The organism is Fulvivirga lutea, assembly GCF_017068455.1.
Lineage (GTDB): Bacteria > Bacteroidota > Bacteroidia > Cytophagales > Cyclobacteriaceae > Fulvivirga > Fulvivirga lutea.
In genome coordinates this window covers 173,014-230,209 of record NZ_CP070608.1, presented here as the reverse complement: position 1 = coordinate 230,209, position 57,196 = coordinate 173,014, and the positions used below count along the sequence as shown (strand labels likewise).

General features: G+C 37.3%; 61 protein-coding genes (2 of these 61 running past the window's edge). 27 read left to right on the top strand and 34 right to left on the bottom strand.

The annotated features are described in order from the left end of the window. The 3 genes in view from JR347_RS01155 to JR347_RS01145 are tightly spaced (at most 1 nt apart) and all read right to left on the bottom strand, a layout consistent with a single transcriptional unit that may run on beyond the window. Positions 1-2,785: the 5' portion of a tetratricopeptide repeat protein gene (locus JR347_RS01155; protein ID WP_205722234.1), read on the bottom strand. It extends 218 nt beyond the left edge of the window; the window shows 2,785 of its 3,003 coding nt (coding positions 1-2,785); its start codon is at positions 2,783-2,785; its stop codon lies off the left edge, out of view. Between the two features lies 1 nt (position 2,786). Beyond that, positions 2,787-3,074, bottom strand: coding sequence for an Asp-tRNA(Asn)/Glu-tRNA(Gln) amidotransferase subunit GatC (gatC, locus tag JR347_RS01150; protein ID WP_205722233.1), 288 nt, complete (start codon positions 3,072-3,074; stop codon positions 2,787-2,789). Next, positions 3,064-3,795 (bottom strand): lysophospholipid acyltransferase family protein, encoded by a 732-nt coding sequence (locus JR347_RS01145; RefSeq protein ID WP_205722232.1) that lies wholly within the window; start codon positions 3,793-3,795, stop codon positions 3,064-3,066. The genes gatC and JR347_RS01145 overlap by 11 nt, the downstream gene beginning before the upstream one ends. A 106-nt stretch (positions 3,796-3,901) precedes the next feature. On the opposite strand from JR347_RS01145, the gene JR347_RS01140 reads away from it, so the two are divergent. The 3 genes from JR347_RS01140 to JR347_RS01130 are packed head-to-tail and all read left to right on the top strand — an operon-like array spanning position 3,902 to position 9,448. Beyond that, positions 3,902-4,348, top strand: a complete 447-nt coding sequence (locus JR347_RS01140; protein WP_205722231.1) for a hypothetical protein — start codon at positions 3,902-3,904, stop codon at positions 4,346-4,348. A 49-nt stretch (positions 4,349-4,397) separates the two neighbouring features. Then, positions 4,398-5,444 carry a TIGR03032 family protein gene (locus JR347_RS01135; RefSeq protein ID WP_235689724.1) on the top strand — a complete coding sequence of 349 codons (1,047 nt, stop codon included), beginning with the start codon at positions 4,398-4,400 and terminating at the stop codon, positions 5,442-5,444. Next, positions 5,441-9,448 (top strand): FG-GAP-like repeat-containing protein, encoded by a 4,008-nt coding sequence (locus tag JR347_RS01130; RefSeq protein WP_205722229.1) that lies wholly within the window; start codon positions 5,441-5,443, stop codon positions 9,446-9,448. The genes JR347_RS01135 and JR347_RS01130 overlap by 4 nt, the downstream gene beginning before the upstream one ends. Here JR347_RS01130 and JR347_RS01125 read toward each other — a convergent pair whose 3' ends face one another. Both JR347_RS01125 and JR347_RS01120 read right to left on the bottom strand, forming a co-directional pair. After that, positions 9,449-10,006 (bottom strand): acyl-CoA thioesterase, encoded by a 558-nt coding sequence (locus JR347_RS01125; protein WP_205722228.1) that lies wholly within the window; start codon positions 10,004-10,006, stop codon positions 9,449-9,451. 41 nt (positions 10,007-10,047) lie between these two features. Continuing rightward, positions 10,048-10,650 (bottom strand): SET domain-containing protein, encoded by a 603-nt coding sequence (locus tag JR347_RS01120; protein ID WP_205722227.1) that lies wholly within the window; start codon positions 10,648-10,650, stop codon positions 10,048-10,050. A 134-nt stretch (positions 10,651-10,784) separates the two neighbouring features. Between JR347_RS01120 and JR347_RS01115 the strand changes: the two genes are divergently transcribed. Continuing rightward, positions 10,785-11,141, top strand: coding sequence for a DoxX family protein (locus JR347_RS01115; protein ID WP_205722226.1), 357 nt, complete (start codon positions 10,785-10,787; stop codon positions 11,139-11,141). Here JR347_RS01115 and JR347_RS01110 read toward each other — a convergent pair. The 5 genes from JR347_RS01110 to JR347_RS01090 form a co-directional block, all read right to left on the bottom strand. Next, a complete protein-coding gene (locus JR347_RS01110) occupies positions 11,138-11,752 on the bottom strand; it encodes a thioredoxin family protein (RefSeq protein WP_205722225.1) in 615 nt (204 codons plus the stop codon). The two genes, JR347_RS01115 and JR347_RS01110, sit on opposite strands and share 4 nt — an antisense overlap. Positions 11,753-11,835: 83 nt before the next feature. After that, positions 11,836-12,606, bottom strand: coding sequence for an acyl-CoA desaturase (locus JR347_RS01105; protein WP_205722224.1), 771 nt, complete (start codon positions 12,604-12,606; stop codon positions 11,836-11,838). A gap of 92 nt (positions 12,607-12,698) precedes the next feature. Next, positions 12,699-13,298 (bottom strand): sigma-70 family RNA polymerase sigma factor, encoded by a 600-nt coding sequence (locus JR347_RS01100; protein ID WP_205722223.1) that lies wholly within the window; start codon positions 13,296-13,298, stop codon positions 12,699-12,701. Between the two features lie 42 nt (positions 13,299-13,340). Next, a complete protein-coding gene (locus JR347_RS01095) occupies positions 13,341-14,684 on the bottom strand; it encodes an MATE family efflux transporter (protein WP_235689723.1) in 1,344 nt (447 codons plus the stop codon). Between the two features lie 2 nt (positions 14,685-14,686). After that, positions 14,687-15,241 (bottom strand): NUDIX domain-containing protein, encoded by a 555-nt coding sequence (locus tag JR347_RS01090; RefSeq protein WP_205722222.1) that lies wholly within the window; start codon positions 15,239-15,241, stop codon positions 14,687-14,689. A gap of 55 nt (positions 15,242-15,296) precedes the next feature. Here JR347_RS01090 and JR347_RS01085 point away from each other — a divergent pair, with 55 nt between their 5' ends. The 10 genes from JR347_RS01085 (at position 15,297) to JR347_RS01040 (ending at position 24,000) form a co-directional block, all read left to right on the top strand. Then, the gene (locus JR347_RS01085; protein ID WP_205722221.1) at positions 15,297-15,896 is read left to right on the top strand and encodes a ribonuclease HII; all 600 of its coding nucleotides are present in this window, start codon (positions 15,297-15,299) and stop codon (positions 15,894-15,896) included. 32 nt (positions 15,897-15,928) lie between these two features. After that, on the top strand, positions 15,929-16,690 hold the full coding sequence (locus tag JR347_RS01080; protein ID WP_205722220.1) for an NRDE family protein: 762 nt from the start codon (positions 15,929-15,931) through the stop codon (positions 16,688-16,690). 48 nt (positions 16,691-16,738) lie between these two features. Further along, positions 16,739-17,329, top strand: coding sequence for a TetR/AcrR family transcriptional regulator (locus JR347_RS01075; RefSeq protein ID WP_205722219.1), 591 nt, complete (start codon positions 16,739-16,741; stop codon positions 17,327-17,329). A gap of 47 nt (positions 17,330-17,376) precedes the next feature. Next, positions 17,377-18,255, top strand: coding sequence for an alpha/beta fold hydrolase (locus JR347_RS01070; protein ID WP_205722218.1), 879 nt, complete (start codon positions 17,377-17,379; stop codon positions 18,253-18,255). A 115-nt stretch (positions 18,256-18,370) separates the two neighbouring features. Beyond that, positions 18,371-19,099 carry an ABC transporter ATP-binding protein gene (locus tag JR347_RS01065; protein WP_317192608.1) on the top strand — a complete coding sequence of 243 codons (729 nt, stop codon included), beginning with the start codon at positions 18,371-18,373 and terminating at the stop codon, positions 19,097-19,099. Positions 19,100-19,101: 2 nt separating this feature from the next. Continuing rightward, complete coding sequence (locus JR347_RS01060) at positions 19,102-19,650, top strand: cob(I)yrinic acid a,c-diamide adenosyltransferase (RefSeq protein WP_205722217.1); 549 nt, start codon at positions 19,102-19,104, stop codon at positions 19,648-19,650. Between the two features lie 76 nt (positions 19,651-19,726). Further along, positions 19,727-20,791, top strand: coding sequence for a branched-chain amino acid aminotransferase (locus tag JR347_RS01055; RefSeq protein ID WP_205722216.1), 1,065 nt, complete (start codon positions 19,727-19,729; stop codon positions 20,789-20,791). 123 nt (positions 20,792-20,914) lie between these two features. Beyond that, a protein-coding gene (gene prfB / locus JR347_RS01050; protein ID WP_205722215.1) for a peptide chain release factor 2 occupies positions 20,915-22,010 on the top strand; the annotation gives its coding sequence in 2 pieces (ribosomal slippage) (positions 20,915-20,974 and positions 20,976-22,010; 1,095 coding nt in all). A gap of 135 nt (positions 22,011-22,145) precedes the next feature. Continuing rightward, on the top strand, positions 22,146-23,330 hold the full coding sequence (locus tag JR347_RS01045; protein ID WP_205722214.1) for an MFS transporter: 1,185 nt from the start codon (positions 22,146-22,148) through the stop codon (positions 23,328-23,330). Beyond that, entirely contained in the window at positions 23,323-24,000 is a 678-nt protein-coding gene (locus JR347_RS01040; RefSeq protein ID WP_205722213.1) for a lysoplasmalogenase, read from the top strand. The genes JR347_RS01045 and JR347_RS01040 overlap by 8 nt, the downstream gene beginning before the upstream one ends. Before the next feature lie 59 nt (positions 24,001-24,059). Here JR347_RS01040 and JR347_RS01035 read toward each other — a convergent pair whose 3' ends face one another. The 5 genes from JR347_RS01035 to JR347_RS01015 form a co-directional block, all read right to left on the bottom strand. Continuing rightward, positions 24,060-25,007, bottom strand: coding sequence for a hypothetical protein (locus tag JR347_RS01035; protein WP_205722212.1), 948 nt, complete (start codon positions 25,005-25,007; stop codon positions 24,060-24,062). Position 25,008: 1 nt separating this feature from the next. Next, positions 25,009-26,010 carry a hypothetical protein gene (locus tag JR347_RS01030; RefSeq protein ID WP_205722211.1) on the bottom strand — a complete coding sequence of 334 codons (1,002 nt, stop codon included), beginning with the start codon at positions 26,008-26,010 and terminating at the stop codon, positions 25,009-25,011. Between the two features lie 169 nt (positions 26,011-26,179). Continuing rightward, entirely contained in the window at positions 26,180-26,824 is a 645-nt protein-coding gene (locus JR347_RS01025) for a response regulator transcription factor (protein WP_205722210.1), read from the bottom strand. A 66-nt stretch (positions 26,825-26,890) separates the two neighbouring features. Continuing rightward, on the bottom strand, positions 26,891-28,900 hold the full coding sequence (locus JR347_RS01020; protein WP_205722209.1) for an ATP-binding protein: 2,010 nt from the start codon (positions 28,898-28,900) through the stop codon (positions 26,891-26,893). Between the two features lie 169 nt (positions 28,901-29,069). After that, complete coding sequence (locus tag JR347_RS01015) at positions 29,070-29,762, bottom strand: head GIN domain-containing protein (RefSeq protein WP_205722208.1); 693 nt, start codon at positions 29,760-29,762, stop codon at positions 29,070-29,072. Between the two features lie 109 nt (positions 29,763-29,871). On the opposite strand from JR347_RS01015, the gene JR347_RS01010 reads away from it, so the two are divergent. Both JR347_RS01010 and JR347_RS01005 read left to right on the top strand, forming a co-directional pair. After that, entirely contained in the window at positions 29,872-30,765 is an 894-nt protein-coding gene (locus JR347_RS01010) for a hypothetical protein (protein WP_205722207.1), read from the top strand. Continuing rightward, positions 30,762-31,370 (top strand): IMPACT family protein, encoded by a 609-nt coding sequence (locus JR347_RS01005; RefSeq protein ID WP_205722206.1) that lies wholly within the window; start codon positions 30,762-30,764, stop codon positions 31,368-31,370. The genes JR347_RS01010 and JR347_RS01005 overlap by 4 nt, the downstream gene beginning before the upstream one ends. A gap of 27 nt (positions 31,371-31,397) precedes the next feature. Here JR347_RS01005 and JR347_RS01000 read toward each other — a convergent pair whose 3' ends face one another. The 7 genes from JR347_RS01000 to JR347_RS00970 form a co-directional block, all read right to left on the bottom strand. After that, complete coding sequence (locus JR347_RS01000; RefSeq protein WP_205722205.1) at positions 31,398-32,120, bottom strand: hypothetical protein; 723 nt, start codon at positions 32,118-32,120, stop codon at positions 31,398-31,400. Between the two features lie 278 nt (positions 32,121-32,398). Beyond that, the gene (locus JR347_RS00995; protein ID WP_205722204.1) at positions 32,399-32,587 is read right to left on the bottom strand and encodes a hypothetical protein; all 189 of its coding nucleotides are present in this window, start codon (positions 32,585-32,587) and stop codon (positions 32,399-32,401) included. Between the two features lie 92 nt (positions 32,588-32,679). Beyond that, positions 32,680-33,051: a hypothetical protein gene (locus JR347_RS00990; RefSeq protein WP_205722203.1), complete on the bottom strand. Its 372-nt coding sequence runs from the start codon at positions 33,049-33,051 to the stop codon at positions 32,680-32,682. 467 nt (positions 33,052-33,518) lie between these two features. Beyond that, positions 33,519-33,923 (bottom strand): hypothetical protein, encoded by a 405-nt coding sequence (locus JR347_RS00985; RefSeq protein ID WP_205722202.1) that lies wholly within the window; start codon positions 33,921-33,923, stop codon positions 33,519-33,521. Positions 33,924-34,022: 99 nt separating this feature from the next. Beyond that, positions 34,023-34,619: a 3'-5' exonuclease gene (locus JR347_RS00980; protein ID WP_205722201.1), complete on the bottom strand. Its 597-nt coding sequence runs from the start codon at positions 34,617-34,619 to the stop codon at positions 34,023-34,025. Position 34,620: 1 nt separating this feature from the next. Then, complete coding sequence (gene nhaC, locus JR347_RS00975; protein ID WP_205722200.1) at positions 34,621-36,066, bottom strand: Na+/H+ antiporter NhaC; 1,446 nt, start codon at positions 36,064-36,066, stop codon at positions 34,621-34,623. A 45-nt stretch (positions 36,067-36,111) separates the two neighbouring features. Continuing rightward, positions 36,112-37,236, bottom strand: coding sequence for an NAD(P)/FAD-dependent oxidoreductase (locus tag JR347_RS00970; RefSeq protein ID WP_205722199.1), 1,125 nt, complete (start codon positions 37,234-37,236; stop codon positions 36,112-36,114). 82 nt (positions 37,237-37,318) lie between these two features. On the opposite strand from JR347_RS00970, the gene JR347_RS00965 reads away from it, so the two are divergent. From JR347_RS00965 to JR347_RS00950, 4 genes are read left to right on the top strand one after another with little or no spacing between them, the layout of a single operon-like run. Then, positions 37,319-37,828 carry a DUF4442 domain-containing protein gene (locus JR347_RS00965; RefSeq protein WP_205722198.1) on the top strand — a complete coding sequence of 170 codons (510 nt, stop codon included), beginning with the start codon at positions 37,319-37,321 and terminating at the stop codon, positions 37,826-37,828. 21 nt (positions 37,829-37,849) lie between these two features. Beyond that, positions 37,850-38,326 carry an Mpo1 family 2-hydroxy fatty acid dioxygenase gene (locus JR347_RS00960; protein WP_205722197.1) on the top strand — a complete coding sequence of 159 codons (477 nt, stop codon included), beginning with the start codon at positions 37,850-37,852 and terminating at the stop codon, positions 38,324-38,326. 4 nt (positions 38,327-38,330) lie between these two features. Beyond that, positions 38,331-39,239 (top strand): GNAT family N-acetyltransferase, encoded by a 909-nt coding sequence (locus JR347_RS00955; protein WP_205722196.1) that lies wholly within the window; start codon positions 38,331-38,333, stop codon positions 39,237-39,239. Between the two features lie 6 nt (positions 39,240-39,245). Further along, positions 39,246-40,103 (top strand): glycosyltransferase family 2 protein, encoded by an 858-nt coding sequence (locus JR347_RS00950; protein ID WP_205722195.1) that lies wholly within the window; start codon positions 39,246-39,248, stop codon positions 40,101-40,103. Here the strand turns inward: JR347_RS00950 and rsgA are convergent. The 3 genes from rsgA to JR347_RS00935 are packed head-to-tail and all read right to left on the bottom strand — an operon-like array spanning position 40,100 to position 42,945. Then, the gene (rsgA, locus tag JR347_RS00945; RefSeq protein WP_205722194.1) at positions 40,100-41,020 is read right to left on the bottom strand and encodes a ribosome small subunit-dependent GTPase A; all 921 of its coding nucleotides are present in this window, start codon (positions 41,018-41,020) and stop codon (positions 40,100-40,102) included. The two genes, JR347_RS00950 and rsgA, sit on opposite strands and share 4 nt — an antisense overlap. Next, on the bottom strand, positions 41,017-42,255 hold the full coding sequence (locus tag JR347_RS00940; RefSeq protein ID WP_205722193.1) for a 3-deoxy-D-manno-octulosonic acid transferase: 1,239 nt from the start codon (positions 42,253-42,255) through the stop codon (positions 41,017-41,019). The genes rsgA and JR347_RS00940 overlap by 4 nt, the downstream gene beginning before the upstream one ends. A 60-nt stretch (positions 42,256-42,315) precedes the next feature. Beyond that, the gene (locus JR347_RS00935; protein WP_205722192.1) at positions 42,316-42,945 is read right to left on the bottom strand and encodes a peroxiredoxin; all 630 of its coding nucleotides are present in this window, start codon (positions 42,943-42,945) and stop codon (positions 42,316-42,318) included. A gap of 195 nt (positions 42,946-43,140) precedes the next feature. Here JR347_RS00935 and JR347_RS00930 point away from each other — a divergent pair, with 195 nt between their 5' ends. Next, positions 43,141-44,220, top strand: coding sequence for a DUF6588 family protein (locus JR347_RS00930; RefSeq protein ID WP_205722191.1), 1,080 nt, complete (start codon positions 43,141-43,143; stop codon positions 44,218-44,220). Positions 44,221-44,258: 38 nt separating this feature from the next. Here JR347_RS00930 and JR347_RS00925 read toward each other — a convergent pair whose 3' ends face one another. Continuing rightward, entirely contained in the window at positions 44,259-45,032 is a 774-nt protein-coding gene (locus JR347_RS00925) for an enoyl-CoA hydratase-related protein (RefSeq protein ID WP_205722190.1), read from the bottom strand. A 152-nt stretch (positions 45,033-45,184) separates the two neighbouring features. Here JR347_RS00925 and JR347_RS00920 point away from each other — a divergent pair, with 152 nt between their 5' ends. Beyond that, positions 45,185-45,649, top strand: coding sequence for a low molecular weight protein-tyrosine-phosphatase (locus JR347_RS00920; protein ID WP_205722189.1), 465 nt, complete (start codon positions 45,185-45,187; stop codon positions 45,647-45,649). Here the strand turns inward: JR347_RS00920 and JR347_RS00915 are convergent. Then, positions 45,646-46,887 carry an aspartate kinase gene (locus JR347_RS00915; RefSeq protein WP_205722188.1) on the bottom strand — a complete coding sequence of 414 codons (1,242 nt, stop codon included), beginning with the start codon at positions 46,885-46,887 and terminating at the stop codon, positions 45,646-45,648. The genes JR347_RS00920 and JR347_RS00915 overlap by 4 nt on opposite strands. A gap of 92 nt (positions 46,888-46,979) precedes the next feature. On the opposite strand from JR347_RS00915, the gene fbp reads away from it, so the two are divergent. Further along, positions 46,980-47,969 carry a class 1 fructose-bisphosphatase gene (gene fbp / locus JR347_RS00910; RefSeq protein ID WP_205722187.1) on the top strand — a complete coding sequence of 330 codons (990 nt, stop codon included), beginning with the start codon at positions 46,980-46,982 and terminating at the stop codon, positions 47,967-47,969. Here fbp and JR347_RS00905 read toward each other — a convergent pair. The 3 genes from JR347_RS00905 to yihA are packed head-to-tail and all read right to left on the bottom strand — an operon-like array spanning position 47,962 to position 49,371. After that, positions 47,962-48,270 carry a hypothetical protein gene (locus JR347_RS00905; RefSeq protein ID WP_205722186.1) on the bottom strand — a complete coding sequence of 103 codons (309 nt, stop codon included), beginning with the start codon at positions 48,268-48,270 and terminating at the stop codon, positions 47,962-47,964. The genes fbp and JR347_RS00905 overlap by 8 nt on opposite strands. Beyond that, positions 48,270-48,731 (bottom strand): DUF5606 family protein, encoded by a 462-nt coding sequence (locus tag JR347_RS00900; RefSeq protein ID WP_205722185.1) that lies wholly within the window; start codon positions 48,729-48,731, stop codon positions 48,270-48,272. Before JR347_RS00900 ends, JR347_RS00905 begins: the two co-directional genes overlap by 1 nt. Positions 48,732-48,780: 49 nt before the next feature. Next, positions 48,781-49,371 (bottom strand): ribosome biogenesis GTP-binding protein YihA/YsxC, encoded by a 591-nt coding sequence (yihA, locus tag JR347_RS00895; RefSeq protein ID WP_205722184.1) that lies wholly within the window; start codon positions 49,369-49,371, stop codon positions 48,781-48,783. 196 nt (positions 49,372-49,567) lie between these two features. On the opposite strand from yihA, the gene JR347_RS00890 reads away from it, so the two are divergent. The 4 genes from JR347_RS00890 (at position 49,568) to JR347_RS00875 (ending at position 53,873) form a co-directional block, all read left to right on the top strand. Then, on the top strand, positions 49,568-51,631 hold the full coding sequence (locus JR347_RS00890; protein ID WP_205722183.1) for an OmpA family protein: 2,064 nt from the start codon (positions 49,568-49,570) through the stop codon (positions 51,629-51,631). 84 nt (positions 51,632-51,715) lie between these two features. Beyond that, complete coding sequence (gene ubiE / locus JR347_RS00885) at positions 51,716-52,438, top strand: bifunctional demethylmenaquinone methyltransferase/2-methoxy-6-polyprenyl-1,4-benzoquinol methylase UbiE (RefSeq protein ID WP_205722182.1); 723 nt, start codon at positions 51,716-51,718, stop codon at positions 52,436-52,438. Then, complete coding sequence (gene porT / locus JR347_RS00880) at positions 52,387-53,118, top strand: type IX secretion/gliding motility protein PorT/SprT (RefSeq protein WP_205722181.1); 732 nt, start codon at positions 52,387-52,389, stop codon at positions 53,116-53,118. The genes ubiE and porT overlap by 52 nt, the downstream gene beginning before the upstream one ends. After that, positions 53,115-53,873, top strand: coding sequence for an SDR family NAD(P)-dependent oxidoreductase (locus tag JR347_RS00875; protein WP_205722180.1), 759 nt, complete (start codon positions 53,115-53,117; stop codon positions 53,871-53,873). The genes porT and JR347_RS00875 overlap by 4 nt, the downstream gene beginning before the upstream one ends. On the opposite strand, the gene JR347_RS00870 is transcribed toward JR347_RS00875, so the two are convergent. The 4 genes from JR347_RS00870 to JR347_RS00855 all read right to left on the bottom strand — a co-directional run. Then, positions 53,847-54,497 carry an alpha/beta hydrolase gene (locus tag JR347_RS00870; RefSeq protein WP_205722179.1) on the bottom strand — a complete coding sequence of 217 codons (651 nt, stop codon included), beginning with the start codon at positions 54,495-54,497 and terminating at the stop codon, positions 53,847-53,849. The genes JR347_RS00875 and JR347_RS00870 overlap by 27 nt on opposite strands. Positions 54,498-54,557: 60 nt before the next feature. Then, positions 54,558-54,989 (bottom strand): hypothetical protein, encoded by a 432-nt coding sequence (locus JR347_RS00865; RefSeq protein WP_205722178.1) that lies wholly within the window; start codon positions 54,987-54,989, stop codon positions 54,558-54,560. Positions 54,990-55,006: 17 nt separating this feature from the next. Next, a complete protein-coding gene (locus tag JR347_RS00860; RefSeq protein WP_205722177.1) occupies positions 55,007-55,903 on the bottom strand; it encodes a hypothetical protein in 897 nt (298 codons plus the stop codon). 95 nt (positions 55,904-55,998) lie between these two features. Further along, a protein-coding gene (locus tag JR347_RS00855; protein ID WP_205722176.1) for an ATP-binding cassette domain-containing protein crosses the window boundary here: on the bottom strand, positions 55,999-57,196 show its 3' end. Its footprint extends 1,922 nt past the window's final position; the window shows 1,198 of its 3,120 coding nt (coding positions 1,923-3,120); the start codon falls outside the window, past its right edge; the stop codon is at positions 55,999-56,001.

The following is a 57,196-nucleotide window of genomic DNA, read 5'->3' as shown; positions in this document are numbered from 1 at the left end:
TGTCAGTGAGATTCATGAATTCTGCGGAAGAAATAACTGATTCCTCGTAAAAGGGATTTCGATCTCCAAGAATATCAAATTGCTTTTTGGCCATGATAGAGTCACCACTTGAGAAGGCTATTAATCCTGTATAAAGTGCTTTTTCCAAAAACCTTTCCGGCCCAAACTCAACACCCTGGTTAATTTTACTTGCCAAATCACGAATCTGACCCTGATATGCCAGCATGTTCAATTCAAAGAATTGAATATTTTCAAAAAGCTGCTTATCAGTTATCGCAATGTTTTCAATAAGGCTGTAAACATTTATCGTGCTTTCAATAAGTTCACGATCCCACAGTTTTTCACACATAGTAAGCACCGCACTGGCTCTGTAATTGGGGTCTTTAATGGATTTTATTAATTGCTTAAATTCTGAAGTATCACTGTAGGAGAGCCTATACCTCGCATATAATGTTTTGTCGTAATCGCTCGCATTTTCATCGAGTTTACTTGACATCAGCGCATACATTTTTTCTGAAATTGACCTCAGATCAGTGGGACCATTTACTGAAAGATCTTGCCAGGCAAGTGCAGCATTTTCATGTTGCATTTCAGATAAGGCGATGGCTAAATGAAACTTAGCTTCTTCATAGTTTCTATCTAAAGACCACTGGAAATACTGAGCAGCTACTTCTGGTGCTTCTTGCTCCAATGCCCAAAGCCCAAGATCATCAAAATATTTGGCAGCAATTTTTTCCCTTGTGCTAGCCATCCAGTTGAGCTTTCTGAATGCAGTGTGCACTTGCTTATTTTTGTATTGATGCAAGCAATAAAGGTAGTCTAGCCCTTCTCTAGCAACATAGTTTCGTTCGTATTCAGCATAAGCCTTCAATTCTTTTGTGTTAAAACTATCGGCACTAAATAGCCGGTTAATAGCTTTATTTGAAAGTATGGATATATCTATGGTAGATAAAGCTGAATCAGAAAAGTTATAGGCTAACTCTTTAATTTTTCGATTCTTGTTGCTTAAAACCAGGGTGTTATTCAAACTCACCGGATTTGCCTCTACTGCATATTCTTTTAATACTGAATCAACATCGATAGAAAGATTGTTGGATGCAATTAAAGCCAAAATATTGCTGGCAGCACTTCCTTTTTTAGGGTTATTAGTAGCTGCCTTATCCAAAAAATAGATGGCAGAATCTATCACATTGGTTTTGCCATATTGCAAGCCAAGGGCATTTTGAATTTCGGTGCTCTGAGGAAATTTTTTCTGTCCATCTCGAAGTGTAAATAGTGCATCGAAAAATCGGTTTTGTTTATTAAACAGAATCGAAAGGTTGATATAGGCTTGAGGACTAGGATATTTCTTAATGGCTTCTTTATAGCGGATTATAGCCCGCTCCTCATTATTCATTCGATCATTAATAATCGCAATAGAGTAATTCGACTTATGATTAAAAAGAGCGTATTCACTGGCCTCTAAGTAATATCTCTCGGCAAGTAAATTTTCTCCATTGGAATGATGATAATCTGCAACACTGTTATAGTTTGAAGCTGAATTTTGAAACACGGGCACCTTCCAATTAGCCTTAAGTACAAATGCAATCACTACAATAAGCCCTGCAAACCTAAATGTGAAATAGGGCATGTTTGTAGGCTTATAGATTACTTTGTAGATAGCCAGTTTACTTTTTAGAAGTCCTGCAAAATTGGCCAGGGTATACAAAACGAAAATGAACCCAAACCCCATGTGGGCATATAAGATAAAATCCCGAAAAATCTCGAGGCCTGCATCATTTCCTATGTTATAAAAATGGGCAATTGTGGTGAAACAGATTATACCAAAGGTTAAGTAAAGCAGAGCGCCTGTGGGGGCAAATTTCAGGGCAAAATCATATTGGTTTTCGCGGTGTCTAAATCCCCAAATACCAAGAATGGCACTTACAGTTAAGAGTAAGTACACATCTAAATAAAATATATTCCAATCAACAAGGTTAGCTTCATGAAGATAGGCGAATACCACGTTTGTCAGATATATAATGCTGATAATTAAGAAGTGAACGGTACCATTTTTAGTGGTGGTTGTTCCAGATCCGAATAATAAAAATGCAAATCCGGCAACTATTTCATGCGCTACCGTGAAAATGAATACCAGACTCAAAACGGTTGCTGCTGAATTGAGCGATGTCGCCAAATAGAAAAATGGTTTTGGCGTAGCTGCTGAAAGATAGAAGAACAGAGCCAATGCGCCTGTAATAATCAAAAAGGCACCAATTCTTTTTATTAAGCTTGTTTGTGTCCAGAATTGATTAAAAAGATAAGATAAAGGCAGATAGAGTAGTATAGCAGTGATTAACCCTATTTTGTCATTGCTATCAAATAGTAATAAAAGCTCTAGTTTAAGACTTACCAGAAAGAAAGTGAATAAAGCTACACCAATGAAGTACCAGAATTTTTTAAAAGCACTTATCAATGCAATGAGCACTGAGGCGCAGATGCTTATAATCGCTAAGAAAATGTAATAATCTGTAGAGGATATTAATGGTGCTGTTCCGGCATATTTTTGCAGAAAATAAGTGCTTTCTACATTTTGTGTAAGATTAAACGGGCCTATCTTAAATACGTCAACTAAAATTCCTGTTTTATCTACTTCGGCTAAAATATTCCAATCTAAAAAACTGTGAATACCAGCAAAATAGTGGTAGCACATCCACAGGATTGATAGTAACAATCCGCCTAAAAAAAGCAGGTATAAATTACGACCTTCTTTGGGCCAGGTATTCCAGAAATAGTTTGTTTGCATATTACTCCATTACTTTTGGGACTCTGAAAAAATCAGCATCCTTTTTTGGTGCATTTTTTAATGCACGCTCATGACTTAAATGTGGTTTAACTTCATCTTCTCTTAGCACATTTACTTCGTGAGACATTGTAGTAAGCGGAGCCACACCTTCAGTATCTACTTCGTTGAGTTTTTCAACCCATGTGATGATTTTGGACATATCAGCCATCATAGATTCTGCTGATTTCTCATCAAACTCAAGTCTTGCCAGGTGCGCAGTTTTATTTAATAATTCTCTATCAACTTTCATTGAGTGCTTTCTTCAATTCCTGATCAATAGTATCGAATGTCTGTTGCTTAAGTTCAGCCAAATTTTCTAATGTTAGACCCTTAGTTTCTATCGGTTCGTGATAGATTACTTTAATGGTTCTGACCTTTGGCAACCATTGACCATCAGGCAAAATTATCCAATTATAAGGAATAGTTACCGGCACTATTGGAATTTGTTTCTCTATGGCCGTTCGGAATGCTCCATCCTTAAATTTTACCATTTCAGGCACATTGTTAGTTAAAATACCGCCTTCAGGAAAAATCATTAGGCTCTTGCCTTCATCAATAGCTTCAAATGATCTCAGAATAGTATTATACCTGCTTTTTAAACTAGTTCGATCTACTGTTATGTGCAGTTTTCGATACATATAGCCGAATAATGGAATATTCTCCATATCGTTTTTTCCCACGAAAACTGCGTTAATTTTATTTAAACCCATTGTTGGGATATCCAAATACGAAAAATGGTTAGGGCAGAACACATATTGTCTTTTCTCCTTGTAATTGAATCTATATTCCAGATCAATTGGAAAGAAGGTAAGCCTGAAGAATAGATTTGCCCAAATTCTATTGAATATGCCTGTAAGATGAAATTGACTTTGTCTGAAAATAGGTATTAAAAATAGGGGTAGGAGCAGAATAAACAGGATCATAAAAATGATCAGCGCATAAACTGTGTGAAGGCCTCTAATTATTTTCAAATGAATGTCCTTTATGATCAATGCGCAAAATGATGAAATATCCTCTGCTAATCCAGTTATGAATGATTAAAATTTAGTAATTTCATAGGTCAAAATAATCAAGAAGATGAGAGTACTACATATATTCAGCTCGGTTATTCTATTTTCATTTTTCGCTTACATGGGTTGCGATAGCGGAAGTGATGATCCTTCAATTACCGAGACAGAAAGAGTAAAAACTTTATTAATCGGAGATGCGGCTATCGGAACAACCTGGAATATACAAAGTGTAACTGTAGGTGAAGTTGATTATACAGATGAATTCAGCGGACTTTCTCTCACTTTTTCCGATGGAGGTGTTACAGCTGAAAATGGAAGAGCTGTATTTGAATCAACGGATTCATGGAGTTTTAACGATGAAAGTGCCACTTCATTTACTACAGGCTTGGGTTTAAATGTTACTATTCAGGGAATAACGCAAAATTCATTGGTTTTAAGATTTGTATTGGATGAAACAATTTTGGGTAGGCAAGATGCAGTAGCAGGAGAAAATATTTTCACATTTACAAGATAAATCAATTATGACGCCCCCGCCTCCATTTAGTTATACCTATTCCCCAAACATGCCAGAGTTGCTACTCGGTTTAAAGTGTTCTGTTGCTATTAGCACATACCAAACGGGCAAGGTTGTTTTATTTTCAGCCAAAGATGAAAACCAGCTTATTCAGCTTCCAAGAAATTTTGATAAGCCCATGGGCTTAGCGTTAGAAAACGGAAAGCTAGCTATTGCCACAAGGGACGAGCTAATAATAACCACAAATGCCCCTGGAATGGCCAGGAATTATCCGGCTAATCCAAATACTTATGACAGTCTCTTTATACCCAGGGTTACATATCATACAGGCACATTAGACCTTCACGACATCACTTATTCAAATAAGGGGTTAGTAGGAGTGAATACATTATTTAGTTGCTTATCAACTTTTGATTCAGACTTTAGCTTTAAAAACTTTTGGAAGCCCCACTTTATCACTGAATTAAAGCCGGAAGATAGGTGCCATTTAAATGGATTGGCCATTGATAAAGAAGGTAATCCTAAATATGTAACAGCATTAGGACATGGGGATCAAGGCCGAGAGTGGAAGGATAAAATGCTGGAAGGAGGCATATTAATGGACGTTGAATCTAATTCGATTATTGGCGATAAATTACCAGTACCTCACTCACCAAGAATTTATAATGACGGTTTATGGATGTTACTTTCTGCCACGGGCGAAGTTGTTAAGGTAAATGTAGCAGATGGTAAATACGATGTGGTAACAAAATTGAATGGTTTTGTACGTGGGATGGATAGAATTGGTGATTATTTATTTGTTGCCACTTCTAAATTAAGACCAAACAGTTCATTGTTTAAAGAAGCTCCCGTAGCTAAAAACTCTGTGGTATGCGGAATTTCCGTCATTTATATTCCTACGGGGCAACCCTGCGGACACATACTTTATCAAACCTCGGTGGAGGAATTATTTGATTTGAAAATTTTACCTGGCATGATGCGGCCAAATGTGTTAAATCATGCCAAGCAAATGCATAAGTCATCAGTAATTACTGAACAAGAAGTTTTCTGGGCTCAACCGGAAAAAGAAGAAAATAAAGAATCTGTTACATCATGAGTAATTTAAACCAACTACTCGCTAAAAGGCTAAAAGCCAAGCATCAAAAACTATCTTCCAGGTTTCTTAAGGGAATAGAGGAAGGGAACTTTCAAACCTTAACGACAAGAAAAAAATATAGTGTTGTTGAAAGGCTAAAAAAAGTTGAAAGGCAATTAAAGGAGCTTGGAGCAAAGGCTAATATTAAAACAGGTTTAAGTTTTAAACACTGGGCAGTGGCATTAGCACTCGGTATTGTTGTAACATCAACCTCATTGGCGCAAAAGAATGAGCCCAATAAGAAGTGGGCAAATAGAGTTAATAAGAATAATGGTGCTGGTGCAAAAACTGAGGCTCAAAATATATTCTTCACTCAAGTTCAGCAACTTGGCGAAGGAGCCAGCGCTGGAGCATTTATTGGAGATTTCGATAATGATGGTGATGATGATGCGATATATCTAACTTACACTGAGGCACCTGTAATGCTCATCAATAATGGAGACTTTACATTTAATCAACAGATTATTCCGATCACCAATTTTGATGCATTGAGATTAGCTGATCTTTCTGATTTTGATGGAGATGGAGATTTGGATTTGCTGACAGTCAGAGGACAGAACGGTTACCCTCTTTCAACGAATATTTTACGAAATGATGGTAATGGTAATTTTATTGAGGAATTAGGAAGTATAGGTAATGATTTACTGGATTCGGATAAAGTGCTTTTCGCGGATTTTGATGGAGATGGTGATACAGACTATGCTTACAATGATCAATCTGTAAGTCCTTTTAGTGTTTCTATCTACTTAAATAATACGTTTAATTTCACTCAATATTCTACTAGTACTGGATTTGGAGGCTATGGTGTCTTTCAAATTTATGGTGTGGCAGATATGGATGGAGATTCTGATCTTGATATTGTTTATCGAGGCCAAGATCCTGGATTTAACAATGGTATTAGAATTTTGACTAATGATGGGTCGGGTAACTTCACTGACAACTCCGGCTTCTTTTATCTATTTGGATATGATGAAATAGCTATCGGTAATTTAGATAACGATGGTGATGTGGATATCTTATTAAGTGCTAATCTATATCCTGACGTTCAACTAACACCTTTGTTACAGACATCTCCCGGAGTCTTTACTGCAGGTACACTTTTTACAGCAACAAATGGAAACAGAGCAGATGATTTAATCATCAGGGATTTAAATAATGATAATAACCCTGAAGTGATTATGAGTTCTGAAAACAGAGAAACATTCATTTTCGAAAATTCCGGCTCAGCAATATTTATAAACCCACAAGTACTGAGTGGTAGCGTATTGCCTGCCAATTTAGATGGCAATGGTGATATTGACTTATTCGTTAGTAACGGAAATATAGAATCATATGAAAATACTGGCGGTCTTACCTTCTCTTTAAATCCTACTAATATCGTAACTGTTGCTAATTCCTACGACATTGATTTAGTAGATATTGACAGTGATGGTGACTTAGATATTATACAAGGCGCTATTCCAAGAGTTTGGCTCAATGATGGCTCAGGACAGAATTTTGTTTTGAGTCAGGAAGCAACGTCTTATTCTAATGAAAAACATGTGTTTGGTAGATTAGATGGAGATGCCGATTTAGACTTTGTTGCCATTCCAGACAATGGGAACATTATTTACCCTGGTTTTGATATTTGGACTACGAATGCCGGTACACTTTCATTCAATTCTAACAGAGGATATGGCGTGTATGAAACCATCGACATCGGTCTGGCAGATTTAGATGGAGATACGGATTTGGATATTGCATTAATTGCCAGAGAAGGATCAACGCAGTTTTATTTGCGAACTCTCATTAATAATGGAGGTCTAAGTTTTAGTCAACAAACTAATCTAAGTATTCCCTTAACCTCTGATGGCGGAAAGTTTGAAATAGGAAATATAGATGCAGATGCGGATTTAGAAATAGTTTTGGCTTATGGTTATACTGTTGAAAAATTTGATAATGACGGGGCAGGTAATTTTACTTCTAGTGGTATAGTATACAACGGCTCTCCAAGTTTAGATGCTAGTGTAATTATTCTTGCAGATCTGGATAACGATTCTGATTTAGACTTATTCATTGGTAATAGTGAGGAATATGCTGGCAATCAGTACACATTATTTAATGATGGAACAGGGGCATTCTTTGCTCACCCTGGAGGGTATCTTGGATTTGATTCAGGAGGGTACATTTATCAAGCTTCTGTCGCAGATGTAGACAATGATGGGGATTTAGATATCGCCACAGCAAATTATGGACAAGGCATTCAGTTTTTTCTAAATGATGGTACAGGAGTCTTTGTAAGAGATGATCTTAGCTTAGGAAAAGGAGATGAATATACGACATTGGCTTTTGGAGATTTAGATGGAGATAGCGATTTAGATTTAGTAACTGGCGGCTACTATATTGCTAACAAAGTATTCAAGAACTTAGGGAATGTTTTAGAAGCAGATTCAACTGCATTAGTTGCTTTTTATGATGCTACTAATGGAGACAATTGGACAAATACACAAGAAGGTACTAATCCATGGAAAGTAGGAAATGTTGATACCTGGTTTGGTGTATCTGCTGCGGCAGACGGAGTAACGGCTTTGACCTTGCCAAATAATAATATAGAAGGCCCAATACCAGCAGAATTTAATCAATTAGGTCGATTAACCGATGTTGATCTTAGCGGGAACTTAATCAACGATATTCAAAGTAACTTATCTGGATTAACGGCACTCACTAGTATAGATCTTTCAAATAATAAATTAGACTTTGGAGATTTTGAACTCATTGGCAGTCTACCAGGCTTGGTGATTGGAGAACAAGAGGCAAACGATGTTGCTTCATTTGATTTGATTCCAGCAGGAAGTGCCACTTCTGTTACGTTTAGTATTGCTGGATCGGCCAACGAATATCAATGGTTTAGAAATGGGGCTATAGCAAACGGAGAAACTACAAATACAGTGGATATAGCCTCAATTGATAGAAGTAATATGGGTGATTATTATTGCGAGGCTACTAACCCAGATGTGCCTGGCCTAACTATTACTTCTGCAACTAAAACAGTTTTGGCTACGGCCGTGTGTACTGGTCAGATTAACATCAATGAAACTGACCCAGCCACTGATGGAGATGTGTTACTCATGAGGATAAATTCAAACGGGTTCGATACTACTCAAGTAGTTATAATGAATAGCACAGGTCAGTTCCAAATGAATGATGTAGTTCTTGCTGATTACATTTTAGCTAGTGTGGTTGATACAATTGCTCACCCCGATGCAATACCTACTTATTTTGGTAATACAGTTTTTTGGGCGGAAGCAGATACACTTTTTATTAATGGTGATCTTACTGCGGACGTTACAGCCGTTTTTAGCGCCAACCCAACGGGTGATGTTGGCCAATTTGCAGGTTATTTGGAAGAAGAAATTCCTGATGGTGGTAGGATAGAGGCCAGAGGCAGAGTGAGTGGCGCAGGTGTAACATTGAGAAGAGGAAGAAGCACCTCTAAAGGTGAAGGAGCCGGTGAATTAGCATACTACGTATACACGAATGATGCTGGAGAATTTATGGTTAGAGGCGTTGAACCGGGCGAATATAATATTGATATACAATACCCTGGTTATCCTATGGATGAGAATTCATTTATTGATATAACAATTGGTACTGGACCAAAAGATAGCCAGGTTTCAATTGAAGCGTTGGTTGATCAAGGAGTTATTTCTGTAAGACAACTTGTGATACTCGCTACAGAGGAGTTTAATAATGGAATATTGTTTTACCCGAATCCAACAAGCGATTACCTGAAAGTATTAGATAACGAGAATCGAGGAAAATTAAAAGTGGAGGTGTTTACAGCCAGTGGCAGAAAATTGAAACATTTGAATTTTACCGATGAAGTAAGTATTGATGTGCGCGAGTTACCAGCAGGACAATATATTGTTACTGTTAGAGATGACAACGGAAATGAGTTAGAAACCAGAAGAATATTGATTGAGTAATCAATCTAACTTTACATTACATCTTTGATCTTTTAAAAGGCTAACCGCATCATCCATGTCAATATTGGCTTTGGTTTCATCCATTTTTTCGTTGAATGAGCGATTAAGTTCTTTTCTTCTCATGGCTTCGTAAAATCGCCTTACCTCTACGGGTTTATCCAATATAAGAGGAGGAACTATGGTCGGTTTGTTGTCATCATCTTTGGCTACCATCGTTACATAAGAAGTATTGGTGTGCTTCACACTGCCTTGCTTCACGTTTTCTGCAATTACTTTTATGCCAACTACCAGCGAAGTTCTTCCTACATAATTAATAGAAGCATGTAACGAAACCAGGTCTCCAACTTCCACAGGTTGTAAAAACTCTACACCATCTACAGAAACAGTTACACAATAGTTGCCTGCATGTTTACTGGCACAGGCATAAGCAACCTTATCAATGAGCGACAATAAAATACCACCATGAATTTTACCCCCGAAATTGGCGTATGAAGGAATCATAAGCTCTGTAATCGTGGTTCGTGAATACTCTACAGTTCTTCCGGGGTGGTTTTCCATGTTTCAATTTATAAAATTAAAATGGAAAAAATGAAAATAACTTACCCTACCATCTTATTACTCTGATCGTAATACAAGCTTAACAAGGAATCCATTTTTCTTTCACCTGATGCTATTGAGAAAATCAAATCCCATTTCTCTTGTGATAGTAATTTTTTCAATGGCTGCTCTACACTAGGTATTCTTTTAAATGGGAGGGTTAATTTTTTATCCCAAACCTTAGCATACTTTATTAAATCATCAGGGTAAACCACCTTTCTTCGTGTCCCTTCATTGCAGGCTCTAAATGGCTCCGATACATTTAAATAACCATAATCATCTGTTAATTGCTCACCAGGGTGTATATCTCTAATGGCAATTTCAAAATCATAAGGAGTAGTGAAGCAGTTTGAGTTAAAACTGTGATTTACAAAGCGGCCGTTGTCCCAACAAAGAATATAATTGCCGCTTCCATTTCGGTAAGAATAAACTTCAAGAATGTCTTTATACGTATCCTCAAAGTTCTGCACCTGATCGGGAGTAAATTCACGATCAAACTTGTCAAGTACCCATGTAATAGTACCTTTTGGGATGAAATCTGTGGCTACAACCCCGTAGCCTATTTCATCATTTATGAACCGAAGCTCAGTTTTAGGGTGTATCATTTCTGTTAAAGAACTATAACAATGTGAATGTACTAATTAGTTGAATTAGTTGTATCTCCCAGCTGACAATCTCAAACAATTAATATTAATGTTTAAACGGTATTAATATCTTTATTGACTAAACAGTTTGAGATATGAAAAAGAACAAGATAATATTTATGATAGCCACCGGTTTTTTATCGGTTTTAATGCTGATGTCAGCGGGTATGTATTTTTTTAATTATGATGAGGTAAGTGGTATTTTTGATCAGCTGGGCTACCCAACTTATATCATTTATCCGTTAGGGGTGCTAAAAGTTTTAGGCTTGGTGGCAATTTGGACTAGGTTAAGCACTACGCTCGTTTATTTTGCCTATGCCGGCTTTCTGTACGATTTTATGCTAGCATTTAGTGCTCATGTAGCTATAGGTGATGGTCAGCAGGGTGGAGCTGTGGTAGCTATCGTTCTGTGGTTGATATCATTTACTTTTTATAAGAAGGTATACGCCTAAGCTAATCTTGTTAAAAGCAGATTTAACTCAGTTTGGAGTGTTAATGTACGGTCCTTTGCGTACCACGTGTGCAGTTCAGTAGCAAATTCTTCATAGGTTAATTCACCAGCCTTCATGCGCAGTAATTTTTCTTGCACGGGTTGTGGCCTTGGTCCCCACTGAGCTAGTTCCTGAAACTCTTCATCCAATATGATTAATTTCGGAATGGATCGGCCTCCATCTGTCAAATATTCATCCATTATATCCAGGTTTTCATCCCTGAGCAGCAACCGTAGCTCGATATTAGAATTCAATTCAGCAATTTTATTAATTACTGGAATATTCTGTGCTGCGTCTCCACACCAACCTTCTGTAAGAATCAGCCAATTTTGTTTCTCATTGATGTTGGCAACAGTTGTTTTTAATTCATCGGTAAGTTGAGCGATCTTTTCCCACTTGTTCATTCTTTGCTCATTTAACTTAGTATAGCTGAGCATATTTTCAGAATGGTTGTCACCGGTTGTCTTGTTTATTGCCAACAAGCGCTGAATTAGCTCTCTGTATTCGCTGTAGGTTAATCCATTCTCCCAATGAACTTCATTTACAATGGATGCTTTCAATTCTTTTGTCATAATGATATCAAAACTAAAAAGCTCCACAAATAGTTGTGGAGCTTTTTAAATTATAGTCAATTGGTCGTTAAACAGACAGTTGGTTATGCTGCCTTTTTCACTTCTGCTAGTTGTACTTCTTTATGCTTAGCTAGCTTAATAATGCCAACAGCATTCAATAACTTAATTACCTGGTAAGTAGGGTCAATTTCATGCCATCTGAATCCACCAAAATTGGCTCTGCTGCCGTGTTTATGGTGGTTGTTGTGATAGCTTTCGCCCATCATTAGAAAATCTACAGGTAAAAAGTTTCTTGATGTATCGCCTACTTCAAAGTTTCTGTAACCATACTTATGGGCAAACCAGTTAATAATAGCACCATGAATTGGCGACATTAAAAATTGCAAAGGCAGAAGTAACCATAACCACCAAACTGTAGCAAATTGCCAGTAGATAGCTACATATACAGCACCCCAAAGCACTCTGGATACCCAAGAACGTGCAAACGTGTCAAAAGCAGTCCATTCAGGAACATCTTTTGTGAAACGATCATCAACCTTCATCTTTTTGCTCGTAATAGCAGAATAGATGGTTTTTGTTTTCCACATCATTTTAAATAGACTTTCGTCATATTTAGGTGAATGAGGATCGTTAGGTGTATCGGCATAAGCATGGTGCATTCTATGCATAATGCCATAACCGTATGCGCTTAAATAATTAGATCCCTGGAATATCCAAGTAAGAACAAAGAATACCTTTTCCCAGGTTTTGCTCATGGTAAATGCTTTGTGAGAAGCATACCTGTGCAGGAAAAATGTTTGAAAGAATAGCGACAAATACCAGTGCGCTATAAAAAATGTGATTATAACAGCCATTTAATAATAATGTAAAGTTTCGAAACTAACGGCACTTTGTGCCTTTAGTATAGAGACAAGCACAACAGACAGTTGTGACAAAAAAATTGAAATTAATTTTTTAGCTCTTCGTTGATGTGATCGATAATCACTTTAGGATCGTTTTTTTGACAAGCGTTTTTGAACGACTCGAAGAAGTTTGTATTGGAGAAATCATTCTTAATTTTAGTCGTTTCCTCGTTCAATTTTGCTTTTGCCCGGCTGAATAACTTTCTACAGTTATCTTTCTTCTTATTAAATACAACCTGAAGCTCATCATATTCAAAATCAAAAAATTCCCTTAAAACAAATACGCCTTTTTCTAGCGGTTCAAGTTTTTTGTGAATTACATTCAAGGCAGAGGAAACTTCATTCTCAAAGTCGAAATGAAAAAGCTCCATTTCTTTATACTTATCAATGAGGTCTTTTGGGTTTAAAGATTCCAGACACTCGTCTTTCTTTCTTTTAATCGCATTTAAATGATTCAGGCAATTATTGGTAACTGCTTTAATTAAATACGCCTTTGTATTTTGAATCTTTTTTGTGTCAATAGTTAGCCATTTCAGAAGTGTATCTTGCACAATATCTTCTGCATCAGCAACCGACCCTAATATTCGTTGGGCAATGCTTTGAAGCATCGGTTGATAGAGCGCTATAGCTTGACTTTGATTCATTGTAACTTCAAAGATAACACTAATAAATTTAACTGACAGTTGTTAGGCAGTTAACATCTTTTTGGTCAAATGGTTAAATCTCCAAAACAAGGTGATAGCTACTATTGATAAGCCTATCAATAATCCGTACCAAACGCCCGATGCACCCATTTGATAGTGAAATGCCAGTAAATAACCAATAGGCAAACCTAAAACCCAATAGGCTATAAAAGTCATTGCGGTAGGTATTTTAACATCTGCCAAACCGCGCAAGGCTCCTAAGCTTAACACCTGTATACCATCTGAAATTTGAAAAAATCCTGCAATAATTAATAGACCTGCTGCTAGCTCAATTACAGCAGTATCTTCAATGTATAATGAAGGAAGGTAAAACCTACCTACAATAAATACTGTGGCACAAATGCCCATAAATAGTATTACCATTCCATACAATGTAAATGCTGCTGCTCTTAAAGTTGGAATATCTTTTAAACCTAGTTGGTTGCCAATTCTCACAGTAGCTGCGGCTGACAATCCTGAAGCCATCATATAACTTATCGCTGCCATATTTATAGCAATCTGATGCGCAGCTAGCGCTTCAGTTCCAATCCAACCGATCATAATCACAGCAAAACCAAAAGCGCCCACCTCAAAAATAAATTGAATTCCTGCCGGTAGACCCAGACCAAGCATATTGCGAAAGATATTCTTGCTGTAATTCCCAAGTTTAAAACCCAATCTGAATGGCTGGTATTTTTTTCCATGATAAACATATAAAACCATCCAGCTAGCCAGAATTATTCTGGCAATAAATGACGCATAACCAGCTCCAATTAATCCGTATGCATCAAAACCTAGTTTTCCATAGATTAAAATGTAGTTTAAAATCACATTTAAGAGGTTGGAGCCGATAACAATAATCATGGCCATCTTAGTATCAGAAAGACCTTCAGCAAATTGTCTGAAAGTCTGAAAAATCATTAATGGCACCAATGATAGCGTAACAATATTTAAATAAGGAAGAGCCATATCAACCACTTCCATTGGCTGGTCTAAATATTTTAATCCCGGTCCGGCAATAGCGACTATCGCAAACAGTATCAATCCAGTAATTAGGTTGATGATGATGGCATGTTTTAAATAAACTGCAGACTTGCTCACATTACCTTCTCCATCTGCAGCAGCCACCAGAGGAGTAATTGCATAAGAAACTCCGATACCAAACATTAATAGCAAATGGAATATGACATTGGCCAATGATGCACCTGCCAGTGGAACGGCTCCCAGATGCCCTACCATTACGCTATCTGCCACGTTTACCATCATATGCCCGAGCTGACTCAGCATCACCGGGTAGGCAAGATGGAAGTTCTTTTTTAAGTGCTCTATGTAATTTTGCCTGGACAAATTTATTCTTGGTTTATAATGGCATTGGCTTTTAAAATACCCGCCACACTCATGCTATCAGTAATTTCACCATTCATTACCATCTCGTATACCGATGAAAAGGGTAGTTTTTTTGTTTGCATATCAGACTCCGACTCTTCCAAACTGGAATTACCTTGTCTGATTCCTTTGGCTAAGAAAACAAATGCCACTTCATCAGATACTGAGTTGGAAGTGTGCATTTTCAAAATGAGTTCATACGTTTCTGCTTCTAATCCTGTTTCTTCTTTTAACTCACGCTTCGCAGTAACCACTAAATCTTCTCCAAGGGGAGAACCACCTTCGGGGATTTCCCATGAGAATTCATCTAATGGAAATCGATGCTGCCCAACAATCCATGTATTACCATCCTCGTCAATTGGAATTACACCAACAGCGATATTTTTAAAATGTACTTTACCATAAATTCCTTTCCCACCTCCAGGGTTAATTACCTGATGTTCAATTACTTCAATCCAAGGGTTAGAATATTTAATGTCTGAGGAAAGTGATTTCCAAGGGCTTTCGTCATTTTTCATGGCTGCAAAACTACCATAAGTTTTGAAGTATGGGTAAGGCCGTTAGATTTGTAGTATGTTATTGTCGTCTTACAGTCAAGATAAAATAGAGGCCGGATGCGATGAGGCCGGAAGGGGCTGTTTAGCTGGGCCGGTAGTAGCTGCAGCAGTTATATTGCCTTTTGATTATAAGCATAAGTTGCTGAACGACTCAAAACAACTTTCCGAGAGTAAGCGTCTTCTTATCCGAAAGGACATTGAGAAGGATGCAATAAGTTATGGAGTCTGTTTTGTAGATAATCATGAAATTGATCAGGTTAATATTTTAAATGCCTCATATCTGGCAATGAATAGAGCCGTTGACATGCTCAATAAAACACCTGGGTTACTGTTAATTGATGGCAATAGATATAAACCACATAATGACATTCCCTATGAGTGCATTATTAAAGGCGATGGCAAATATTTATCTATTGCGGCAGCTTCGATATTAGCGAAAACGTACCGAGATGAGTACATGGAAGAGATTGGGTTGAAACACCCGGAATATAGTTGGAGTAAGAATAAAGGCTATCCAACAGTACCGCATCGTGATGCAATCAAACAATATGGAATTACAGAGTTTCATAGGAAAACATTCAGGTTACTGCCGAATCAACTCGAACTTTTTGATTAAAATTTTGATTTAATGTTTTCAACAGCAACACTATGTGCCTGATCTTATTTGCAAAAAATGTTCATCCGAAATATAAGTTGGTTTTAGCCGCTAATAGAGATGAGTTTTATGAAAGGGCAACTGAGCCTGCCACATTTTGGGAAGATCATGAAGATTTACTGGCAGGAAAAGACCTGGAAGCCGGAGGCACATGGATGGGTATTACCAAAGCAGGAAGAATTGCCATGCTCACCAACTATCGAGATTTAAGTAATATTAAAACAAACGCACCGAGTAGAGGGCATTTGGTAACTGATTATTTATTAGGCGAAGAATCTGCCCAAAACTATTTAACCCATGTTGAGAGCAAAGGTGAACTATATAATGGGTTTAACCTGATAGCTGGCGATGCTGATTCACTAAACTATTATGGAAATTACCAGAAAGGAGTGCATAAAATCTCTGATGGCTTACATGGATTGAGTAATGCGTTGCTCGACACTTCCTGGCCTAAGGTGGAAAAAGGGAAGGAGAAATTGGAATCACTTTTAAACGAAACTCAAATTAATAGCAATGAACTCTTGAGAATATTATATGATGATATAAAAGCAAATGATAATAATTTGCCAGAAACTGGAGTTGGCTACGAAAAGGAGAAAATGCTATCACCCATGTTTATCAAAAGCAGCAATTATGGATCTCGTTGTTCAACGGCCATTTTAGTGACGCATGATAATGAATTTACGTTTGTAGAAAGAACATATGATACAATGAGTTTTGATCATGAAGACCGAAAATTTGTATGGAAACTTTGATGGAAGTTTTTTTATTTATACATTTGAGACCGACTGGTCGGTACTAGTATGGAAACAACGAGAGAAAAAATAGTAAAAAAGTCTGCAGAGCTGTTTAATACCTATGGGTATCATGCCTGTTCTCTCAGCCATATTATGGAAGCTACTGGCTTAAAAAAGGGTGGAATATACAATCATTTTAAGAACAAAGACGAGATAGCGGTTGAAGCTTTTAATTATAACTACGAACGAGTTCAGGCTAGATTCAAAGAAAGGCTAAGTCAGGTAAATACACCAACTGAAAAGATTATTGCAGTGATTGATGCTTTTGTTTCTTTTATTGATGACCCTATTGTACAAGGTGGAGGTTGTCCAATTTTTAATACAGCCATGGATGCCACCAACACGCATCCCATGTTAAAGGAAAAGGCTAAAGCCGGTATTGATGGTTTGAAGAAATATGTGGAGTATAAACTACTTGAAGGGATTGAAGCCGGTGAATTCAATGAAGGCATAAATGTCAAAAAAGTGTCATCACTTATGGTAGCAACATTGGAAGGAGCTATCGTCATGTCTCGGGTAGAGGATAGCAACGATTGCCTTGAAATGGCCTCAGAGTATGTAAAAGAATACTTGTTTAAAAATATTATTAAGAGTTAAAAAAATTTAATCAACAACAGACCAATCGGTCTTAAAAGACTTCAGTCATGAAAACTCAAAAGAAAATTAAAACACCTATAGGACTTAGACTCATCGCCTGGGCATTTCCGAAAGTTGAAATGATAGCTCCGTGGCTGGCAAAAAGATGGTTTGTAAAAATATTTTTCTCAACGGCAAAGTACAAAACACCCTATGGAGAAGTAGAAATTGCTGGGCAGGCTAATAAATATCAAATTCAGTTTAAAAACAAGCAGGTTCAGGTCTATGAGTGGGGCGAAGGTAAACCAGTACTTTTTGTTCATGGATGGATGGGCCGAGCAACTCAGTTTAGAAAATTTATTCCATTATTTACAGATAACGGTTACAAAGTCGTAGCCTTTGATTCAACTGGCCATGGTCAATCTGATGGTTCATCTTCGCACTTGATGGAGTTTGTTGGAATTATAGAGCAACTCCAGAATAATTACAGAAAGTTTGAAATGATTGTAGGGCACTCGCTAGGAGGGGTTGCTTCATTCCATGCAACATTGGCCGGAATATCAGATAAGTTAGTTTTAATTAGTAGTCCAACTGTGGGTGCTCAAATACTGGAAGAGTTTAGAAGTAAAATTGGAGCATCAGAAAAAATGTTGCCTTACTTCGAAGAACGTATTATGGAAGACTATGGCAAAACCTTTGAAGAATATTCAATCTCTCACAATATCACAAAACTGCGAGATACAGAGTTATTAATTGTACATGACAGAGGAGACCGAGAAGCTCCCTACTCTAATGCTAAATTGATTCACGACCTTTACCCTTCCAGCAAGATAATAACAACTGAGGGTAATGGGCATACCAGAATTTTAAAAGATGAAAAGGTGATAAATGAGGTTCTGCAGCACTTGAAAGCTCAGAAGTACAATTCAGAACCATCATTAGTTTAGCAAATCTTATTTGGTGAGCGAGAAAATGGATTAATCTGTATTATCAACCGCTTAAGGAAATATTAGATAAAATCACCCGTAATTTCCGTTCTTTGTTTATCTAGATGATTGTGCGATGACAAAGATTATTAAGACTACCGAGATTTCGAAGATTTACCAAATGGGTAATCAGACAGTAAAGGCGTTGAAATCAATTTCAATTGAAATTGATAAAGGTGAATATGTAGCCTTCATGGGTCCGTCTGGTTCGGGTAAGTCTACACTAATGAATATTATTGGTTGTTTAGATACACCTACAGGTGGAACCTATATTCTAAATGATAATGATGTCAGTGACCTTACTGAGAATGAACTAGCAGTAATTAGAAATAAAGAAATAGGTTTCGTTTTTCAGACATTTAACTTATTGCCTAGAGCATCAGCACTAGAGAATGTGGCATTGCCATTAATTTATGCAGGCTACGGTAAATCAGAGCGTGAAGAAATTGCGATGAATGCCTTATCAAATGTAGGTTTGTCAGATCGATATGATCATAAACCAAATGAACTTTCGGGTGGTCAGCGCCAGAGAGTGGCTATTGCAAGGGCATTGGTGAATAATCCTAGTATTATTTTAGCTGATGAACCAACAGGTAACTTAGATACTAAAACATCTTATGACATTATGGAGTTATTTCAGCAGCTTCATGATGCGGGTAACACGATCATCATGGTTACTCACGAAGATGATATCGCACATTATGCTCATCGTATTATCAGATTGAGAGATGGGTTGGTTGAAACTGATGAGATAAATAATAACGTGACTAGGGCTGACGAACAAAAAGCAGCACTTTCAGAGTAACTATGAAGGTTTATACTAAAACAGGAGATAAAGGTACTACTTCATTATTTGGTGGGTTAAGAGTTTCTAAAGCTCATGATAGAATTAATGCCTATGGCACAGTTGATGAACTAAATTCTCACATTGGATTACTGAGAGATCAGGCTGTGAATGGTGGCAGACACGATGTTTTAGTTGAAATTCAGGATAGATTATTTACCGTAGGATCTATTCTAGCTACTGAACCTGGAAATACGAAAGTTAAAATACCTAAACTGGCTGAAACAGACTTAACCTTTTTAGAGGAGGAAATAGATAAGATGGACACTGAATTAGAGCCCATGAAATCATTCATTCTTCCAGGAGGCCATCAATCTGTCTCTTTTTGTCATATAGCACGCTGTGTTTGTCGCAGAGCAGAGCGCTTGGTAATCCTTTTACAAGAAACTGAGGAAGTTGATCAGTTAGTTGTTCAATACCTCAATAGGCTTAGCGATTACTTGTTTGTATTAAGCAGAAAAATGACAGCCGAATTAAAGGCTCCGGAAACCCCTTGGGTTCCAAGAAAATAATAGAACCTTTTTCTACTCTTAATATTTTGTTACTTTTGCAAACCTAACGATCGTTAGTAACGTTAAACCACGTAACATGATAGATACTTTGAATATCGACATTAAGAAGATAGCTGAGTCTAAAATCAGTCAAATAGATTTCAACAACATACAATTTGGGAAGACTTATTCTGATCACATGTTCACAGCAGAATATGAGAACGGAGAATGGAAGAATCTAAGAATTGAGCCTTATGAGCCAATGCGAATCAGTCCGGCAAGTCCCGCCTTACACTATGGAATATCTATTTTTGAAGGCTTAAAAGCATATAAAGACTCTGAGGGTAAAATAAATATTTTCAGGGCTGACAAGAATTATGAGCGTTTAAACATTTCTGCTAACAGAATGTGTATGCCTCAATTACCGGAGCAAATCTTTTTTGACGGATTGCATACGCTATTAGAATTAGATAATAAGTGGGTGCCAGATGTACCTGGTACATCATTGTATATCAGACCATTTATTTTCTCAAATGACGACTACATCGGTATTCGTCCTTCAGAGCGATTTAAATTTATGATTATCACTTGTCCTGTGGGTGCTTACTACGCCAAACCGGTAAAAGTGAAAATAGAAGATCACTTCGTAAGAGCTGTTGAGGGTGGAAGTGGCTATTGCAAGACAGGTTGTAACTATGGTCCGGCCATTTATCCTGCCAAACTTGCTCAGCAAAAAGGGTACGATCAGTTAATCTGGACAGACGGCAAGGAGCATAAGTACATTGAGGAATCAGGTACAATGAATATCATGTTCGTAATTGATGGAAAATTAGTTACTCCAGCTTTAGGCGATACAATTTTAAATGGAATTACACGAGATAGTGTTTTAAATGTGGCTCGTGATTGGGGTATGGATGTGGAAGAAAGAAAAGTACCTGTAACAGAAGTTATTGCTGCCATTAAAGAAGGAAGATTAACTGAAGCCTTCGGTGCAGGAACAGCAGCAACAATTGCTCAAATTGAGCTTATTGGTTACAAAGGAGAAGATTTTCAGCTACCAGCGGTAGAAACCAGAGAGTTTTCTAATAAAGTTTTAAAGGAATTAGATGGAATCAAGCTTGGTCAGATCGAGGACAGATTTGGTTGGGTGAGTAAAATTTAATTATATATTCACAGTCAATTGGTTTATAAGAGCCAACCACCAGCAGGCGGTTGGCTCTTTTATTGAAATGAAGTAGGATGTAGACTTCATATTTTCATTAGCTTTGACGAAAATTTACAGAACATGACACAAGACGAGTTGAAAGACTTGAAGGCCAGAGTAGAGGCTTTGAGGAGGTATCTTTGACTACGATAAGAAGAAAGCTGAAGTAGAAGAAGAAGAATTGGTAACTGCCCAACCAGAATTCTGGAACGACCCAAAAGAGGCAGAAAAAATCTTAAAAGGAATACGCACTAAAAAAGTCTGGACAGATAGTTTTTCAGAGGTTATAACCCTGTATGAAGACCTGGAAACACTTTATGAGTTCTATCAGGCCGATGAAGTAGAGGAGGATGAGCTGAATGCTGCCTACAAGGAGGCCGAGAAAGCTGTGGAAGACCTGGAGTTCAAGAAAATGCTGAGCGGTGAGGAAGATCAATTCGGTGCGATGCTGGAAATTAACCCCGGTGCAGGAGGTACGGAGTCGCAGGACTGGTGCGATATTCTAAACAGAATGTACATTATGTATGGCGAGAGCCACGGCTACTCAGTAAAGCAGGTGGACTATCAGCCTGGGGACGTAGCAGGTATTAAATCGGCCACCTTGCAAATTGATGGGCCTTTCGCTTATGGAAACCTGAAATCCGAGATTGGAGTACACAGACTAGTAAGAATTTCTCCATTTGATTCTGGAGGAAGAAGACATACTTCGTTTGCTTCAGTATATGTTTCGCCAGTTATTGATGATGAAATAGAAATTGAAATCAATCCGGCTGATGTGGAATTACATACTTCACGCTCTGGTGGCGCAGGAGGACAAAATGTGAACAAGGTAGAAACCAAAGTGCAGCTGACACATAAGCCTACAGGGATTGTAGTAGTGTGCCAGGTAGAACGATCGCAGCTAGCCAACAGAGAAATGGCCATGAAAATGCTTAAATCTCGATTGTATCAGCTTGAGCTGGAGAAAAGAAATGCAGAACGCGATAAAGTGGAAGCAGGTAAAATGAAAATTGATTTCGGTTCGCAAATTAGAAACTACGTTTTACATCCTTACAAACTTATAAAAGATGCCAGAACAGGCGTTGAGCGCACTGATGTTCAAAATGTTTTAGACGGAGATTTAGATGATTATATCAAGGCATTTTTGCTTGGTTATCAGGATAAATCTGAAGCTTAATTAGTTGTTGAATTTTTATTTACTGTCATTCTGAACTTGATTCAGAATCTCTCGTTTACGAGTAGATCGAAATTGAGGATTCCAAATCAAGTTTGGAATGACACTTTATTTCACAACCACCCTCTTTAAAATTGAATGGAGAAACAGAGAACCTATACTTTTCAATTCTGGCTATTATGTACTAGCTCGTTCCTGTTTTTTGCGAGCTTTAACATGATAATTCCTGAATTACCTTCATTTCTAACTAAGCTTGGAGGTGAAGATTACAAAGGGTTTATCATCTCCCTATTCACACTTACAGCCGGTCTGTCTCGTCCTTTTAGCGGTAAACTTACCGATAAGGTGGGTCGTATTCCGGTAATGGTTTTTGGGGCATCCATTTGTTTTGCGTTGGGTTTTATCTACCCATTCGTTACCACTATATTAGGGTTCTTTGCACTAAGACTTGTTCATGGCTTCTCCACTGGGTTTAAACCTACCGGAACGGTGGCATATGTAGCCGATGTAGTGCCCATTAATAAAAGAGGTGAGGCCATGGGTATTGCCGGGTTCTTTGGTACTACGGGTATGGCGTTTGGTCCATCATTGGGTAGTAAAATCACTCTGATGTATTCTATTGATGTGATGTTCTACGCGTCATCAGTATTAGCAATTCTTTCAATATTAATACTTGTTGGCATGAAAGAAACACTGGAAAATAAAGAGTCGCTAAGATGGTCTCACTTAAAAATAACCAAGCACGATGTGTATGAGCCTACTGCCTTGCCACCATCAATCGTAATGGCACTTACGGTTTTTTCATTTGGCATAGTATTAACCGTAATACCAGATTTCAGTGATCATTTAGGGATTAAAAACAGGGGTCATTTTTATTCGATTTTTACCTTATCTTCCTTGTTAGTGAGAATTCTGGCTGGCAAACTTTCTGATAAGTGGGGTAGGGAGCCTGTATTAATGCTTTCTACCAGTTGTTATATTATCTCTTTGCTTGTCATCGGATTTTCAGAGAGTGTAACTCAATTTTTTACTGGAGCCGTTATTTATGGTTTAGCTGTAGGCATGAACTCACCAACGCTTTTTGCATGGACTGCAGATTTAAGTCCTGATAAGAGTAGAGGCAAGGCCATGGCAACTACATTTATAGCACTGGAGCTTGGTATAATGATGGGTGCTATTCTATCTGGATGGACTTTTTCCAACAATCCGGCTAATTTTCCAATAACCTTCGGAATGGGGGCTGTGACGGCATTTATAGCTCTAGGATACCTATTGCTTAGAAAACGAAAGCAAAATTTAAAATCGGCTACTGTACATGCATAAACTTTTCAAATACCTGTTTTTTTCTGCAACTGCTGTGGAACTTACTCGAAACATATTCGACTGGGATTTTGAACATTACAGTAAGCCACTGATTGTACTTTTCCTTTTTCTTTATTTTATCACCGCTAATAGTAAAAAGGATACTGCTTTTTGGTTGGTAGCCATTTCACTGGTGTTTTCTTGGCTGGGCGATTCATTTCTAATGTATCAGGAACTTGATGCCACTTACTTCATTTTAGGGCTCGTGTCGTTTTTAATTGCCCATGTGCTGTATGCAATCTCCTATTTTAAATTAAGGTGGGCAGAAGCTGAAAATCCATTGCTACCTACACAGAAACTAAGGCATAGCATCACATTGGTTTTGGCAGGTGTAGCACTTGTAGCAATTCTATCACCCAACCTTGGCGATATGAGGCTACCTGTAACAGTATATGCAGCGGTGCTCGTGTTCATGGCTATATCAGCACTTTTGAGATACGGTTATACACCGATTAAAAGTTTCGGACTCGTGTTTGGTGGAGCGATCTTTTTTATGATATCAGATTCACTGCTGGCCATCAACAAGTTTATGGAGTCATTCGCTTATTCAGGTTTTTGGGTAATGCTAACTTATTCAATTGCCCAGTATTTAATAATTGAAGGTGTAATTAGGCATCAAAGACAAGGGTAAAATCTAAAAATAGGTGGCTCTAAATAATGTTATGCCACCTATTTCTTTGATCAAAACTTTTAATCTAATCTGGTTTTGTAAATATTTCCATCATAATTCAACAGGTACAAATTATTATTCTGATCAAATTCAACATCATTTAAATTGATTTCGCTGTTCGTGTAATAATCAGATGAGGTGTTTATGATGTTCTTTTGAGCTTCCCAGTTATAAGTTATTAATTTTCCATTTGTCAGTTTTACTATACTGTTGTCTCTGACTGTCACCAAATTACTTTGTCTGTCTACTGCCGTTGGCAAATGGTCTTCATAAAGCTCCCAAGTAGTTCCCACATTGTTTGAAGTAGCTTTTTCACCTGGAAATTGCCTTCCAAATTCGTCAGTCCATGTGCTTTCCATACCAAAAAGTTTGTTTTGCTGATTGGCAGTTATAAAACCTATATCAGATTTCTTTAAAGACCAGGAAGCACCATCATCATTTGATACGGCTATGTTATCTCCCAAGTATGGAATGATTAAAGATCCATCAGGAAGCTTAAGTAATCTGTTAAATAGCACTCGCCAAAAAGGGCCTTCAAAGTCAATGGAGCCAAGTTTAGTGCCTACATGATGGTTTATAAATGAATCACCATTATTAGATGAGACACGCACATAACTTTTGTTATCATCAATATGGATGACATAAAGTTTGCCATCTATATAATGAACATAACAAGAATTTAATCCCGATGGTGGGTTTATAGTAGTTACAATTACCGTTTCTTCTCCAGTGGCAACATGATAGCGATATACTTCATTGACAGAAGTGTAAAATACAAACTCACCGTCATTGGATACTGCAAAGTTATTTACCCATTTGTTTCCTGTTTCGGCATATAAATCAAAGGAAATGGTTTTGGTCGTTTCTCCAACTTCCGGGCTGTAAGATTCCTCATCGCTGCATGCAGAGATTGCAAGCAAGAGAGCCACAAGGAAAAACGACCAATAATTACTCAGACAACAATTCATGTTAATTGAGGTTTTCGGATAGTCTACTCAAGCTAACATCCAGAAACTCATTCATCATACGTTCAGTTTCAGCTTTGTAAAGTTCAGCATCGCAAGGCATGTAATGCGAGGCAGACATATTTGCATTATTTACAAAAATGATTGCTGCATAATCAGGTATTGCTTTACTGCCGGCCACTGCAGACTCCTTAAACTTCATTTTGCTGTCAAACACAGGTTTATCACTCCAAATACCTTTTTTTATAGTTGTATTTATAGCTGCCTCCGGAGCCGTCAAATTTTTACCAAAGGCATAATTGGCACTGGTTAACACCTGATTATTAATATCACCCAGGAGTCTCGGCATGTGGAAATTGGGCTTTCCGGTTACTTGCGAGTAACCTAAAATCTCATTGTCGTAAGTTTTCATTTGCACGAAGTAGAAGGTCATATTTACATCGGCAATAACGGCATCATTCATTTGCTTCGATAGCACACCGGTATTGCCAAATGTCCCGCTTTTTTCCTTCCCTTTTTTCGTCTCGCGCTTTACATAATAGGCATAATTTTCAGGTGTTACTTTCACAAAACCCACAGATTGAGCTGCATTTATTTCACCACCCTCTTTTCTTACCCAATCACTCAATTCTTCTGTTTTTCCTGCTTCATCCGCAGAAATAATCTCATAGCCTAAATTTTTTAAATTTGACACATAACGATCATAAACTTTGTTGGTTAATTCTTTGAAATCGGCATTATCAACACCATCCAAAAACACCCCCATGGCCACATTGGTATTGCCTTTTAATCTCCCCAATGACTCACCACCTGTGGTATTTGCGCGCGCACTACCAAATACTTGGAAATAAACATTGAAACTGTTGATGTAGATTCTTTTAGGTGCTTTTTTAAATTGTTTTCCTTTAAATGAACCATTGCCATCAACCTCTTTTTCGGTGATTTTTTGTGCTTGAACTCCTGAATAAATTAGAGCAGCGAATAACAGGATACATATCTTTTTCATAGTAGCATAGTTTAAAATATAGTATCAAAGCTAGTAGCTACCTTATAGGCAATCCATACGCAGTTCTTCGTATTTTAATTATAAAAGGTGGAGGAATGATAGAGGATTATTAAAGGCCTGACCATTCAATTTGAAAATCCTTTGTTGTAATGGACGGAATTATGACTAACTAAACAATGCGATTGTCAGAAGCTTTTTTAACAGCTTCGACCTTATTGTTTACCTGGAGTTTGCGGTATATATTTTCGATATGTTTACGCACTGTATGATAACTGATGTGCAAGTTTGAGGCTATTTCTTCGTAGGTAAGTCCGTTTTTAAGCTGATGGAGAAGTTCAATTTCACGATCAGTTAGCCCAAAATCCTCTTGTTTTTTATCCTTTGCCAAAGGTTGTCGAATAAGATTAAGTGTTTTCATGGCTATAGCGGGGCTCATGGCCGCTCCTCCGGCCACAGTATCGGTGATGGCTAAAAATATTTGAGAGGCATTATCTTCTTTTAATAGGTATCCCGATGCTCCCGCCATCACAGCTTTAAAGAGTAACTCCTCATCGTCAAACATAGTGAGCATGAGCACTTTAATTTGAGGGTATCGGGTTTTAACTTCAGCAGTGGCTTGTACACCATTCATTTCGGGCATGTCAATGTCCATGAGCACCAAATCGATATTGTTATTTCTGTTCAGTTTTTGCAGCAATTGCAAGCCATTTTGTGCCGTGTATTTAACATCAATTTCAGGGTATGTCTTTAATCGCTCCAGTAGTGCAGTAAGTGCAAAACTATTGTCTTCGGCTATGGCGATATTGATGGGCATGTATAGATTTATATGCAATATTAAGCGTCAAAAGTAACATGTAACTGCTTTTCAAAACATACGCAGTTATTCGTATTCTTTTAATTTAAAGCTTCCCTTTACCTCAGTGCCTTTTCCTGCTTCAGAAAATATCTCTAAGTCACCGTTTAGCTCCTCTATTCTCGATCTCATATTGTGTAGTCCATTGCCATGTTCAACAGTTTGGGCATTAAAACCTTTACCATTATCAGCAACTGAAAAATGAAAAGTATTGCTATTGTCTGTTTTTAATTTGACGTCAATTTGTTTGCAGGCCGCATATTTGTAAGCATTATTAATAGCCTCTTGTATAATTCGGATTAGATGTGTAGCCTGAATTTCAGTTAAGGTATAGTCACCATTTCCTTCAGAGTCAACGGATATCCTTGTGCCGTTTTGGTGTAGAGGTTTAAAGAAATCACGCAACCTCAGTGTTATTTCATCAATACTTACAGCTTGTTTGTTAAGTAACCAAACTGTCTTTCTCAATTCGCGCATACTCATGGCCAAGGTGCCTTTCAATTCTGTAATTTTCTTATCATTGATTACTTCCTTTGCAATGGCAAATTGTTCTACAGATGCACTCATCAATGTTAAATAGGAGCCTATATTGTCGTGCAATTCTCTCGAAATTCGCAGGCGCTCTTGTTGTATTCGAGTTAATTCTTGTTGCTCTGTCAAACGCAATTCCAACTCTGCTTTTTGTGCGGCAGCTTCTTTTCTTTTGAAAAGATAAAACAGCACTCCTGATATTATTAGTATAATAGTGAAGATGGCAATGAATAAAGTAGTACGCTTTTGCAGTTCAAGCTCTTGTTGTTGCATAGCCTTCTGTTGCTCCAATATTAAAAGGTCCTTTTCAGCAGTTTCAAATTTGATCATCAGTTCACCAATTTCCTGCCTTTTTTCTCGGGCATATATGCTGTCTTTTAATGTAGTATAAGCTATTTGGGCTGCAAATGCTTTTTCATAGTTGCCGGTATTGGAATAGGCCACTGCTTTTTGCGATTGGATGAGTGCATGATCACTGGGACTAGAGACTTCAGCTCCAAGCTCTTCTGCAATGAGCAGGTGTTTAAGTGCATCATCATATTTTTGCCATTGGTTATAGGCAGCACCTAAATTAATATGTATATCTACTTGTTGCACGGCTGTCATGTAATCTTTTAGCAGTAGCACTTTCTCATATGTTTTTGTTGCTTTTTCAATTTCCCCTTCACGTTTATACAAGTTGGCCAAATTAGTAAGTGGGTTAAATTGCGCTCGGGGGATATTACTTTCAATGGCTGATTCAAGTGCTTTTTGATAATAAAAGAGTGCGCTATCAGGCTGATTAAGGTTTTTATAAGAAATGCCTACATTATTATAAGAGGCCGATATTGATTGTGGTGTGGCTCCTTTAAGCTTAAATTGCAGACTTTTCAAATAGTAGTGTAAAGCTTTTCTTTCATCACCGAGGTCATCCGCCCAAATATTACCAAGCTGGTTGTAAGAAATAGCTTTTTGAAAATCATCCTTATTGCCAATCCAACCAACAGACTGACTAAGTAAATCAATGGCTTTTTGGAGATTGTTGTTATGATAATAATAAAGAGCCAGATTATGCAAAGTTTTGGCAGCGTATACGCTATCTTTTTGTTGCATAAAATGATTTATTACTTTTTCGCCAAGGGTTATGGCAGTAGTATAATCTCCTTTTTCGTCATGCAAATCCGCAATTTTAGCCTGGGCAATAAAATAATTGTCCCATGCTTCTGCCTCTTTTAATATATGCGATGCTTTTTCATACCAGACCAAGGCATTTTCAGAATCACCTGAACGGGCAAAGGCATTTCCGGCACTGTAAGCAATTTTTCCCAGTTGTTCCGGTTGCTCATTTAGTTCCTCAAAAAGCTCAGAATAAAGTTGAGCCGATTCGACATATAATCTTTGTGCATAAAGTGAATCAGCTAAAGCTTGTTTATCGATGTTTGTTTGTTGGCCGTAGGATGCTGTAGAAATTAGCATTGCAAGTGCCAAAAAACAGGAGAAAATTACAGGTAAGATGAGCCCCTTCATAAACTTCAAGAATAAAATACAAGATATTGATTATTAGCAATAAATGTAGTTAAAATGAGTTTATGTCTGATTGTTTGATATTTATATAGTGAAAGAATTAACGAAAAAAGGGGCCTAAGCCCCTTCATCCATTTTGAGTTTTCAACCTAACCAAACTCTCCATGAATTCTCATGAAATCTTTTTAACACGCCCTGACCCAGACGTGGAGGAATCTACATGATTCGGATTGCCTCTGTAATAAACACTTCCGCTACCACTAATTCTGGCATCAATGGAATTAGAAACATTAACTTCGCATTTTCCTGAGCCGGAAATTCTTGCTTCGCAATTTTCTGACATTAACTTATCGGCATAAATATCACCTGATCCGCTGATTCTAACTTCTAAATCTTTGGTTTTGCCTTCAATTTCAATTTTACCAGAGCCCGAAATATTGGCATCAAGGTAAGTAGCTTCAGCCTGTACCTCCATTTTACCGGAACCACTCACATCTAATTCTAAATCTTTTGAAGTTATTTTATTCTCTGTATACACTCTTCCCGATCCGGCAACGTGAATTTTATTGAGTTCTTTTACGGAAATATAAACGTCAAAATCACCCGTATCTCGCCAGCTAAACCAGCTATTTGAATCTTCAGATTTGATAATTAATCGGCCGTTTCTTACTTCAGTCTCTATTTTATCTAGTGTTTCGTTGCTACCTTTTAACTCAACTCTTTGTGTAGATGCCTGTGTAATATAAACCGTGCCCGACACGCTGAGTGTAATGGCATCAAATTCAGGTAATTCTCTCACTTGAGAATTTTGGGCAAAAACAAAGCCCGTTAATAGTACTAAAAAGGTTGTTGTTATTGTTCTCATGCTTCTTTTTTTATTAAAGACTTCTTTCTGTCATAATTGGTTGCACGTATTAGACCTTTTTTATGAGCAAAGGTTACAGGCAAATCATTCTTCATTAGATTTGCGGCTTATGCATTACCTATTACTCTGTATTCTCGCCAATGTGGGAATCTTTCTGTGCTTCCGACAATTCAAGGCTTTCGGATTAGATACTTTTCAGGCCATTGTGTTCAATTATATCACTTGTGTGGCTACCGGTATCATTTTTATGGGTAAGTCAGAAGCACTAACTGAGATTAATTATACCCAACCATGGGTAATTATTGGAATTGTTTTAGGGCTAATTTTTATTTCTACATTTTACCTGATGGCTCTTACCACTCAGCGGTTTAGCATGACGGTCTCTTCCATTGCATCAAAAATGTCATTAATTATACCAGTGATTATTAGCTTGTTGGTATTAAAGGTGCAGTCGAAAGAATACACCGTATTTAACTATTTAGGTATGTTTATGGCATTTCCTGCCATACTCATGTCATCGTTTAAGAAGCGAGGTGTAGAAGGCTCGGATTTTGCCGGATTCGCTATTTTACTACCTATATCCGTATTTGTGCTAGGCGGGTTAATAGATTCTTCCATTAACTACACAAGCTATCATTATCTTACTGAGGCAGTGGAACCCGTTTTCCCGATAGTCATTTTTTCATCGGCAGCGTTTATAGGTATCATATCCATTATGATTTCAGGAAGAAAAATTACCAAGGGCAACGTATTAGGCGGAGCCATTTTAGGAGCTATTAACTATTTCTCTATTTACTTTTTAATTAGAACACTCTCTTATTTTAAAAATGACGGAGCGGTGGTTTACCCGATGTTAAACGTAGGCATCATATTACTATCTGCATTTATTTCAATTTTAGTGTTTAAGGAGAGACTGAGCAAACTAAACCAATCAGGGTTACTACTTGCTATACTTAGTATAATTTTACTTTCCTTTGAAGAGTTGATGTCGTTAGCATTTTGATTACCAGCTACTTAACTATAACAAACCAGGGAGAAGGCCTTTTCAAAGATAAGGGCAGTAAGTTCATTGGCCGTTCTTTTCATGTAGAGAGTGAGGAGGAGGTAAAGGCAGCTTTGGAAGGTTTACGAAAAGAGTTTTACGATGCGAGGCACCATTGCTACGGCTACGTATTAGGTGCGGACAAGGCGCAATTTCGAGCCAACGATGATGGCGAGCCAAATCATTCTGCAGGTGATCCGATATTAGGTCAGATTCACTCCAAAGATTTAACAGATACATTAGTGGTGGTAGTGCGCTATTTCGGTGGAACTAAACTCGGTGTAAGCGGACTCATCAATGCCTATAAATTAGCGGCCGAAGAAGCTTTAAACAACTCCAAAATTGAAGAAGTAGTGGTGAAAGAATCGTTCACGCTTGTCTATCCCTACGATTCCACCAACGAAGTAATGCGACTGGTCAGTGATCTGGAAATACAGATAGTCGATCAAAAGTTTGAATCTGACTGTACACTTTTTGGAAAGGTAAAGATTGATAAAGTGGAAGAGTTGAAAGGCAAAGTAGAGTTGTTGAATAACACAGGTACTGTAGTAGGTTTAAATCTCTAATTAATATTGCTGCGAAGCGGTAATATGCTAATACTTAAACACCGAATCGGCTATTGATTGCCACAATTCATTTCCTCCTATTTGCCGCGTGAATAAATACAAAATATTTCCGAAGCCTACTGCTATAAGAGCAGGATGCAAACGCTTAAACCTCCAACAAATAATAACAATGGGCACCAAACATAGAAGTGTTGAAAAGAACAAAACATCTATAAAGTCGTAAGGCGGAGGAAATCCAAAAATAATCATTGTTGATAATAAGGCTAATCTGCCCAATGCAGGCATCAATGCCCAAAACACGGTAGATATCATCCAAAAAGCATGATCTTCAACATTTTTCACTTTAGTTATACCTATTATCACACTAAGGCCAAATCCGATAATTGTGATAATATCTGTAAAAGTAACGCCATAAAAGAAAGCCATCGATACTACAGGGTTAGGCTCTAAGTTAGCTGCAGCTTTTAGATTCAATGGAATAATCGTTATTGCAGAAAAGGTGACAGCCCCGGCTAGAAATAGCGCAATCTTTCCATAGTATCTGTGCAATTCAATTTTACCGTTGGTAATTAGATAAGGTTGTACAATTATCATTATGTACCAAAGTATTGCAGACAAACCATGCATGTGTTGGTGCCATGTAGCATCAGGTAACTTAAGAAAATAGCTTCTGGAAAATCCAATAATTGAAATTATAAATGGAATGATTAACCATTTATGAGCATTCTTGAAGTCAGATATAGTGGTCATGGGGTTACAGAGATAATGAAATTAAGAAATTTTTAACTGACTTCATTAAGCTGATGATTCAAAAGGAGGGCATGTTTCTAAAACCTAAGAATGGAAGCATTGTATAAATAACATTCGAAGATGCACTTATAAACTCCAAAATTGAGAAGGTAGAGTCCATCAACAATTTTAACACGCACCGTAATTAATAGTAAAGTTAGAATTAATCAGGTTGCTGAGCTGGGAGCTATGGTGGAGCTCTTAAACAATACAGAAACCATAGTGGTATTACGGAAAAATTAAGGTAGCTCCGCGTCCTGTGTTTCTGATTCTTCATCTTTATTCTCGACTAATTCTATATTATTTTCATTAGAATCTTGGCGTTTGACATTAGGCAGAATTGCAGCATTAAACCCCAGGCCAATGGATGCCAAACAAAGGATAATAATAAAGCCAATAAGCTTTATTAACTTCTGAATACGTTTCATTTAAAATACGATAGTGGTCAGGCTCATAGCCGAGCTGACAGGTGATCAATCAATTACTAACTTTTAATGTGGAGATGGGATTCTCCCTTGAATTAGGAAATGAAGGGGTCTTCAGAATTTATATGAAATCGATTTAACTGCCTGAAATGGGCAATGGTATTAAATCTATACCTCTTGTTTAGCTCAGTAGTGAATTTTACTACTAAATGATGATTGTAGCTAATCAGATAATTGATATAAAATTGAACATCCAGCGTTCTTGATATTTCGCTGAAATACGGAGCAAAAACACTTACCGCAGATTGCCCGGATGAATTCTTGTTACTACTATCAACCTGCTCAATAGAGATTTGAGAAGGCTGCGGTGCTACATGACCAGAAGCTGTAAATACTCCAAATGTAGCCAGGAATAACACGGACAATGCTATTCTTAGTATAGAGTATGTTCTTCTTTGGTTATTCACGAAGGCAAAAGTTACACTTGAAATTTAATCAAAGGTTAAAATAGTAAAAAATTACTTTCGTTTATAAGGCATAAAGCACAACGCCCCTGTAAGGCGCGTTTGTTTACTTGCTTTACAGGGCATAAAACTAACACGATTCCATCTAACTTCCCCTGTTAGGTGGGTGAAAGTTCTTCAGCCATGATGCCTATTTTCATCATTCTACTGAGGCTTTATATTGGCTACCACCTGAAAGTTAGCTACTCTATGTTACTTTGAAAATGTCTTAGAATTTGGGTTTAGAACCTAGTCGAGATACAAGCAGCTTGGAACACCCCGTCCTTATATATTGTCCACAAGTTAAGAGATGAAAGTGGATGTGAAATGCTAACCCTAAACGTGTGGGCCAGCCGCGCCAGAGCATTTAGGACTTCGCACGGTGAAGTCCAAATATGCTCTTAAAGTATGTTAGAGCACGCCTTTTCTATTTATTTAAAGGCAGGTTCTCTCGATCCATCCTTGTCCATATGGTCTAGGTAGTAAAGTTGATTATTCAGCATAATATACTTCGTGTCGAAGTTCATTACCTCAACTTCTGGAATTAGAATTAATGTGTCTCCTGCAATTTGATATTGACCGGTTTCATTCATACTGAGTCCACATTCTCCATCACTGTGTTTGTACCATTGAAGATAGGTTGAGTCCGAATATAGAGTCAATTTTTCCTTTGACTTGAAAGTAAACTTTCCGTCACGATCCACAGATTTATTTTTGTATACCTTGAAGATGACAGGATTGACCGTTGAGCAGGAAAATGATGTTAATAGTAGGCCTGTTATTAATATGATATATTTTCCTAAGTTCATTCCAATAGTGTGCTCTAACAACTCCATAACAAACATTAATGTTTGTTATATCCAAAAATCTTGATATAACAGACACCGAGTGTCTGTTATATTTTATTACCAAGATAACACTTAATTACCAGTTGACTATTTAGAAACGGCCTCCAACCACCCCTGCTTCACCAGCTTGTTATACATTTTAATACATACCCAAGCATCTGTGGCTGCGTAGTAGATTTGCTTTTCGGTGAGTTCTTCTTTTTCCCAGTTAGAAACCTGGGCGTTTTTCGAAATTCTAAAACCAAGTATGATGGCAGTAAGTTTTCGCAGTCCGTTACTTTCAATGCCAATTTCTTTTACCAGGTGGTTTAATTCGGCAAAACCTTTTGGATTCATTGGGCTCAGTTTTCTTAAATCTTTAATATCATCTCTTAACGCCACACCTACTTTGGTAATCTTTTCAGACTCCAGCAACCTTTTCAACTCAGGAGTTATGCCCGTTTTATTCACTCTAATAAGATAGGCTTCATTTTCTGTAGAAAACTGCAATAGTGAAATGTGATTGTATTCGCCCTTCTTAAAGGCAGGTTTGCTCTCTGTATCAAACCCTAACGCACTTTCTTTTTGAAGTATGGCCACTACTTTCTTCAGTGCCTCAACATCTTCTACAACGGTAATGTTGCCCTCGAATCGCTCAAGTTCAAGCTCATTAATTTCATCGTTGTTAATAGTAGCCGCAAACATCTTAATCTTCCTTCTCTATTCGTTTTATTTTAATGTTTGCATAAGCGAATAAAATCGTCATAAACGGACTGATGATATTAAAGAAACAGTAAGGCGCAAAGGCATAAGGCGAACAGCCTAATACCGATGATTGATACGCACCGCAGGTGTTCCATGGGATAAGTACCGAGGTAACAGTTCCTGAGTCTTCCAATGTCCGTGAAAGGTTTTCAGGAGCTAAGCCACGATCAGAATATTCTTGTCTAAACATTCTACCAGGCACTACAATGGCTATGTATTGATCGGAAGCGGTAAGGTTGAAAGTAATACAAGTTCCTGCCGTGGCAGCTACTAATGAACCTGTGGAATGAGCCACTTTAATGATTGAATCGGCAATTTTTCGTAGCATGCCGTTGCTTTCCATAATACCACCAAAGATCATAGCACATACTATCAACCATACAGTAGAAAGCATGCCTTCCATGCCTGATGATGTAAGAAGTTCATCTACCATTCCATTGCCAGTAGCGATATTTATTTCTGTAAACATAGCTCGCATCACCACTTCATAACCACTTGCCAATCCGTAGTCTCCACCACCTGCTAATTCAGAAATTATTTGAGGTTGAAAAATAACAGCGAAAACAGCAGCCAGAACAGTTCCTAAAAGGAGTGCTGGCAGGGCAGGCATTTTTTTAATGATCAAAAAGATAACTAATGCCGGTACAATGAATAGGAATAGATTAATCTCAAATTTAGATGCGATGGCCTGTTGTACTTCATTCACAGTACCTAATGATGAGTTTCCATCAGCTGTAAACCCAAGGCCTAAAAAGATGATAAGTGTAATAATAATTGATGGCCCTGTAGTAAGTGCCATGTACCGAATGTGAGTAAATAGATCCGTACCTGCCATAGCTGGTGCCAGGTTGGTAGTATCTGAAAGTGGAGACATTTTATCACCAAAATAAGCACCTGAAATAATCGCTCCGGCAATCATACCTTCACTCAGTCCAAGTGCTTGTCCTATACCCATTAACGCAATACCCATTGTTGCGGCAGTAGACCATGAGCTTCCGGTAGCTAATGAAACAACGGCACTAGAAACACATGCAGCAAACAAAAAGATGGAAGGGTTTAATATCTCTAATCCATAATAAATCATGGCGGGTACCACTCCGCTGATCAGCCAGGTTCCTGCTAACGAACCAATCATCAAAAGTATAAGTATGGCCGACATGGCTGAGCTAATGCTTTTTACAATACCATCTAAAATTTCTTCCCAGCGGTAGTTTAGGCGGATTGAAAGTATTCCAGCAAAGGTGGCGGCAAATATGAGCCCCATCTGATTAGGCCCATAAGAGGCATCATCACTAAATATGTAAACATTTGAAGCCAGTAGAACAACCAGAAATAAAATAGGAAGTAAAGAGAGACCCAGCGAGGGTACTTTATGATTTTTGTCCATCAACACGTTTCTGTTAAAGCTCCGAAGATATGAAATACAGGTCTTTTAAAGCATCTTTTGAGCTAGTTTTTCACCCATCTGACTGCCAATGGCTACGCCCATTCCACCTAAACGTACTCCCAAATGAATGTTTTTTGTGTACTCTTTAAAGATTGGCACCTTGTTCTCGCCAAAGGCCATAATGCCAGCCCAGGTATGCTCCACTTCAAAATGATGGTTTGGTAAAATAATTTCTTTGAGCTGTCTTCTAAGTTCCTGTTCAATTTGCTGGTTGATTTCAAGGCTGGTGGTTGTCTCGCTTTTAAAATCCATATTTCTGCCTCCACCAAAAATTACTCGCTTGCCTTCGTTACGGAAATAGTAATAACCCTCATCAATATGAAAAACCCCCTGGAAGGGTAGGTCTTTAATTGGTTTTGTTACCAATACAATACCTCTTCCGGGTGCAATATCCAGGTTGTTGATGAGTTTATTGGTAAAAGCATTAGTGCACACGGCCACTTTGCCTGCTTTTAGAGTTAGATTATTGGTATTATTCTTCACATCGATTTCAACCTGATCGCCAGAATCAATAATGTTCTGTACTTCAGCACCTGTCCAAATAGAGACACCTAACTTTTGAGCTATTTTAATCAGCTGGCTCATCATTTTTCCTGTATGAATTTGACCTTCATACTGGTTAAAAATCATTGATTTTATATCACTTTCATTGAAACCAAATTCCTTGATTTTGCTTTCTGATAATTGAAAAACAGGTTTATCGAAAAGTAATGAAAGCAGTTCATTTACCTCTTCAATTTTATCAAGGTACTTCATTTCCTTTTCCCTGATAAGTTCATAGCCGCCATTGTTGTAGTAATCAAAATTCTCATCACCTATGCGTGACCGAAGCTTCTTCAACCCTTCCCAGCGTTCATTCACTAATTCTAAAGTTCCTGATTCTCCAATAGTATTAAGGTCGTTGATTAGCTCGGTAAGACTGCCGAAACAGGCAAACCCAGCATTTTTTGTACTGGCACCTGTTGGGAGCAACCCTCTTTCCAAAACCAGGATAGATAGGTTTGGCGATTTTTCCTTCAAAGAAATAGCCGTTGATAAACCAACAATTCCGCTCCCTATTATTACGGCATCGTACTCAATAAATGATTCCTTTTCCCAATAACTAATCATTCGGCTAAATTGGCAATGATTTGCCAATATTCATTCAAAATTCGGCAGTATTCACTATCTTTTCACTCTTAAAACTCAACCTATGAATACTACCAAGATTGTTCAGAAAGCTAAAACCTCATCCTTCTATTTATGGCTACTGAACTTCGGGCTCACTCGAATGATTCCGTTTAATAAGCCACATGGATTTAAAGTTGTGGAAATATCGGACACAAAAATTCGTACGAAGCTTCCTTATAAATATTTAAATTTCAATCACATCAAGGGATTGCATGCATGTGCATTAGCTACTCTTTCTGAGTTTTCTACGGGGTTTTTAATGATCTCGAGGCTGGATCCTAAAAAGTATAGAATAATCCTTAAAACATTGGAAATGGAGTACCATTACCAAGGCAAGATGGATGGTATTGGTACATTCGAAATTAATGATGCATGGCTTGAGACAAAAGTGTACAAACCACTCGAAAGTGCTGATTCTACGGTAGTGGTCTGCGAAATCAAAATCCATGATACTGATGGTAATCACCTGACAACGGGTAAGGTACATTGGCAAGTTAAATCATGGGATAAGGTGAAAACTAAGGTGAACTAATTTGATTATAACTAAAATAGCATGAGACGAATTGATGAGTTGCTTTCGGAATACGGTGAAAGTCATCAGAATGAAACAAACAAGCTAATCCATTGGATTTGCGTTCCTTCTATTTTCTTTAGTATTGTCGGCCTTATTTGGTCAATCCCAAGCGGATTTTTACAGAGTAATGTGGCAGCCAGTCCGTATGCCAATTGGGCAACAATTGTTCTCGTATTGGTGCTGGCTTATTATATCGCCCTATCTTGGCCGCTTGCTATTGGTATGGCTGCATTTTCTTTCCTTTGTTTAGTTGCAGCCAATGCGCTTTCTCAGGTAAGTATTGCCCCCCTATGGGCGCTGTCAGTCGGAATCTTTGTTGTGGCTTGGATCGGTCAGTTTTACGGGCATAAAGTAGAAGGAAAGAAACCTTCTTTCTTTAAAGATGTGCAGTTTTTAATGATCGGGCCGGCTTGGTTGATGCACTTCATTTTCAAGAAAATAGGTATTCGATATTGATAACGTGGAGGTTCAGGAATATGTGCCTGAGGGCTACAAATTTACCTTTCAAGAGTATTTGTTCAATACACAAACACACCGCTTAACTCAGGCTCAATCAAACTGGAGAAGCTTTTATCTTTTGGATGAAAAGCGAAAGGCAGTTTTAGCTTCATGGCATTTGCATGTTAATGAAGGAGTAGCTAAAAGTCCATATAAGGCCACTTTTGGCGGTTTTGATTTTTCAGAGCAATTAACATTGGATTCACTGAGTCACTTTATAGGTAAGGTTAGTAGTGCAGTGGTTGAACCAATAGAAGTTATTCTGGCGCCTGAAAATTTAAATCCTCAGAAATTTACTATTTCCAGGCAATCACTCCTTGAATGCGGTTTTGATGTTGTGCGATCTCAGGTAAATGCCACTATTTCAGTAACAGATCAGCAATTTGAGGAGATCATACATAAAAGTGAAAGAAAGAAACTCAAGAAATCGATAAGGGAAGGCTTAACGTCTAAAAAATTAGATTTTGAAGACTTTCATGGTGTATATCAACATCTAATGGCATGTAGGGCCGAACGTGACTGGGGGCTTTCTATGAGTGAAAGTCAACTGAAAAATGTAGCCGATAATTTATCAGATCATTTCCACTTGTTTGGGGTCTTTGATAAAGAAAAACTGGTGGCCTCGGCTATAACAATACAGCTCTCAGAAAAGGCACTGTATGTATTTTATGGTGGTCATATAAAGGAATACGATCGGTTAAGTCCGGCTGTGTTGTTACATGGAGAAATATATGCCTTCTGTCAGAAAAAAGGAATGAAGCATCTCGACCTTGGCACATCTTCAATGGGTGATGACACCGATCTTAACTTGCTCAATTTCAAAAAATATATAGGAGCGGAAACAGGTTTGAAACTTACTTTAAAAAGGTGACTTAGCATGGATAAGCCTAAAGTTTCCATTATTTGTTTATGCTACAATCATCAGGATTATCTGGAGGAGTCTGTTCTCTCAGCATTGCATCAGTCGTATAAAAATATTGAAGTGATTGTGGTGGATGATTACAGTACAGATGGTAGTCGCGAAAAGATTCAACAATTAAAAGAACGGTTCAATCAGCTCAAAGTAATTTTTACAGATAGAAACTTAGGAAGCACTAAAGCCTTTAACCTTGGATTAAAAGAGGCTTCCGGGGAGTTTCTCATCGATTTAGCAACTGATGATGTGCTGGCCAAGGATAGGGTATTAAAAGGCCTTGCAGAGTTCGAAGTGCTTGATGATTCATACGGTGTAAATTTCACCAATGCTATTAATATTGATTCAGAAGGAAATGAACTGCATCATCATTATCCCATAGCATCTTCAGGTAAAGTCATTAATCCACCACCCAAAGGTGATTTATATGTTGAGCTGATCAAACGCTACTTCATCTGTCCACCCACCATGATGTCAAAAAGGCAAGTGTTTGATTACCTGGATGGGTATGATGAAAGTTTACTTTATGAGGATTTTGATTTTTGGGTACGCTCCTCACGGAAATTCAAGTATTGTTATACGGATGAGCCGCTTGTTAAAAGGAGATTGCTCAAATATTCAATGTCAAATCTTCAGTACCGAAGAAATAGCCCTCAGATGGAGTCGACATATAGAATTTGTGAAAAGATAAAAGGGCTCAATCAAACTAAAGAGGAAGATAAAGCATTGAAAAGGCGCATCTTTCTGGAGATGAAACAATGTATTAAATACTTCAATTGGAAGTTATTTTTTAAATATGTCAGGCTCCGAATGTCCGTTTAACGTCTATTGTCGCTATCCTCTAGCATGCTCAGATAACTTTTGTACCTGCTTTCAGCAATCTCACCTTCATCAACAGCCATCTGAATGGCACAGCCGGGCTCGTGTAAATGTTTGCAGTTGTGAAACTTGCAATCTCCTGACAGCTCTCGCATTTCAGGGAAATAATCGGAGAGTTCTTCTTCTTCAATGTCTATTAATCCAAGTTCTTTAATGCCAGGAGTGTCAATAATAAAGGTGTCATCATCTAACTGAAACATTTCAGCAAAAGTGGTTGTGTGCACCCCTTTTTCAGCAAAGTCCGAAACTTCAGAGGTCTTCAAATTTAAATTAGGGTCAATGCTGTTAATTAATGTGGATTTGCCAACTCCGGAATGCCCTGAAATAAGCGTTTTTTTGCCCTTCAGTATCTCTTTGATCGGCTCTATACCTTCATTATTTTGAGCTGAGCAGGTAAGGCAAGTCACTCCTATATGTTCATAAGTTTCAATTATTTCGGCTAGCTTTTTTTGATCTTTTTCATTCAAAAGATCAGATTTATTGAACACAATAATCTGAGGAATTCTAAAGGCTTCAGCAGAGACTAAAAACCGATCGATAAAACCAAGTGATGTTTTGGGATAAGTAAGCGTAGCCACAAGCAGTACCTGGTCAAGGTTTGAGGCAATTATATGACCGTGATTTTTGTTTTTAATCGATTTTCGGATAATGTAGTTCTCCCTTGGCTGGATTTTATGAATTAACCCTGTGTTTTCATTATCCTCTCTGTCAAACTCAACAATATCACCAACGGCTATTGGATTGGTTGTTTTTACGCCCGATAATCTCAATTTTCCTCGTGTTCTACACTGATACGTGTTTCCATCATCTGCTTTCACCTCATACCATGAACCGGTAGATCTTAATACTAGGCCGATCATGGTTTTAAAATGGTTTTGCAGTAATCGATTATTTTATCAGTCGCGCCAGTGTTATCTTTTACATAATCTCTGTTTACTTGCCCGGCTATCTGTAGCGCTTTTTCATTTTCAAATTCCCTGAATTGGTGTCGCAATTCGGTTTCATCTTTAATGGCCACTGCACCTCCAAGATTAATTAAGTCTATAGCTTCATTGAATTTTTGATAGTTTTTATTCCCGAAGAAAATTGGAATACCATAGGTAGCAGCCTCTAAAATATTATGCAATCCTGCCCCAAATGCACCGCCTACATATGCATAGTCACCGTAGCCATATAAACTGGATAGTAGACCGATATTATCAATCAAAAGCACTTCTTCATAGCCTGATAATTGTTCAATGTTTGAATACAAGATAGTTTTCCTCATTCCTTCATTGAGTACTATTTTTTGACATTCGCCCTCTATTTCATGGGGCGCTATGATGAACTTCATGTCGCTTTCATTCATAAATGACATGAGCACATCAAGATCTTCCGGCCAGCAACTTCCTATTACCATTACTCTCGAATGGCCTTTAAACTTTTCAACCTGTGGTAATAATTTTCTATTATTTACAATTTCTGCCACCCGATCGAATCGTGTGTCTCCCGCTACCTTAGAATTTTCAATGCCGTGTTTTTCCAATAAAATCTTTGAAGCTCTATTCTGCACAAAAAAGAAGTTTATCCTTTTCAGTATTTTCAAATAAAACTTCCCGTAAGCTTTAAAGTAAATCTGATCCGGCCGGAATATGGAGGAGACAGATAGGATTGGAATAGATTGTGAATGTAATTCTTTGATATAGAAATGCCAGAATTCATATTTCACAAAAATGGCTACCGATGGATTAACTAGCTTCACAAATTTCTTTGCGTTAGATTTAGAGTCCCACGGCAGATAATACACAAAATCAGCTTTATCATAATTTTTTCTTACCTCGTAGCCTGAAGGCGAGAAGAAAGTCAGTAGTACTTTGTAGTCAGGAAACTCTGTTTTAAATCTCTCAATGATTGGCCTGCCTTGCTCAAATTCGCCAAGTGAAGCACAGTGGAACCAGGCAATTTTGGCCTTATTATTTTTCAGAGAAGTTGTAATGAGCTTGAATATGCCCCTGCGACCTTTTAGGGCCTTTTTAGCCTTTTGGTTAAATGGTGAAGCGAGCCAAATAGCTAGTCGGTAGAATATGGTAAACGCTCTGTAAAAAAATAAGGCCATCCACAAAAATAAAAACCCTGACGTAACCGTCAGGGTTTCTCATTGAAATTTCAATACTAATTAGTGTGAAGCAAGGTAGCTAGCTACACCATCTCTGGTAGCTTGCATTGCATCTTTGCCTTCTTCCCAGTTAGCAGGGCAAACTTCACCGTGCTCTTGTACGTGGTGCCAAGCATCTACAATTCTGATCATCTCATCAATATTTCTACCTAATGGCAGGTCATTGATAGTTTCATGTCTTACAACACCATCTTTATCGATGAAGAAAGTACCTCTGAATGCTACTGGAGCACCTTCAAATGATAATTCACCTTCTTCGTTGTAGTTCCAATCTCCAGCCAAAACGCCAAAGTTAGAAGCAATAGTTTTAGTTGAATCTGCTACTAAAGGATATTTTACTCCTTCAATTCCACCATTTTCTTTTGCAGTCATTAACCATGCAAGGTGAGTTTCTTCAGTATCGCAAGAAACACCTACTACAGCCACACCTCTTTTTTCGAACTCACCAAGTTTTTCTTGGAAAGCAAGAATTTCAGTTGGGCATACAAAAGTGAAATCTTTAGGGTAGAAGAAGAACATTACTTCTTTCTTTCCTATGTACTGTTCTAGTGAAAAAGATTCTACAATTTCCTCACCGTTAATTACGGCTGGTGCATTAAATACAGGAGCTTTTTTTCCTACTAATGACATAATTTGTTATTTATTTTATGTTAAAATTCTTACTCACTTATGGGCTTTTCCCATAATCAGCCGCAAAGGTAAATAAGCAATTACCCATAAGCCAGCCTGGGTTACCTTTATAGAATAATAATTATCTATGTACTAATAATTTTTAATTATATATTTAGATTTAACTCCTCATTAATAATTGAAAATCAGATCGATATGAAGTTTAAAGTTGGTTTACAAAGCGCAATATTCACTTTAACATTTGTGTGTATTTCATTTCTTGCTAAATCTCAGGATGATATTGAAGGTCTACTTTTAGCAGGCGTGGAAGATGCAAATACTTTGGCTGAAGGATATATTGAACCTTTTATGAATTCATTCTCAACAGGTTTGACTGGAGGATGGTACAGTAGTGGAAAAACCCATAAGCCTTTGGGTATGGAATTATTAATAACAGCTAATTCAGTTTTTATTCCTAGCGATGATTTTTTCTATTCCCCTAATTTTATAAATGCCGATTATGCGGATCCTGATGTTACAAGATCTCCAACTGTATTTGGTCCGGAAAATGGAGAGCCTCAGTATCGTTACGATGTTGATGTGAATGGTCAGAATTTTTCAGGCACATTTGATGCTCCTCCAGGGATTGGATTAAAAGAGAATTTTCCAATGGAGGCAATCCCCGTACCAATGGCTCAATTGGGTATAGGTATTTATAAGAATACAGATTTAAAAATCAGATGGACACCTAAGATTGATATAGGTGATGATGGTGAGTTTAAGCTTCTAGGTTTTGGAATTATGCACGATGTGAAACAGCATATTCCGGGGTTAAAAAATATCCCCTTTGATTTATCTGCCTTAATCGGATTTACTGATATGTCATTAGAGTATGATTTAGCAAGTGCTACTGCAAATAATTCTCCTGATGCATCAATATCTACCACCAACGGTAAGTCTACATTTGACGTAAATGCATGGACAATTCAAGGTATTATTTCAAAGAAGTTTTCAGTAATTTCATTTTATGGAGGGCTTGGTTATAACATTGTAAATTCATCCCTAAAACTTAGTGGTGATTACGATATTACGTATGATGATGGCGTTAATCAGGAAATTGAGACAATAGTTAATCCAGTGAATTTGGAATTCTCCCAAAGCGGCCCACGATTAACTGCCGGGTTTAGATTAAAGCTCGCGATTGTTACGATTAATGCAGACTATACACTTCAGAAAAATAGTATGCTCACAGTAGGTTTTGGTTTCAGCTTCAGAGAAGCATCATCAACTAATTAATAAAAAAGGCTCCAGTCGGAGCCTTTTTCTCTCTCTATTTACTTCCCTTTATATTCTGGCTTTCGCTTTTCCACAAAAGCGGCCATCCCTTCTTTCTGATCTTCAGTTGCAAAGGCCAGGTAGAAATTTTTTCGTTCAAAAGTAAGCCCTTCATCCAAGTGTGTTTCAAATGATCTGTTTACAGCCTCTTTTGCTAATTGTGCTGCAATGGGCGACATCTGTGCTATTTCTTTAGCTAATGAAAGTGCTTCGTACATATACATTTCAACTGGCACCACTTTATTTACCAATCCATAACTCACTGCTTCTTCTCCTGAAATGAATCTTCCGGTTAGCACTAATTCCATTGCTTTAGCTTTACCTATAGCTTTTGTTAGTCTTTGAGTTCCGCCAGCACCAGGCATTACGCCTATTTTTATTTCAGGCTGACCGAATTTCGCAGTTTCACTGGCGATGATCATATCGCAAGTCATAGCCAACTCGCAACCTCCTCCTAAAGCAAATCCACTTACAGCTGCTATCAACGGTTTTTTTGTTTTACGTATTTGATCCCAGGTGCTGAACTGATCTATTTTAAGCATATCAATGGCACTTTTATCAGCCATTTGTTTGATGTCGGCACCAGCAGCAAATGCTTTTTCATTACCCGATAGTATGATTGCCCGAACATCATCATCATTATCTAGATCCTTCAGAGCATCTCTAAGCTCACCCATTAGCTGGAGGTTTAGTGCATTTAACTCTTTGGGTCTGTTCAACTCAATGAGGGCTACATATTTGTCATATTGCTTATTAACTTTTATAAATTCCATGCGAGTTTATTTTAATCAAGGTGGGACAATAATAAGAAAAGCCGCCTCTTTCACAAAAGGCGGCTTACAACATAATAAACAGTTGATTAAAAAAGTGCTATGTAAACCTAAATACCCGTAATTAGTAGATTGTAACCTCAAAATCAATTGTTATGGAAAAAGTCTTGTTTGTTTGTTTAGGTAACATATGTCGCTCTCCATTAGCGGAAGGATTAGCAATAAAATTATCCAAAGAGTTAGGTGTGGAAAAAAAAGTTGAATTCGATTCCTGCGGTACAAGCAACTATCATATTGGCGAGAAACCAGACAAAAGAACAATCGAAAATGCTGAGGAAAACGGCCTCAAATTGAACCATAAAGCAAGGCAATTTGATAAAGCAGATTTCAGGGAATTTGACTATATCATTGCGATGGATCAGGCCAACCTTTCAAATATTAAAAAGCTCGATCAGGAAGGGCAATTTGATGATAAACTTTATCTCATGCGTGAGTTTGATAATGAAGACAAGGGCGCGGATGTTCCAGATCCTTACTTTGGTGGACCCAAAGGCTTTCAGGAGGTTTATGATATACTTGAAAGGTCCGTACAAAAGTTTTTAGAAGAAAAAATAGCTTAAACTACGTATAGTGCCCTGTAGTTATTACGTGAAGTTTGCTCTAACAATATGTTTTTACCACTTCTATACTGGCTAATAGTTTCTGCTCGATAATTTTTAATTGTGATTAGTTCTAGTCCCGTATTGTACTTAATTTCAAAATGCTCTTTCAGCACTTTTATTAACTCTTCCAGCTTATCCTCTCTATAGTCGACAACGATAGAAAATGAAATAGCGGAATTTTGCATGATATTAATCTTTATGTCAAGGCCCGCTAGTTCCTGAAAAATTAGGCTCAAATTTTCTTCATTGATAAAAGTATAATCCAATACATTAAATGAAACCAGGCATTGATTTTCTTTAATGATGATAGAGGGTGTAGGATGCTTAACCTCACAATCATGAATTATTGTACCAACACTTTTTGGGTCGTCAAAACTTCTAACAAACAGTGGAATATTTTTATTGGCTAGAGGCTTTATAGTTTTTGGGTGAATTACTGAAGCACCATAATAAGTCATTTCAGAAGCTTCTTTATACGCTATTTCATGAAAAAGTTCAGCTTCTTTAATTCGTTTTGGGTCTGCATTGAGAATGCCCGGCACATCTTTCCATACTGTCATTGATTCAGCATCCAGACAAAAGCTGTAAATAGCTGCCGTATAATCAGACCCTTCTCTCCCTAATGTTGTGGTGTGGCCATCTTTTGTTCCGCCAATAAAACCCTGAGTCAGAATTAGGCCTTGTTCCAATTGTGGTCTTAACTTGCCAATTCGTAATGCAGTTTCATCCCAATCAATATACCCGTTTCTGTAGTTATCATCAGTAATTACGTATTTTCTGCTATCCACTAAAGACACGTTCAGTCCTTTGTTTATTAAATATTCTGAGACTATGAGCGAAGAAAGTAGCTCACCATAGCTAATCACCAGGTCATAATGCTGATCATACGGCAAACTCGTTTGGGTAAGGTTATCTTCAAGTTCGGTTAATAGCGCATTCATTTTTGGTGTTATCTCCTCGGTATTGTCAAACAAGGCGTCACAAATATTGAAATGATATTTGCTCAACTCGTTTAACTCGGAATCTTCACCTTTTCTCTTCTTATCCAATAAAGATTCTAATGCGTTGGTAGTTTTTCCCATGGCAGATACTACTACAACTAGCTCTTTTTGTGCGTTTTCCTGAACAATGGAAGCCATATTTCGAATAGCCTCAGCACTTTTTATGGATGCTCCACCAAACTTGAAAACCTTCATATTACGCAAACGATTGAATGATTAATTTAATCTTCTAAATTTGCACCAAAATAGCAGTTTATATTCCTTATTTTAAAGCCTCTCTATATTTTATGGAAGATTCGCGCATAGCCTTACCCATTGGTACTACTCTAGATAGATATATCAAGAAAAAGCAGGATGAGTTTCAATTTGCAACAGGTGAACTTTCTCAGCTTTTGAGAGACATTGCCTTGGCAGGCAAAGTGGTGAACCGCGAAATAAACAAGGCGGGTCTTATCAATATAGTAGGGGCCATTGGCACTCAAAATGTGCAAGGTGAAGATCAGCAAAAGTTGGATGTACTTGCCAATATCAGGTTTACCAGGGCTCTATCCAAAGGGGGTGAGGCCTGTGCAGTTATTTCTGAAGAAGATGATGAAATTGTGGATTTGAATAACGAAGGGCGTTATGTAATTGCAATAGATCCGCTGGACGGTTCTTCAAATATAGATGTGAATGTATCTATCGGAACCATTTTTTCAATTTTCAGAAGAGTTACTCCAGTAGGTTCGCCAATTCAGGAAATTGATGTATTGCAAAAAGGTTCAGAACAAGTGGCCGCAGGTTATTTACTTTACGGCTCTTCTACAATGCTGGTGTACACTACTGGTCATGGTGTAAATGGCTTTACCTATGAACCATCGTTAGGTGAGTATTTCCTTTCACACCCGAACATGTCAATACCAGAACAGGGAAAAATCTACTCCATTAATGAGGGTTCTTACAATAGTTTTCCTGAGCCTGTTAAGAAGTATGTAGAGCATTGTAAAGAATCTGGTCATTCTGCAAGATATATTGGATCGTTAGTCGCAGACTTTCATAGAAACTTACTTAAAGGAGGTATTTATATCTATCCGCAAACAGCGAAAGATGCCAATGGAAAATTAAGGCTGATGTACGAGTGCAACGCACTTGCGTTTATTATTGAACAAGCTGGTGGATTGGCGTCTACAGGTACACAACGCATTCTTGATATCGAACCTAACGAACTTCATCAGAGGGTACCATTCTTTGTAGGTTCAAAGGATATGGTGGAAAAAGCGGAGTCGTTCTTTAATTAGAACTGTACTTTTTTCTGGTCTCCACTTTTTGCAATTCACGCTCGATGATTAGATCTGTTAATTCAGAAGCTATATTTTCTGGGTCTGATGTTGCCAAAATAGTTTTAACCTTCGTTTCGCTAATATCTATGCGATACATTGCCAGAATAAACTTCTCGAAATCATTATTGAGCAAGTAACTAACTATTTTCAATAATGCTGCCCTTAAATCTTCTACAGCCTTTACAGAAGGAAGATCACTTTCCTCAAGGTTAAAATCCTTAATTATTAGTTTTGATGTGGTGAGAAGATCCTCACTCATTAACTTTTCTTTTTGCTAGCAGCTTTCTTTGGTTTTGCCTCTTTAGGCTTATCCTCTTTCTTTTTTTCCATTAAAAGCTCTGGAGCATATTGCAATAGGCTTCCGTACCAGTTAACCAATTTTTTAATATCCGAAACGTAAACTCGTGCTTCGTCATATTCTGGAATCACATGCTTAATAAATGCCTTTAATTCATCGGGGTCAGAGGTTTGCGTAACCCCCAGGTCATCTTTAAACTCAGAATAAATCTTTTTATAAACGTCTTCTAAAGGAATAGAACCCTCCTGGGTTGTAGTATAAATAGATATATCACTCAAAACAGAAATTCTTTGTGTCGCGCTCGCAACAAGTTTCTGCTTTTTATCATCAAGAGATTCTAAAATTACGCCTGTTCTTGTCGGTTTTACAACCTTAAAAAGTCCGCCTTTACCCGATACTGAAGCTATTTCGCTGTATTCCATAGTGTTTTAAAAATTGAGGCTCAAATCTAAAAGATTTTACTGAATAACGTTAGCGAATGTAATTTTCTATAAACTTTAATACATCCTCTTTTCCTTCAAAGCTCGCTGATGACGTTAGTAACATAGGAGGTAGTTCTTCCCAGGTTGATTTTAGTACTTTTCTGTATTTAGCTATGGCAGATTGATTCTTATTTTTTGATTGTTTATCAGCTTTTGTAAAAATGATGGCTAATGGTATACCATTTTCACCCAACCAATTAATAAATTCAACATCTATTTGTTGCGGAGTGAGCCTGGAGTCAACTAAAACAAAGACATTGTGCAGGTTTTCGCGTCCAATAATGTAGTCATGTATCATTTCTCCCCATTTGGCCTTATCAGTTTTCGATGCTTTAGCCCATCCATAACCGGGTAAATCAACTAAAAACCAATTGTTATTTATTAAGAAATGATTGATTAACTGCGTTTTACCCGGCTTTCCAGACACCTTTGCCAGCTTTTTATTATTGGCCAGCATATTCACCAAGGAAGATTTGCCTACATTGGATCGGCCTATAAACGCAAATTCAGGATACTTTGCTTCCGGGCACTCTTCAATTTTACTGCTGCTTTTTACAAACTCTGATTGGAGTATCTCCATAAAGGCGCAAATTGTTAAAATTAAAACAATTAACTATATTTATTTGCTTAATTGCAAGGATGTAATTTTTTGGACTTAAAGTAATACTTGAAATAAAAATTAATTTTATTATTGCTTAAATATTAGCATATTGAACGTTCGTCTCGGAAGAACGTAATTTTTTTAACTAAGTCAACGACTTGAAATAACATTGAAGATGTATCATAAATTAAGGCTTTTATTTTTTCTAACTCTATTTCTGGGGTTTGGCCTTAGCTCTATAGCCCAAGATGAAGATGCTAAAGAAACCGCTCAGACCTATATAGAACTAGCCGAAACAATGATGGATGCCGCTCAACCACTTGTGGATGTGAGGGATATTTACGTTCAGGCCGCTGAAGCTGATCCAACCAATATCATAGCAAACTGGAGAGCAGGAGACTTTTATTTAAAAACAGTTGGGAAGAAAAATGCCGTAAAATACTTCTTAAGGGTATTAGAATTAGATGCAGAATATAGATTTGATATCGAATATTGGATAGGCCAGAGCTACCATTATGGAATGGAATTCGATAAAGCCTTAGCATTTTATAGTAGATATAGACAAAAGCTGATCGATAGAGACGGTTACCGAGGTAGAGATAGAATTGAGTTGTCAGTGGTTGATCGTAAAATATATGAATGTCAGAATGCAATAGAGTTTGTAGCTAACCCTGCGCATTATTCCATCGTGAATGTTGGTAGTGCTATCAATTCAGAATATGAGGAATATGGCCCTGTTCTCAACGAAGATGAAACAATTTTAATTTTCACCTCAAGAAGAAGAGAAGGTAACTTGAATGAAAATGTGTTTTCTGATAACAAGCCTTACGAAGATATATTTATCAGTACCAAGAAAAATGGTCAGTGGAGCAAAGCGGAGAATATTGGTAATGTAGTTAATACACCTTTTCATGATTCTAACCTTGCACTTTCAGCAGATGGTACGCAGTTATTCCTTTACAAGGATGAAAATAATGGCGATATCTATGAGTCTGACAGAAAAGAAGATGGTACCTGGACTTTCCCGGAACCATTAAGTGAGAGCGTAAATTCAGAAGGTTTTAAGGAAGCTTCCATATCTATTTCTCCAGACGGTCAGATATTGTTTTTTGCCAGTGATCGTCCGGGCGGACAAGGTGGTATAGATATATACTACAGTATCAAGGATAGGAATGGAGAGTGGGCTCGTTCAAAAAACTTAGGCCCCAAGATTAATACCGAATATGATGATGACGCACCGTTTATAGATTATGATGGTAAAACACTTTATTTCAGCTCATTGGGAAGAAAGGGAATGGGTGGATATGACATATTTAAATCAACCTACGATAGTGCAGCAGCGGAGTGGGGTGATCCAGAGAATTTAGGGTTTCCTATTAACACGCCCGATGATGATATCTTCTTCGTAAGTACTAAAGATGGCAAAAGAGGCTACTATGCATCAGTGAGAGAAGATGGTATGGGTTTTACAGACATTTATATGGTAACAATACTTCAGGAGGATGAAGTTGCTGATAATATAATGTCTAAAACTGCTGAGGAAGTAGAAACGGAGCCAAAAGAAGAAACAACAAAGGATTTAGTTGCAGTAAAACCGAAAACGGAAGAGTTACAGCCAGTTATTTTAACTGTAAAAGTGTTGGATGAATCTAAGAATCCGTTAGAGGCCAAAGTAAGCCTAACCAGCTCAGATAATTTAGTGGCGGGTAAAACTAACAAAGGCCCTGGAGTTTTTGAATTTAAAGTAAGTTCTAAGGAAAGTAAGACTTATAATTTATCGGTTGAAAACAGCGGATATGTATTCCAAAACTTAGACATAACCTTGCCAGCGGCTACAACAGTTCCACAAATTATTGATAGAACGGTTACGATGCGAAAACTGGAAGTTGGTACCCGTTCGGTATTAAGAAATATTTATTTCAACTTTAATAAAGCCACTTTCAGAGATGAGTCTTATCCAGAGTTGAATAAGTTAGAGTCTATGATGGCTGAAAACTCAGGTTTACAGATTGAAATTTCTGGTCACACAGATAACATTGGGCCGAAAGACTATAACAAGGCATTATCTCAGAGAAGAGCTAACGCTGTGAAAGATTACCTCGTTAAAAAGGGCATTGATGCCAGAAGAATTACTGCTGTTGGTTACGGTGAAGAAAGACCTTTGGCAAGTAATGATGATGAAAAAGAAGGCCGAGAGCTCAATAGAAGAGTTGAATTCAAAGTACTCAGCGGCAAATAACATATCTCCATCATAGTTGTTTTGATTAGGAATATCATTCTATCTGGATGATATTTGCAACTTCATTTTAACTAATCTTAAGGGATGTCAGTAGTTCCGTACAAGGAAAAAAATACAGGTAAGAAACAACAAGTAGCAGAGATGTTTAACAACATCAGCAAGAAGTATGATTTTTTAAATCACTTTTTGAGCTTAGGAATTGATATTTTATGGAGGAAGAAGGCTATAAAATACCTGAAAAAAGACCAACCGAAGTATATACTTGACATAGCCACTGGAACAGGCGATTTTGCAATTGAAGCATTGGCATTGAAGCCTGAAAAGGTTGTTGGGGTAGATATATCTGAAGGAATGCTCACTGTGGGTAAGGAAAAGATGAAGAGGAGGGGTTTGGATAATATTATTGACTTACAACTGGGCGACTCAGAGAAACTCTTATTCGAAGACAATACATTCGATGCCATAATCGTTTCTTTTGGTGTAAGAAACTTTGAGGATTTAGAGAAAGGCCTGAAAGATATGAACAGGGTACTTAAAAAGGGCGGAAAAGCAGTAATATTAGAATTTTCTAAACCTACTAAATTCCCATTTAAGCAACTCTACAACTTTTACTTTAAGGCAATTTTACCTAAAATTGGAAGACTGATATCCAAAGACTCTTCAGCATATACATATTTGCCGGAGTCAGTAGATGCATTCCCTGATGGTGATAAATTCTTAAGGGTATTAGAGAACGCAGGATTTAAAGACAATAAATGCAAGCCACTCACATTTGGGATAAGCTCTATTTACATAGGACAAAAGTAGTTTTTGCGCTACTTATATTGCTTTTAGCCAAACCAGCATTATCTCAGCGTAATGTTGAAATGAACAACCCTAACTATGACGATCGTTTTCTTAGTTATGGTTTTCTAATTGGTTTGCATACTACTACTTATCAATTAAAATATTCAGATCGCTTTGTGTCAAGAGAACTTGATACATTGTATTCAATATCGCCTTCATGGTCTCCTGGCTTTAGCTTGGGCTTTATTGTAAACATGAATATGTCAGAATTCCTTGACATCCGTTTATTGCCTAAAGTTTCATTTTATGAACATAGACTGGAATATCAATCATTAGATTCAACCCCATTGGAAGAATTAGTAGAAACTACGGTTGTAGAACTGCCACTGCTCTTAAAATATAAATCGGAGCGAAGAGGTAATTTCAGAATGTATATGGTAGGAGGAGTGAAGCCCGGCTTTGAAGCCTCTGGTAAAAATGATGTAGACGAAGTGAGTAAAGAAAACCTGGATATTAAAGCGTTCAACTTGTCACTCGATGTCGGATTTGGTATTGATATGTATTATCCTTTGTTCAAATTTTCACCAGAAATACGGTTTTCAAAAGGAATAACCAATATGCTGGATGGTGACAACGATTTGAGTGCAGGCATCGATCGCCTGAATACCAATACTGTTACGCTATATCTACTTTTCCAATGAGTCAAGAAATTGTTTTTATATCCGGAGCCACTTCAGGCATAGGTAAAGCTACTGCTGAACTTTTGGCTAAGAATGGTTATAAATTAATTTTAACCGGAAGAAGAAAGGAACGATTAGTTGAGCTTGAAAATAAACTAGGTGCCATCACCGAAATTAAGACACTTTCATTTGATATCACTAATAATGATGAGCTTCAAAAGGCCTTTGATTCTTTGCCAGCAGAATGGAAGAGTATTGATATTCTTGTTAATAATGCAGGTAATGCTCATGGATTAGATCCTATTCAAGATGGTTCTATAGCTGATTGGGACGCCATGATTGATATTAATGTCAAAGGCTTGTTGCACCTGTCTAAGCTTGTTATGCCCGGCATGGTTTCCAGAAGGAAAGGCCATATAGTTAATATAGGCTCCATAGCGGGAAAAGAAGTGTATCCTAATGGAAATGTCTACTGTGCATCTAAACATGCTGTAGACGCCATTACACAAGGAATGCGGCTTGATATGAATAAGTATGGAATCAAAGTAACAGGAATTAACCCAGGTTTGGTAGAAACTGAATTTTCTGAAGTTAGATTTAAAGGTAATAAGGAAAGGGCAGAATCGGTTTATAAAGGCTACTCACCGTTACTACCACATGACATAGCCGAGCTTATTCATTTTGTGATTACAAGGCCCAAGCATGTGAACGTGGCCGATTTATTGGTTTTACCAACAGATCAAGCGTCCTCAACTGTTGTTAACAAAAATCTGTAGCAAGGTATCTGTATCTATATCATGCTTCCCGTTAAAGGTTATTGTTTCTGGATTTAGTTTCAAATGACTTGAAATTTCAGACATCTCTTGAAGCCTTTCTTTTTTAATGAAAGGATCATCCAGCCCATACACATATTTGATTTCTTTACTTGTAAGAATTTCTCTGGTTACAGTGATGTCCATATCGGGTGGGAAAATACCTGCCCAAAGAATTAATTGGTTAAATTCGATTTGGCCAGAAGCAATCCAGCGTGAAACTGTTGCTGAGCCTTGTGAAAATCCTAAAAGTGTGATTTTAACACCAGTGCTGATATCTTTTTTTATATTAGTGTATAGCTGATTTAAATACTCTATATAATTTTCGATGTCAACCTCTCTGTTTTCTTTGGTCATCCACGTAGCACCTACACGACCACTAAATCCTTCCAAATAAAACTTTGATAGCCCCTCGGGCGCAATTATACAAAAACCATGATCTTCCAGGCAGCTAAACTTTCTAATGAAGAATTTTGACAGTTGTCCATAGCCATGAAGAACAAAAAGAACATGCTTAGTCTTTGTATTTAGCTCACCAAGTTGACTGTATCTACCTTTATATGAAAAGTTGAAATGATGTTCCTGCATAAAAAAATAGCAGGTTCCAATGAATGAAACCTGCTTATTAATAAATTTTAATTCTTTGAACTATCGCTTGAACCCTAACGCACTTCCTCCACAGAATTGTGTTGAATTATCAAACGTGTACTGTATGTAATAAATGCCTGTTGTATTGCAAGGGTAGGCGATTGCACTCAGAAACTGGCCGTTAAATTTGCTACTAGCAACCTGGTTTCTGTTACTATCAAATAAGCTAACAATAATTCCGTCAGTTGATTCTCCAGTAGCGCATACATTAATCATGTATTGGGTTCCTTTAGTAAATACATAAGAGTATTCAACTTTTGTTTTAGAACCTCCTTGTCCATCGATTTTATAACTCTTAAGGAAATTAAAACCAGAAGCTAATTTTGGAATACAAGCGTTTGTGTATTGCTCAGCATTGCATTGTGCCTTAACAGTTGTACCGGCAATTAAAAATAAACATGCCGTTATTATTGTATAAAATACCTTTTTCATATTCTGATTATTTTCCACTAACTAATTACACTTTTTCTAATACTACTAATGATGTTCGTGATGTTCTGTACATTTTCATTAGTAATTTTTATTTCACTTGTACTATTATCTTTTATAACCATCACACCATCAACAACCTCGAAGGTTGATTCTTTGTAGGTCTTTACAATCTGAATTTTTTCGTATTCCGACTGTAACTTTTGCATTTCATTCAAAAGTGATGCCATGTTTTGATCAACGTCTTTATAGAAGCTTAAAAGAAGCACTATGTTTTCCAAAATGATCTTTTGCTCACCAATTGTATCTCTTAATTCTTTGTTGTCAGGATTTTTCTTAGCTACCTGGCAAGTGATATGCATAGCTTCTAACCAACCACCAGCTAACAAAAGCACACTTAAATTAGCTCTGTTTTGCTCCTGTAAATAGTGGTTAATGTTATTAAAGTTCTGAGTAGTAATTAACAATAGTGAATCCAGATTCTTGCTATTTGTAGCTAATCTTCCGATGGTTTCTATGTCAAAAAATTGACCGATGCTTAACCCATCAGCTAGCTCTTTAATAGCAGCCATGTAATCTAAACCATCTTGATTTTGCTCATAAATGTTAGTGTAACCTAAATCAGTACCGTAAATACCAAGATTTAAAGACTTTCTGTAGTTGCTATTGTATTTTGATATATTATCTGCAGAATTCAAGAAACTTTTGTCATACTTAGTTCCAGATTCTTTCAAAAGAACTGAGATTTCTAAGGGTGATGGGATTTGTTGAATAATGCTACTAATGGCCTCTTCAGAAATAGCTGGACCTTCAACTTTTGTTGAATCCAAACTCTCTAAAAATGCCTGTTCATCTGGTTTTTTACCTGAGTTGCAGGCAAAAAACAGAACTGCCAATATCAATGATAATTTCCTCATATGCACAACATTTATGATGGTAACAAAATTATAAATTCATTTATCTATTACAAATATTATTATTTGTAATTGGCCGGATTAATGGCTGATAAATACTACTTCTTAGAGAATCTTATTTTACTTAATTTATCTAATCCTTTTCTAAGAGCTTCAAAATATAAGGTAATGTATAACAATATCGTCATTAACCAGATGACAAGCAAGTTAAATACATATGTGCTAAAGTATGTTCCAGCAAAATATTTCGAAGGAGCAAAAAAGTGAGCCCTATAGTCAAAAAAGTGGTTTGGTTTATCAGGCTCATTAAAAATAGGATTAATTTGTTGTATCAGTTCACCGTTATATTCAATGATCCTATCTTTTTCAGCAACGTTCATAACAAGATCAGCTAAACTCTCATTATAATATTCATTCTTTAGTTCATTAAGATTATAGTCATATTCAGGATTGTTCTCAAAGAAATACACCATCTGATCTTTCCGAACAACACTTTTATTATATATATCCTGATAATAGTCTTTATAGTTCTTAAAATATGTTTCGAGAGTCTTGCTAACATCTGGAGTAAAAGTTTCTAACGTTAGATCGTTAACATTTACATTCTCTAACCCTTCCTGGAAAGGATCACCAACAATGTTTTCTTTAATTATATTTAAATTCTTTTTCAGGATAGCTTTTATTGAATCGCTATCGGTTCCAATATTTTCTGAAATGTATTGACGTTTTTTCTTTAGCTCCTCTACCAGATATGCTGCCTTAAAATCTGCTTCAGCTTCAGTTTTTTCTAATTCGTAGTAAGGCTCTTCATAATCATTATTCTTAAAATGATGAACGGCCATTGCCTCATAGGCCCATCTAGAAGCCATAAAATCTGCCACAATAGGAACTTTACCCTTGGTGCTGAGTACTTCATTTAATTTATCAAAGCTAAATAGCAATCCACTTAGAATCATTTGCGGAATGAGTAAAAGCGGAATCATTACGTACACGGTAACGGCAGAATTAAATGCACTTGAAATATTTAAGCCTAATACGTTTGCTAAGCATGAACAGGTAAATAACGCAAACCAGAAGGCAAATGTCATTCCATGGATTTCAAGAATTAAATGCCCAATTATCACAAACGACATGGTTTGAATTGCGGACATTAAGAAAAGTATAATGATTTTTGATATAAGATAGCTATTCCAACTTAAATTTAGGAAAGACTCTCTTTTAAGTATTTTCCTGTCTCTAATTATTTCTTCGGCACTCACTGTTAGCCCCATAAAAAGAGCTACAATGATACTCATG

Excerpts from the sequence above, each read along its gene's own strand:
- gatC (WP_205722233.1), bottom strand. The coding sequence starts at position 3,074 with ATGAAAGTTGATAGAGAATTATTAAATAAAACTGCGCACCTGGCAAGA.
- JR347_RS01140 (WP_205722231.1), top strand. The coding sequence starts at position 3,902 with ATGAGAGTACTACATATATTCAGCTCGGTTATTCTATTTTCATTTTTC.
- JR347_RS01135 (WP_235689724.1), top strand. The coding sequence starts at position 4,398 with ATGCCAGAGTTGCTACTCGGTTTAAAGTGTTCTGTTGCTATTAGCACA.
- JR347_RS01130 (WP_205722229.1), top strand. The coding sequence starts at position 5,441 with ATGAGTAATTTAAACCAACTACTCGCTAAAAGGCTAAAAGCCAAGCAT.
- JR347_RS01125 (WP_205722228.1), bottom strand. The coding sequence starts at position 10,006 with ATGGAAAACCACCCCGGAAGAACTGTAGAGTATTCACGAACCACGATT.
- JR347_RS01120 (WP_205722227.1), bottom strand. The coding sequence starts at position 10,650 with ATGATACACCCTAAAACTGAGCTTCGGTTCATAAATGATGAAATAGGC.
- JR347_RS01115 (WP_205722226.1), top strand. The coding sequence starts at position 10,785 with ATGAAAAAGAACAAGATAATATTTATGATAGCCACCGGTTTTTTATCG.
- JR347_RS01110 (WP_205722225.1), bottom strand. The coding sequence starts at position 11,752 with ATGACAAAAGAATTGAAAGCATCCATTGTAAATGAAGTTCATTGGGAG.
- JR347_RS01105 (WP_205722224.1), bottom strand. The coding sequence starts at position 12,606 with ATGGCTGTTATAATCACATTTTTTATAGCGCACTGGTATTTGTCGCTA.
- JR347_RS01100 (WP_205722223.1), bottom strand. The coding sequence starts at position 13,298 with ATGAATCAAAGTCAAGCTATAGCGCTCTATCAACCGATGCTTCAAAGC.
- JR347_RS01090 (WP_205722222.1), bottom strand. The coding sequence starts at position 15,241 with ATGAAAAATGACGAAAGCCCTTGGAAATCACTTTCCTCAGACATTAAA.
- JR347_RS01085 (WP_205722221.1), top strand. The coding sequence starts at position 15,297 with ATGTTATTGTCGTCTTACAGTCAAGATAAAATAGAGGCCGGATGCGAT.
- JR347_RS01080 (WP_205722220.1), top strand. The coding sequence starts at position 15,929 with ATGTGCCTGATCTTATTTGCAAAAAATGTTCATCCGAAATATAAGTTG.
- JR347_RS01075 (WP_205722219.1), top strand. The coding sequence starts at position 16,739 with ATGGAAACAACGAGAGAAAAAATAGTAAAAAAGTCTGCAGAGCTGTTT.
- JR347_RS01070 (WP_205722218.1), top strand. The coding sequence starts at position 17,377 with ATGAAAACTCAAAAGAAAATTAAAACACCTATAGGACTTAGACTCATC.
- JR347_RS01065 (WP_317192608.1), top strand. The coding sequence starts at position 18,371 with ATGACAAAGATTATTAAGACTACCGAGATTTCGAAGATTTACCAAATG.
- JR347_RS01060 (WP_205722217.1), top strand. The coding sequence starts at position 19,102 with ATGAAGGTTTATACTAAAACAGGAGATAAAGGTACTACTTCATTATTT.
- JR347_RS01055 (WP_205722216.1), top strand. The coding sequence starts at position 19,727 with ATGATAGATACTTTGAATATCGACATTAAGAAGATAGCTGAGTCTAAA.
- JR347_RS01045 (WP_205722214.1), top strand. The coding sequence starts at position 22,146 with ATGGAGAAACAGAGAACCTATACTTTTCAATTCTGGCTATTATGTACT.
- JR347_RS01040 (WP_205722213.1), top strand. The coding sequence starts at position 23,323 with ATGCATAAACTTTTCAAATACCTGTTTTTTTCTGCAACTGCTGTGGAA.
- JR347_RS01035 (WP_205722212.1), bottom strand. The coding sequence starts at position 25,007 with ATGAATTGTTGTCTGAGTAATTATTGGTCGTTTTTCCTTGTGGCTCTC.
- JR347_RS01030 (WP_205722211.1), bottom strand. The coding sequence starts at position 26,010 with ATGAAAAAGATATGTATCCTGTTATTCGCTGCTCTAATTTATTCAGGA.
- JR347_RS01025 (WP_205722210.1), bottom strand. The coding sequence starts at position 26,824 with ATGCCCATCAATATCGCCATAGCCGAAGACAATAGTTTTGCACTTACT.
- JR347_RS01020 (WP_205722209.1), bottom strand. The coding sequence starts at position 28,900 with ATGAAGGGGCTCATCTTACCTGTAATTTTCTCCTGTTTTTTGGCACTT.
- JR347_RS01015 (WP_205722208.1), bottom strand. The coding sequence starts at position 29,762 with ATGAGAACAATAACAACAACCTTTTTAGTACTATTAACGGGCTTTGTT.
- JR347_RS01010 (WP_205722207.1), top strand. The coding sequence starts at position 29,872 with ATGCATTACCTATTACTCTGTATTCTCGCCAATGTGGGAATCTTTCTG.
- JR347_RS01000 (WP_205722205.1), bottom strand. The coding sequence starts at position 32,120 with ATGACCACTATATCTGACTTCAAGAATGCTCATAAATGGTTAATCATT.
- JR347_RS00995 (WP_205722204.1), bottom strand. The coding sequence starts at position 32,587 with ATGAAACGTATTCAGAAGTTAATAAAGCTTATTGGCTTTATTATTATC.
- JR347_RS00985 (WP_205722202.1), bottom strand. The coding sequence starts at position 33,923 with ATGGAGTTGTTAGAGCACACTATTGGAATGAACTTAGGAAAATATATC.
- JR347_RS00980 (WP_205722201.1), bottom strand. The coding sequence starts at position 34,619 with ATGTTTGCGGCTACTATTAACAACGATGAAATTAATGAGCTTGAACTT.
- nhaC (WP_205722200.1), bottom strand. The coding sequence starts at position 36,066 with ATGGACAAAAATCATAAAGTACCCTCGCTGGGTCTCTCTTTACTTCCT.
- JR347_RS00970 (WP_205722199.1), bottom strand. The coding sequence starts at position 37,236 with ATGATTAGTTATTGGGAAAAGGAATCATTTATTGAGTACGATGCCGTA.
- JR347_RS00965 (WP_205722198.1), top strand. The coding sequence starts at position 37,319 with ATGAATACTACCAAGATTGTTCAGAAAGCTAAAACCTCATCCTTCTAT.
- JR347_RS00960 (WP_205722197.1), top strand. The coding sequence starts at position 37,850 with ATGAGACGAATTGATGAGTTGCTTTCGGAATACGGTGAAAGTCATCAG.
- JR347_RS00950 (WP_205722195.1), top strand. The coding sequence starts at position 39,246 with ATGGATAAGCCTAAAGTTTCCATTATTTGTTTATGCTACAATCATCAG.
- rsgA (WP_205722194.1), bottom strand. The coding sequence starts at position 41,020 with ATGATCGGCCTAGTATTAAGATCTACCGGTTCATGGTATGAGGTGAAA.
- JR347_RS00940 (WP_205722193.1), bottom strand. The coding sequence starts at position 42,255 with ATGGCCTTATTTTTTTACAGAGCGTTTACCATATTCTACCGACTAGCT.
- JR347_RS00935 (WP_205722192.1), bottom strand. The coding sequence starts at position 42,945 with ATGTCATTAGTAGGAAAAAAAGCTCCTGTATTTAATGCACCAGCCGTA.
- JR347_RS00930 (WP_205722191.1), top strand. The coding sequence starts at position 43,141 with ATGAAGTTTAAAGTTGGTTTACAAAGCGCAATATTCACTTTAACATTT.
- JR347_RS00925 (WP_205722190.1), bottom strand. The coding sequence starts at position 45,032 with ATGGAATTTATAAAAGTTAATAAGCAATATGACAAATATGTAGCCCTC.
- JR347_RS00920 (WP_205722189.1), top strand. The coding sequence starts at position 45,185 with ATGGAAAAAGTCTTGTTTGTTTGTTTAGGTAACATATGTCGCTCTCCA.
- JR347_RS00915 (WP_205722188.1), bottom strand. The coding sequence starts at position 46,887 with ATGAAGGTTTTCAAGTTTGGTGGAGCATCCATAAAAAGTGCTGAGGCT.
- fbp (WP_205722187.1), top strand. The coding sequence starts at position 46,980 with ATGGAAGATTCGCGCATAGCCTTACCCATTGGTACTACTCTAGATAGA.
- JR347_RS00905 (WP_205722186.1), bottom strand. The coding sequence starts at position 48,270 with ATGAGTGAGGATCTTCTCACCACATCAAAACTAATAATTAAGGATTTT.
- JR347_RS00900 (WP_205722185.1), bottom strand. The coding sequence starts at position 48,731 with ATGGAATACAGCGAAATAGCTTCAGTATCGGGTAAAGGCGGACTTTTT.
- yihA (WP_205722184.1), bottom strand. The coding sequence starts at position 49,371 with ATGGAGATACTCCAATCAGAGTTTGTAAAAAGCAGCAGTAAAATTGAA.
- JR347_RS00890 (WP_205722183.1), top strand. The coding sequence starts at position 49,568 with ATGTATCATAAATTAAGGCTTTTATTTTTTCTAACTCTATTTCTGGGG.
- ubiE (WP_205722182.1), top strand. The coding sequence starts at position 51,716 with ATGTCAGTAGTTCCGTACAAGGAAAAAAATACAGGTAAGAAACAACAA.
- porT (WP_205722181.1), top strand. The coding sequence starts at position 52,387 with ATGCAAGCCACTCACATTTGGGATAAGCTCTATTTACATAGGACAAAA.
- JR347_RS00875 (WP_205722180.1), top strand. The coding sequence starts at position 53,115 with ATGAGTCAAGAAATTGTTTTTATATCCGGAGCCACTTCAGGCATAGGT.
- JR347_RS00870 (WP_205722179.1), bottom strand. The coding sequence starts at position 54,497 with ATGCAGGAACATCATTTCAACTTTTCATATAAAGGTAGATACAGTCAA.
- JR347_RS00865 (WP_205722178.1), bottom strand. The coding sequence starts at position 54,989 with ATGAAAAAGGTATTTTATACAATAATAACGGCATGTTTATTTTTAATT.
- JR347_RS00860 (WP_205722177.1), bottom strand. The coding sequence starts at position 55,903 with ATGAGGAAATTATCATTGATATTGGCAGTTCTGTTTTTTGCCTGCAAC.